The organism is Deinococcus roseus, assembly GCF_014646895.1.
Lineage (GTDB): Bacteria > Deinococcota > Deinococci > Deinococcales > Deinococcaceae > Deinococcus_C > Deinococcus_C roseus.
Map to the genome: position 1 here is coordinate 1 of NZ_BMOD01000011.1, position 52,445 is coordinate 52,445.

Annotated in this window: 66 protein-coding genes and 1 tRNA gene (1 of these 67 running past the window's edge); 30 read left to right on the plus strand and 37 right to left on the minus strand. The window is 56.0% G+C overall.

The genetic code is table 11. The features are described 5' to 3' along the window. On the plus strand, positions 1 to 261 hold a 261-nt coding region (locus IEY52_RS14410; RefSeq protein ID WP_229684805.1), incomplete at its 5' end, for an immunity 17 family protein. Positions 262 to 264: 3 nt separating this feature from the next. Then, positions 265 to 465 carry an immunity 17 family protein gene (locus IEY52_RS14415; RefSeq protein ID WP_189003476.1) on the plus strand — a complete coding sequence of 67 codons (201 nt, stop codon included), beginning with the start codon at positions 265 to 267 and terminating at the stop codon, positions 463 to 465. A gap of 13 nt (positions 466 to 478) precedes the next feature. Here IEY52_RS14415 and IEY52_RS14420 read toward each other — a convergent pair whose 3' ends face one another. Beyond that, positions 479 to 994, minus strand: a complete 516-nt coding sequence (locus IEY52_RS14420) for a M23 family metallopeptidase (protein ID WP_189003478.1) — start codon at positions 992 to 994, stop codon at positions 479 to 481. 188 nt (positions 995 to 1,182) lie between these two features. On the opposite strand from IEY52_RS14420, the gene IEY52_RS14425 reads away from it, so the two are divergent. Beyond that, complete coding sequence (locus IEY52_RS14425) at positions 1,183 to 2,076, plus strand: alpha/beta fold hydrolase (RefSeq protein WP_189003480.1); 894 nt, start codon at positions 1,183 to 1,185, stop codon at positions 2,074 to 2,076. A 15-nt stretch (positions 2,077 to 2,091) separates the two neighbouring features. On the opposite strand, the gene IEY52_RS14430 is transcribed toward IEY52_RS14425, so the two are convergent. Together IEY52_RS14430 and IEY52_RS14435 are read right to left on the minus strand one after the other, a co-directional pair. Next, complete coding sequence (locus IEY52_RS14430) at positions 2,092 to 2,742, minus strand: ArsR/SmtB family transcription factor (protein WP_189003482.1); 651 nt, start codon at positions 2,740 to 2,742, stop codon at positions 2,092 to 2,094. Between the two features lies 1 nt (position 2,743). Beyond that, positions 2,744 to 3,376, minus strand: a complete 633-nt coding sequence (locus IEY52_RS14435) for a winged helix-turn-helix domain-containing protein (RefSeq protein WP_189003484.1) — start codon at positions 3,374 to 3,376, stop codon at positions 2,744 to 2,746. 71 nt (positions 3,377 to 3,447) lie between these two features. On the opposite strand from IEY52_RS14435, the gene IEY52_RS14440 reads away from it, so the two are divergent. Beyond that, complete coding sequence (locus IEY52_RS14440; RefSeq protein WP_189003485.1) at positions 3,448 to 4,653, plus strand: MFS transporter; 1,206 nt, start codon at positions 3,448 to 3,450, stop codon at positions 4,651 to 4,653. A gap of 210 nt (positions 4,654 to 4,863) precedes the next feature. Here IEY52_RS14440 and IEY52_RS14445 read toward each other — a convergent pair whose 3' ends face one another. The 3 genes from IEY52_RS14445 to IEY52_RS14455 all read right to left on the minus strand — a co-directional run bounded on the left by IEY52_RS14445 (position 4,864) and on the right by IEY52_RS14455 (position 7,606). Further along, entirely contained in the window at positions 4,864 to 5,823 is a 960-nt protein-coding gene (locus IEY52_RS14445; protein WP_189003486.1) for an NAD(P)H-dependent glycerol-3-phosphate dehydrogenase, read from the minus strand. Then, positions 5,816 to 6,580 carry a class I SAM-dependent DNA methyltransferase gene (locus tag IEY52_RS14450; protein ID WP_229684806.1) on the minus strand — a complete coding sequence of 255 codons (765 nt, stop codon included), beginning with the start codon at positions 6,578 to 6,580 and terminating at the stop codon, positions 5,816 to 5,818. The genes IEY52_RS14445 and IEY52_RS14450 overlap by 8 nt, the downstream gene beginning before the upstream one ends. Positions 6,581 to 6,805: 225 nt before the next feature. Next, on the minus strand, positions 6,806 to 7,606 hold the full coding sequence (locus IEY52_RS14455) for a YwiC-like family protein (protein ID WP_189003487.1): 801 nt from the start codon (positions 7,604 to 7,606) through the stop codon (positions 6,806 to 6,808). Positions 7,607 to 7,743: 137 nt separating this feature from the next. Between IEY52_RS14455 and IEY52_RS14460 the strand changes: the two genes are divergently transcribed. Both IEY52_RS14460 and IEY52_RS14465 read left to right on the plus strand, forming a co-directional pair. After that, positions 7,744 to 8,634, plus strand: a complete 891-nt coding sequence (locus tag IEY52_RS14460; RefSeq protein ID WP_189003488.1) for a GNAT family N-acetyltransferase — start codon at positions 7,744 to 7,746, stop codon at positions 8,632 to 8,634. Positions 8,635 to 8,725: 91 nt separating this feature from the next. Then, complete coding sequence (locus IEY52_RS14465) at positions 8,726 to 9,526, plus strand: DUF817 domain-containing protein (protein WP_189003489.1); 801 nt, start codon at positions 8,726 to 8,728, stop codon at positions 9,524 to 9,526. A gap of 2 nt (positions 9,527 to 9,528) precedes the next feature. On the opposite strand, the gene IEY52_RS14470 is transcribed toward IEY52_RS14465, so the two are convergent. From IEY52_RS14470 to IEY52_RS14520, 11 genes are all read right to left on the minus strand, one after another. Further along, positions 9,529 to 10,065 carry an HAD family hydrolase gene (locus tag IEY52_RS14470; RefSeq protein ID WP_189003492.1) on the minus strand — a complete coding sequence of 179 codons (537 nt, stop codon included), beginning with the start codon at positions 10,063 to 10,065 and terminating at the stop codon, positions 9,529 to 9,531. Positions 10,066 to 10,239: 174 nt separating this feature from the next. Beyond that, positions 10,240 to 10,800, minus strand: a complete 561-nt coding sequence (locus IEY52_RS14475; protein ID WP_189003494.1) for an HAD family hydrolase — start codon at positions 10,798 to 10,800, stop codon at positions 10,240 to 10,242. Next, a complete protein-coding gene (locus IEY52_RS14480) occupies positions 10,797 to 11,096 on the minus strand; it encodes a DUF1330 domain-containing protein (protein WP_189003496.1) in 300 nt (99 codons plus the stop codon). Before IEY52_RS14480 ends, IEY52_RS14475 begins: the two co-directional genes overlap by 4 nt. A 138-nt stretch (positions 11,097 to 11,234) precedes the next feature. Further along, entirely contained in the window at positions 11,235 to 11,600 is a 366-nt protein-coding gene (locus IEY52_RS14485; protein WP_189003499.1) for a roadblock/LC7 domain-containing protein, read from the minus strand. A 36-nt stretch (positions 11,601 to 11,636) separates the two neighbouring features. Then, positions 11,637 to 12,176 (minus strand): GTP-binding protein, encoded by a 540-nt coding sequence (locus tag IEY52_RS14490; RefSeq protein ID WP_189003501.1) that lies wholly within the window; start codon positions 12,174 to 12,176, stop codon positions 11,637 to 11,639. Continuing rightward, positions 12,176 to 12,883: a DUF4388 domain-containing protein gene (locus tag IEY52_RS14495; RefSeq protein ID WP_189003503.1), complete on the minus strand. Its 708-nt coding sequence runs from the start codon at positions 12,881 to 12,883 to the stop codon at positions 12,176 to 12,178. Before IEY52_RS14495 ends, IEY52_RS14490 begins: the two co-directional genes overlap by 1 nt. Before the next feature lie 599 nt (positions 12,884 to 13,482). Further along, positions 13,483 to 16,158 (minus strand): alanine--tRNA ligase, encoded by a 2,676-nt coding sequence (gene alaS / locus IEY52_RS14500; RefSeq protein WP_189003505.1) that lies wholly within the window; start codon positions 16,156 to 16,158, stop codon positions 13,483 to 13,485. 98 nt (positions 16,159 to 16,256) lie between these two features. Further along, positions 16,257 to 17,039 (minus strand): hypothetical protein, encoded by a 783-nt coding sequence (locus tag IEY52_RS14505; protein WP_189003507.1) that lies wholly within the window; start codon positions 17,037 to 17,039, stop codon positions 16,257 to 16,259. A 317-nt stretch (positions 17,040 to 17,356) separates the two neighbouring features. Next, positions 17,357 to 17,794 carry a hypothetical protein gene (locus IEY52_RS14510; protein WP_189003509.1) on the minus strand — a complete coding sequence of 146 codons (438 nt, stop codon included), beginning with the start codon at positions 17,792 to 17,794 and terminating at the stop codon, positions 17,357 to 17,359. A 2-nt stretch (positions 17,795 to 17,796) separates the two neighbouring features. Beyond that, positions 17,797 to 18,588, minus strand: coding sequence for an SDR family oxidoreductase (locus IEY52_RS14515; RefSeq protein ID WP_189003512.1), 792 nt, complete (start codon positions 18,586 to 18,588; stop codon positions 17,797 to 17,799). Beyond that, positions 18,585 to 19,217: a TetR/AcrR family transcriptional regulator gene (locus tag IEY52_RS14520; RefSeq protein ID WP_189003514.1), complete on the minus strand. Its 633-nt coding sequence runs from the start codon at positions 19,215 to 19,217 to the stop codon at positions 18,585 to 18,587. Before IEY52_RS14520 ends, IEY52_RS14515 begins: the two co-directional genes overlap by 4 nt. A 336-nt stretch (positions 19,218 to 19,553) precedes the next feature. Here IEY52_RS14520 and IEY52_RS14525 point away from each other — a divergent pair, with 336 nt between their 5' ends. Further along, positions 19,554 to 20,387 carry a hypothetical protein gene (locus tag IEY52_RS14525; RefSeq protein WP_189003516.1) on the plus strand — a complete coding sequence of 278 codons (834 nt, stop codon included), beginning with the start codon at positions 19,554 to 19,556 and terminating at the stop codon, positions 20,385 to 20,387. Positions 20,388 to 20,519: 132 nt separating this feature from the next. Further along, positions 20,520 to 21,737, plus strand: coding sequence for a multidrug effflux MFS transporter (locus IEY52_RS14530; RefSeq protein ID WP_189003519.1), 1,218 nt, complete (start codon positions 20,520 to 20,522; stop codon positions 21,735 to 21,737). A gap of 3 nt (positions 21,738 to 21,740) precedes the next feature. Here IEY52_RS14530 and IEY52_RS14535 read toward each other — a convergent pair whose 3' ends face one another. The 5 genes from IEY52_RS14535 to IEY52_RS14555 all read right to left on the minus strand — a co-directional run bounded on the left by IEY52_RS14535 (position 21,741) and on the right by IEY52_RS14555 (position 24,429). Further along, the gene (locus tag IEY52_RS14535; RefSeq protein WP_189003521.1) at positions 21,741 to 22,349 is read right to left on the minus strand and encodes a DNA-3-methyladenine glycosylase family protein; all 609 of its coding nucleotides are present in this window, start codon (positions 22,347 to 22,349) and stop codon (positions 21,741 to 21,743) included. A 101-nt stretch (positions 22,350 to 22,450) separates the two neighbouring features. Beyond that, positions 22,451 to 22,526: transfer RNA gene (locus tag IEY52_RS14540), tRNA-Ala, on the minus strand. Positions 22,527 to 22,564: 38 nt separating this feature from the next. Beyond that, complete coding sequence (locus tag IEY52_RS14545; protein ID WP_189003523.1) at positions 22,565 to 23,335, minus strand: nucleotidyltransferase domain-containing protein; 771 nt, start codon at positions 23,333 to 23,335, stop codon at positions 22,565 to 22,567. Between the two features lie 76 nt (positions 23,336 to 23,411). Further along, positions 23,412 to 23,888, minus strand: a complete 477-nt coding sequence (locus IEY52_RS14550) for a MarR family winged helix-turn-helix transcriptional regulator (protein WP_229684807.1) — start codon at positions 23,886 to 23,888, stop codon at positions 23,412 to 23,414. A gap of 115 nt (positions 23,889 to 24,003) precedes the next feature. Continuing rightward, the gene (locus tag IEY52_RS14555) at positions 24,004 to 24,429 is read right to left on the minus strand and encodes an SRPBCC family protein (protein ID WP_189003525.1); all 426 of its coding nucleotides are present in this window, start codon (positions 24,427 to 24,429) and stop codon (positions 24,004 to 24,006) included. A gap of 97 nt (positions 24,430 to 24,526) precedes the next feature. Between IEY52_RS14555 and IEY52_RS14560 the strand changes: the two genes are divergently transcribed. Together IEY52_RS14560 and lepB are read left to right on the plus strand one after the other, a co-directional pair. After that, on the plus strand, positions 24,527 to 25,354 hold the full coding sequence (locus IEY52_RS14560) for a patatin-like phospholipase family protein (RefSeq protein WP_189003528.1): 828 nt from the start codon (positions 24,527 to 24,529) through the stop codon (positions 25,352 to 25,354). 262 nt (positions 25,355 to 25,616) lie between these two features. Further along, the gene (lepB, locus tag IEY52_RS14565; RefSeq protein WP_189003530.1) at positions 25,617 to 26,429 is read left to right on the plus strand and encodes a signal peptidase I; all 813 of its coding nucleotides are present in this window, start codon (positions 25,617 to 25,619) and stop codon (positions 26,427 to 26,429) included. A 43-nt stretch (positions 26,430 to 26,472) separates the two neighbouring features. On the opposite strand, the gene IEY52_RS14570 is transcribed toward lepB, so the two are convergent. The 3 genes from IEY52_RS14570 to IEY52_RS14580 are packed head-to-tail and all read right to left on the minus strand — an operon-like array spanning position 26,473 to position 27,880. Then, positions 26,473 to 26,799 (minus strand): DUF503 domain-containing protein, encoded by a 327-nt coding sequence (locus IEY52_RS14570; RefSeq protein ID WP_189003771.1) that lies wholly within the window; start codon positions 26,797 to 26,799, stop codon positions 26,473 to 26,475. Further along, on the minus strand, positions 26,796 to 27,269 hold the full coding sequence (locus IEY52_RS14575) for a DUF1999 domain-containing protein (protein ID WP_189003532.1): 474 nt from the start codon (positions 27,267 to 27,269) through the stop codon (positions 26,796 to 26,798). Before IEY52_RS14575 ends, IEY52_RS14570 begins: the two co-directional genes overlap by 4 nt. 26 nt (positions 27,270 to 27,295) lie before the next feature. Further along, entirely contained in the window at positions 27,296 to 27,880 is a 585-nt protein-coding gene (locus tag IEY52_RS14580) for a TetR/AcrR family transcriptional regulator (protein ID WP_189003535.1), read from the minus strand. Positions 27,881 to 28,023: 143 nt separating this feature from the next. Here IEY52_RS14580 and IEY52_RS14585 point away from each other — a divergent pair, with 143 nt between their 5' ends. Further along, on the plus strand, positions 28,024 to 28,416 hold the full coding sequence (locus IEY52_RS14585) for a hypothetical protein (protein ID WP_189003537.1): 393 nt from the start codon (positions 28,024 to 28,026) through the stop codon (positions 28,414 to 28,416). Positions 28,417 to 28,418: 2 nt separating this feature from the next. Continuing rightward, entirely contained in the window at positions 28,419 to 29,630 is a 1,212-nt protein-coding gene (gene pth / locus IEY52_RS27050) for an aminoacyl-tRNA hydrolase (RefSeq protein WP_308425019.1), read from the plus strand. Positions 29,631 to 30,091: 461 nt separating this feature from the next. Here the strand turns inward: pth and IEY52_RS14595 are convergent, their stop codons facing one another. The 3 genes from IEY52_RS14595 to IEY52_RS14605 are packed head-to-tail and all read right to left on the minus strand — an operon-like array spanning position 30,092 to position 33,143. Further along, positions 30,092 to 31,015 carry a biotin--[acetyl-CoA-carboxylase] ligase gene (locus IEY52_RS14595; protein WP_229684808.1) on the minus strand — a complete coding sequence of 308 codons (924 nt, stop codon included), beginning with the start codon at positions 31,013 to 31,015 and terminating at the stop codon, positions 30,092 to 30,094. Positions 31,016 to 31,017: 2 nt separating this feature from the next. After that, entirely contained in the window at positions 31,018 to 32,103 is a 1,086-nt protein-coding gene (locus IEY52_RS14600) for an LptF/LptG family permease (protein ID WP_189003544.1), read from the minus strand. Next, positions 32,100 to 33,143: an LptF/LptG family permease gene (locus IEY52_RS14605; RefSeq protein WP_189003546.1), complete on the minus strand. Its 1,044-nt coding sequence runs from the start codon at positions 33,141 to 33,143 to the stop codon at positions 32,100 to 32,102. Before IEY52_RS14605 ends, IEY52_RS14600 begins: the two co-directional genes overlap by 4 nt. Before the next feature lie 282 nt (positions 33,144 to 33,425). Here IEY52_RS14605 and IEY52_RS14610 point away from each other — a divergent pair, with 282 nt between their 5' ends. From IEY52_RS14610 to IEY52_RS14625, 4 genes are all read left to right on the plus strand, one after another. Then, positions 33,426 to 34,031 carry a GNAT family N-acetyltransferase gene (locus tag IEY52_RS14610; RefSeq protein WP_189003548.1) on the plus strand — a complete coding sequence of 202 codons (606 nt, stop codon included), beginning with the start codon at positions 33,426 to 33,428 and terminating at the stop codon, positions 34,029 to 34,031. A 156-nt stretch (positions 34,032 to 34,187) separates the two neighbouring features. Then, positions 34,188 to 34,808 carry a CBS and ACT domain-containing protein gene (locus IEY52_RS14615; protein WP_189003550.1) on the plus strand — a complete coding sequence of 207 codons (621 nt, stop codon included), beginning with the start codon at positions 34,188 to 34,190 and terminating at the stop codon, positions 34,806 to 34,808. Then, entirely contained in the window at positions 34,805 to 35,959 is a 1,155-nt protein-coding gene (locus tag IEY52_RS14620; RefSeq protein ID WP_189003552.1) for an acetoin utilization protein AcuC, read from the plus strand. Before IEY52_RS14615 ends, IEY52_RS14620 begins: the two co-directional genes overlap by 4 nt. Before the next feature lie 18 nt (positions 35,960 to 35,977). Continuing rightward, positions 35,978 to 36,280, plus strand: coding sequence for a hypothetical protein (locus tag IEY52_RS14625; RefSeq protein WP_189003554.1), 303 nt, complete (start codon positions 35,978 to 35,980; stop codon positions 36,278 to 36,280). A 6-nt stretch (positions 36,281 to 36,286) separates the two neighbouring features. Here IEY52_RS14625 and IEY52_RS14630 read toward each other — a convergent pair whose 3' ends face one another. The 3 genes from IEY52_RS14630 to IEY52_RS26970 all read right to left on the minus strand — a co-directional run bounded on the left by IEY52_RS14630 (position 36,287) and on the right by IEY52_RS26970 (position 39,032). Next, positions 36,287 to 36,772, minus strand: coding sequence for an NUDIX hydrolase (locus IEY52_RS14630; protein WP_189003556.1), 486 nt, complete (start codon positions 36,770 to 36,772; stop codon positions 36,287 to 36,289). A gap of 74 nt (positions 36,773 to 36,846) precedes the next feature. Further along, the gene (locus tag IEY52_RS14635; RefSeq protein WP_229684809.1) at positions 36,847 to 38,382 is read right to left on the minus strand and encodes a glycerol-3-phosphate dehydrogenase/oxidase; all 1,536 of its coding nucleotides are present in this window, start codon (positions 38,380 to 38,382) and stop codon (positions 36,847 to 36,849) included. Between the two features lie 191 nt (positions 38,383 to 38,573). After that, complete coding sequence (locus IEY52_RS26970; RefSeq protein ID WP_189003558.1) at positions 38,574 to 39,032, minus strand: MarR family winged helix-turn-helix transcriptional regulator; 459 nt, start codon at positions 39,030 to 39,032, stop codon at positions 38,574 to 38,576. A 179-nt stretch (positions 39,033 to 39,211) separates the two neighbouring features. On the opposite strand from IEY52_RS26970, the gene IEY52_RS14645 reads away from it, so the two are divergent. Then, positions 39,212 to 39,538: an antibiotic biosynthesis monooxygenase gene (locus IEY52_RS14645; RefSeq protein ID WP_189003560.1), complete on the plus strand. Its 327-nt coding sequence runs from the start codon at positions 39,212 to 39,214 to the stop codon at positions 39,536 to 39,538. Positions 39,539 to 39,598: 60 nt separating this feature from the next. Here the strand turns inward: IEY52_RS14645 and trmH are convergent, their stop codons facing one another. Together trmH and IEY52_RS14655 are read right to left on the minus strand one after the other, a co-directional pair. Continuing rightward, positions 39,599 to 40,261: a tRNA (guanosine(18)-2'-O)-methyltransferase TrmH gene (trmH, locus tag IEY52_RS14650; RefSeq protein ID WP_189003562.1), complete on the minus strand. Its 663-nt coding sequence runs from the start codon at positions 40,259 to 40,261 to the stop codon at positions 39,599 to 39,601. Between the two features lie 73 nt (positions 40,262 to 40,334). After that, the gene (locus tag IEY52_RS14655; protein WP_189003564.1) at positions 40,335 to 41,168 is read right to left on the minus strand and encodes an isoprenyl transferase; all 834 of its coding nucleotides are present in this window, start codon (positions 41,166 to 41,168) and stop codon (positions 40,335 to 40,337) included. Between the two features lie 188 nt (positions 41,169 to 41,356). On the opposite strand from IEY52_RS14655, the gene IEY52_RS14660 reads away from it, so the two are divergent. Further along, complete coding sequence (locus IEY52_RS14660) at positions 41,357 to 42,013, plus strand: CPBP family intramembrane glutamic endopeptidase (RefSeq protein ID WP_189003566.1); 657 nt, start codon at positions 41,357 to 41,359, stop codon at positions 42,011 to 42,013. 55 nt (positions 42,014 to 42,068) lie between these two features. Here IEY52_RS14660 and mutY read toward each other — a convergent pair whose 3' ends face one another. Beyond that, complete coding sequence (gene mutY, locus IEY52_RS14665; protein ID WP_229684810.1) at positions 42,069 to 43,058, minus strand: A/G-specific adenine glycosylase; 990 nt, start codon at positions 43,056 to 43,058, stop codon at positions 42,069 to 42,071. Between the two features lie 131 nt (positions 43,059 to 43,189). Between mutY and IEY52_RS14670 the strand changes: the two genes are divergently transcribed. After that, positions 43,190 to 43,837: a DUF2270 domain-containing protein gene (locus tag IEY52_RS14670; RefSeq protein ID WP_229684811.1), complete on the plus strand. Its 648-nt coding sequence runs from the start codon at positions 43,190 to 43,192 to the stop codon at positions 43,835 to 43,837. Between the two features lie 6 nt (positions 43,838 to 43,843). On the opposite strand, the gene IEY52_RS14675 is transcribed toward IEY52_RS14670, so the two are convergent. Further along, complete coding sequence (locus IEY52_RS14675) at positions 43,844 to 44,854, minus strand: CAP domain-containing protein (RefSeq protein WP_189003571.1); 1,011 nt, start codon at positions 44,852 to 44,854, stop codon at positions 43,844 to 43,846. Between the two features lie 343 nt (positions 44,855 to 45,197). Between IEY52_RS14675 and IEY52_RS14680 the strand changes: the two genes are divergently transcribed. The 5 genes from IEY52_RS14680 to IEY52_RS14700 are packed head-to-tail and all read left to right on the plus strand — an operon-like array spanning position 45,198 to position 48,600. Then, positions 45,198 to 46,058: an ABC transporter substrate-binding protein gene (locus IEY52_RS14680; RefSeq protein WP_229684812.1), complete on the plus strand. Its 861-nt coding sequence runs from the start codon at positions 45,198 to 45,200 to the stop codon at positions 46,056 to 46,058. A 4-nt stretch (positions 46,059 to 46,062) separates the two neighbouring features. Further along, on the plus strand, positions 46,063 to 47,067 hold the full coding sequence (locus tag IEY52_RS14685; protein ID WP_189003573.1) for a FecCD family ABC transporter permease: 1,005 nt from the start codon (positions 46,063 to 46,065) through the stop codon (positions 47,065 to 47,067). Further along, positions 47,064 to 47,861, plus strand: a complete 798-nt coding sequence (locus IEY52_RS14690) for an ABC transporter ATP-binding protein (protein WP_189003576.1) — start codon at positions 47,064 to 47,066, stop codon at positions 47,859 to 47,861. The genes IEY52_RS14685 and IEY52_RS14690 overlap by 4 nt, the downstream gene beginning before the upstream one ends. After that, positions 47,854 to 48,204, plus strand: a complete 351-nt coding sequence (locus tag IEY52_RS14695; protein WP_229684813.1) for a (2Fe-2S) ferredoxin domain-containing protein — start codon at positions 47,854 to 47,856, stop codon at positions 48,202 to 48,204. The genes IEY52_RS14690 and IEY52_RS14695 overlap by 8 nt, the downstream gene beginning before the upstream one ends. Before the next feature lie 21 nt (positions 48,205 to 48,225). Next, on the plus strand, positions 48,226 to 48,600 hold the full coding sequence (locus IEY52_RS14700; protein WP_189003578.1) for a hypothetical protein: 375 nt from the start codon (positions 48,226 to 48,228) through the stop codon (positions 48,598 to 48,600). A gap of 7 nt (positions 48,601 to 48,607) precedes the next feature. On the opposite strand, the gene IEY52_RS14705 is transcribed toward IEY52_RS14700, so the two are convergent. Further along, complete coding sequence (locus IEY52_RS14705; protein ID WP_189003581.1) at positions 48,608 to 49,165, minus strand: hypothetical protein; 558 nt, start codon at positions 49,163 to 49,165, stop codon at positions 48,608 to 48,610. A 107-nt stretch (positions 49,166 to 49,272) separates the two neighbouring features. Here IEY52_RS14705 and IEY52_RS14710 point away from each other — a divergent pair, with 107 nt between their 5' ends. The 6 genes from IEY52_RS14710 (at position 49,273) to IEY52_RS14730 (ending at position 52,164) form a co-directional block, all read left to right on the plus strand. Then, entirely contained in the window at positions 49,273 to 49,731 is a 459-nt protein-coding gene (locus IEY52_RS14710; RefSeq protein WP_189003583.1) for a hypothetical protein, read from the plus strand. 144 nt (positions 49,732 to 49,875) lie between these two features. Then, positions 49,876 to 50,130, plus strand: coding sequence for a hypothetical protein (locus IEY52_RS14715; RefSeq protein WP_189003585.1), 255 nt, complete (start codon positions 49,876 to 49,878; stop codon positions 50,128 to 50,130). A gap of 496 nt (positions 50,131 to 50,626) precedes the next feature. Next, complete coding sequence (locus tag IEY52_RS14720) at positions 50,627 to 50,941, plus strand: hypothetical protein (RefSeq protein ID WP_189003587.1); 315 nt, start codon at positions 50,627 to 50,629, stop codon at positions 50,939 to 50,941. 52 nt (positions 50,942 to 50,993) lie between these two features. Next, on the plus strand, positions 50,994 to 51,128 hold the full coding sequence (locus tag IEY52_RS26975) for a hypothetical protein (protein ID WP_268239729.1): 135 nt from the start codon (positions 50,994 to 50,996) through the stop codon (positions 51,126 to 51,128). A 185-nt stretch (positions 51,129 to 51,313) separates the two neighbouring features. After that, on the plus strand, positions 51,314 to 51,544 hold the full coding sequence (locus IEY52_RS14725) for a hypothetical protein (RefSeq protein ID WP_189003589.1): 231 nt from the start codon (positions 51,314 to 51,316) through the stop codon (positions 51,542 to 51,544). 95 nt (positions 51,545 to 51,639) lie between these two features. Then, positions 51,640 to 52,164 (plus strand): hypothetical protein, encoded by a 525-nt coding sequence (locus IEY52_RS14730; RefSeq protein WP_189003591.1) that lies wholly within the window; start codon positions 51,640 to 51,642, stop codon positions 52,162 to 52,164. A 10-nt stretch (positions 52,165 to 52,174) separates the two neighbouring features. On the opposite strand, the gene IEY52_RS14735 is transcribed toward IEY52_RS14730, so the two are convergent. Continuing rightward, on the minus strand, positions 52,175 to 52,445 hold the 3' portion of the coding sequence (locus IEY52_RS14735) for a low affinity iron permease family protein (RefSeq protein ID WP_189003594.1). The gene runs 89 nt beyond the window's last position; only the last 271 of its 360 coding nucleotides appear in the window; its start codon lies off the right edge, out of view; the stop codon is at positions 52,175 to 52,177.

The window sequence follows — 52,445 nt, forward strand, 5'->3', positions numbered from 1 at the left end:
GTTAGGCCTGGGGCACCTGGTCAGAGTGCTCACCCAGCGGCGCTTTTACGCCCCTGCCATCAAAATTTTGTCCTGTACTTAGGTATTCTGGGTGGTCTCTTTACCCTGGCAGCAAGTTATTACAACTGGGATTGGTTTTTCAACAACTGGCGTGCACGGCCTTTTGTGGCCCTGGTTGGTCGGACAGGAGCAAGGATTTTTTATGCCCTGATTGGTGTGGTGCTGCTGGTCATCGGGGTGTTCTGGCTGATCATCAGATAACACATGGAACACTGGCTGCCCCTGATCTTTCTGTTTGGGGGCGGTCTTTATGCCCTGGCTGGAAGTGTGTTCAACTGGAATTGGTTTTATGAAGACGACCTCTCCAGCCTGATTGCAGATCTGATGGGCAGAAAAGGAGCCCGGATTTTTTACTTTGTGCTCGGGCTCTTTCTGCTTTTTGTGGGCTGGGTGTTCACGCTCTGATCCCTTCAGAAGGTCACTTCAGGAAGGGGTAAGGATTCATGGCCTTCCATTTGAAGTCATAAATGCCGTAATGCAAGTGTGGAGGGGTGGTGCGGGCATTTCCAGTGTTCCCCACCTCACCCAGCACGGTGCCCTTTTCAACCCACTGGCCCACCTTCAGGTCAGCATATCTGGAGAGGTGGGCATAATAATGGTAATTCCCTCCGGGACCGAGCACCGTTACGGTCTCCCCTCCCAGACGGTTCCATCCCTTGCGTGTCACTATGCCATGGGTGCTGCTCAGAATGGGTGTGCCTTTTTTCGCAAAAATGTCGATGCCCTCGTGCTTGCGGCCCTCGCTTCTGGCCCCTCCCCAGGTGTCCACCAGGCTTCTGGGAAGCACCCCTTTGACGGGCACAGGCAGGTGTGCTGGCATCGGTTCACGGATCAATTCATAATAGCGGGCTGCATTTTTCAGGTGAGGATAAAGCAGAAAACCAATGACCAGCAGAACAACCAGTGGCACAATCCAGCGCAGGGCTCTTGACATATGGTTTCAGTGTTTCAAGTTTTAAATGAGGATTTTACTGTTTTCAGGAGATCTTTGAGAAGAACAACATCCCCTCTTACAAAAGATAAAAACCACCTCTGCTTTTCGCCCTCGGCACTCAGCTTTCCACCCCCACTGTGAACTGTGAACTGTGCAGCCAGAACCCACAATGATAGACTTGACCCCGTATGAGCGACTGGCTGGATGAAAGTTATTTCGAGCACCTGAACGGCGTGGATTTGTACTTTGAGCAGGTGGGAAACCCTGGCAATTCTGCCGTGATTTACCTGCATGGCGGACCGGGGTACAACAGTTTCTCCTTCCGGGATTTGATTGGCGAGGACCTGTCCCGCTACCAGATGGTCTATCTGGACCAGCGGGGCAGTGGGCGCAGTGAAGAACTGAAACAGGACACCCTCCTGATCGATGATCTGGTGGAGGACCTGGAGGCCGTGCGCAGCTTTCTGGGCCTGGAAACCTTCAGCCCCCTGGGGCACGGTTTCGGGGCCATGATTGCCCTGGAGTATGGGCGCAGGTATCCGCAGCACGTGGAGAAAATCATTGTGGTGTCCCCCTGGATCCACATGCCAGAACTGGCCCTGGAACTGCTGAAAAGCGCCTCTGAGTACACCGGAAAACCCTTCGAGGACCCCAGAGCAGAAATCCTCAAGAACCTCAAGGAAGAGGAGTACCCTCTGGTGGGCGCTGCACGTGTGGAACAGGCTTTCAATCTGCTCAATGCCCGCGATCTATTGAACCACATGCAGTTCAAAGACGTGCAGAGCCGCATGCGTCTGGAGTTCAGCGATGTGGAAGCCCAGTTGCTGGGCAGCGGCGAGGTGCAGGAAGCTTTTGTGCGCGCCGGATTGTGGGAATTTGAGTATCCAGGTTTCCTGGTGGAGCAGGAATGCCCGATTTTCGCGCTGGTGGGACAGCATGACCGCACCAGTTACCCCGATCAGGTGCAGTGGCTTGAAGACCTGGCCGGAGCAGAAATCACTGTTCTGGACGCTGGGCACTATCCCTGGCTGGATGCACCCGAAGACTTTGTGGAAGCCCTGGACCGCATCCTGCTGGATTGAGCTTGCTGGTTCTTCTCAATCGTCCTGAAAATCCCCAGGGGTGAAAAACAATCCCAGCATGTGCTTCTCGCCGTCAGAATTCTGTTTCTGGCGGTATTTTTCGTAGAGGTCCATCAGTTCCCGTTGCATGCTGCGGGCATCTTCCGGGAGCAGGCTCAGGTTCTGCCACATGGCCAGCACCCGGTACCTGAGCTGCATTTCCTCACCCTTTAATCCTTCCGGGTGTTTGCCTTCCTGACGAAAAATCGTGGTGAATTTGCCGTCCTTTTCCTGAAGCCCAAAAGACAGTCCCCATTCTCCCACCTGGGGCACATTGCGGAAAATCAGGTCGATGAAGCGGCGCATGATGGGCTCCATCTGCTGGGAAACAAAATCCGACACGGTGTTGTAAACCGTGTCCTTGAACGGCAGAAAGAAGTTCTGCTGGGTGGGGGCGTAGTATTTGATGGGCCTGCCTGCCCGTTTTTCTTCCCGTGCCACTTTGAGAATCCCTGCCCGGATCAGTTGCTGCACCCGGTAATGCACTTCACTCATCTCCAGATGCAGTTCTTCCACCAGTTCCTTAAGGGTGTGTTCGCGCAGCATGCAGGCTTCCAGAATGCGCTGGTTGGTCTGGGTGAGCAGCACATTGCAGTTGAGTTTTTCGGGCACCTCAAGTGTGGCCATTTCAGGGCTGGCCTTTCTCTGCAAAGAACAGACCCACCCAGTGGAAAGGGGCTTTTTCGCTTTGCAGGTGGGTGTATTTGCGGTACACCTGCAACAGTTCCTGGTACATGGCTTCGGCCTGCTCCTGGGAAAGCCTGAGCTGGTCAAAGGTGGCCAGAATGCGGTTTTCGGTGGCCCACTGCTCCATGGGGTTGTGTTCCTGCTGGTGGTCGCTGTCCCGCTGGATTTGCAGAATGAAACTGCTTCTGGCCTCGCTGTAGGCAATGGACAGGCCCCATTCTCCGGGGAGGTCCTGGGCTTTTTGAAAAGCCGATCCCCAGAACCCCTGCAGGGAGGGAGAGGTCAGGCCAAAACAGTACTCCGCCATGTCCTGGTAGGGGGTGTTTCTGAACGGCACAAAGAAAGCCTCGTGGGTGGCCTGGTAGTGCTTGATGGGCCTGCCTGCCCGTTTTTCGGTGCGGCTGATTTCCAGAACCCCCGCTTTCAGCAGGCGCTGCACCCGGTAGTAAATCCCATTCATCTCGGCCCGCAGGTGTTCTGTCAGGTCACTGAGGGTGCGTTCCTGGGGAATGCACAGTTCGACAATCTGACGGTTGAGCGGTTCGAGCAGCAAAACAGGGGCAGCCACAGTCATGCTTTATCCTCGCAAATCTCTACTTGAAAATCAGTATTTGTTCTGGAGTAGCTTTGCAGGACCATCAGAACATGCCTGCAACAAAGCTGTGGAACAAAAATTTTACCCTCTACTGGCTGGGAACCGCACAGTCCAACTTTGGAGACGCTTTAAACGGCATCGCCCTGAGTTTCCTGATTCTGGACCTCACCGGGTCTGCCACCAGCATGGGCATCAACCTGGCCCTCTCGATGTTTCCGGGGCTGCTCAGCCCACTGGCCGGAAACCTGATGGACCGCATCCCCCTCAAACCTCCCCTGATTGTGGGTGATGTGCTGCGTGGCCTCATTGCACTGGGTGTGGTTTATCTGGCCTCTCAGCATTTGCTGACCGTGCCCCTGATCTACCTGATCACGGTGCTTTTCAGCACCATCGGGGTGATGTACCGTCCTGCTGCGGGAAAAATCTTTCCTGAACTGGTCCCCAGAGCAGAGCTTCCCCGTGCCAATGGACTGCTGGGCACCGCCACCCAGAGCATGCAACTGCTGGGTCTGGTGGGAGGAGGAGCCCTGATCAGCACCCTCGGAACGGCACAGGCTTTGCTGATCGATGCCATCACTTTCTTCATCATGGCGGTGGTACTGGTTTTTGTGGACATTCCCAGACTGCATCCTGCCCAGCCTGAACCCTTCTGGAAAGGCATGAAAGCCGGGTTTCAGGTGATCCAGAAAAGCAGCATCCTGCCCATGGTGATGGGCATGGCCTTCCTGATCAATGGTGCCCTTGCCCCCACCGAGGTGCTCACCCCCAGAATCATGCAGGAAATGGGCCTGGGTGCCAGAGGCTATGGGTTCTGGATGGGCGCTTTCTCTGCAGGAATGGTGCTGGGCAGCGTAATGGTCTCGATTTTTGGCAACAAATGGCAGCCCCGGCGCATGGTCTTTCTGGGCCTTTTCGGGATGGGGTTCACCCTGCTGGGCATGATGCCCCAGCAGCACCTGTGGATCATGTTCACCAGTGCAGCCCTGATGGGCATCACCGTGGCCCTGACCAACACTTTTGTCTCTGTGCTCTTGCAGCACAGTGTGGACCAGCAGTACCGGGGACGGGTTTTTGGGGTGCTGGGCATGGTGGCGCAGTGCGGCATGCCCCTGATGGTGCTGGCGGTTTCTGGGGTGGCAGACCAGATTCCGGTCAGCATTCCTTTCATGGTGGCCTCGGTGGTGGTGGTTTGCATGAGCCTGCTGTGGGCAGTGTTTGCTGGAAAGCAACTCAAAGCAGCACAGGTCCCGGCCTGATTTCAGTTGAAGCTCATGGAGGGTTTGTTTTTCTTTCGTTTCTTGTGTTTTCTTTCATCAAAAAAAGGGGGGTTGTGCAATGTGGGATTTCACCCCAACGGCATGAAAAACAGACCTTACACTACGTGCACACTTCTTCCTCTGGTGGATCCCGGGCCGCACACCCGGGATCATTTTTTGTTGTGGGATGCTGGATTCACAGTGCTGGGTTCACTCAGAACGGGCTTTGCGCCCCATCAGGATGCTGACCCCCTGCATGAAGGTGATCCGGTTCTCCAGGATGCTGTACACCACCTCCACGATGGGCAAATCGGCCTGATGCGTCTGGGCCCACTCGTGCAAAAGGTAAGTGCTGCGGATGCCTTCAATGGCCTTCCCACCCTGTCTGGGATCCTGACCCAATGCCAGTTTTTCACCAGCAGCCCGGTTTCTGGAATGCTGGCTGGTGCAGGTGGCAATCAAATCGCCCAGACCGGACAGTCCGAACACCGTGTCTTCCTCGGCACCCTGGGCCTGCAGGTAGCGCTGCATTTCGCGCAGGGCACGGGTCATCAGGGCAGATTTGGCGTTGTCTCCCAGCTTCAGACCGTCCACCATCCCTGCTGCCACTGCAATGACGTTTTTCAGAACCCCACCCAGTTCCACACCCACCAGGTCTGTGGAGGTGTAGACCCGAAAACTGGGGGTCATCAGGAAACTCTGGGCGAGCAAGGCAAAATCTTCATCTTCACTGGCCACCACGGTGGCGGCAGGCAGCCCTCTGCTCACTTCTTCCGCATGGTTGGGACCAGACAGCACCCCCACCATCTGAAAACCCATGTTGCGGGCCATCAGGCTCAGGCGCTCTCCTCCTGCACCCAGACCCTTGGCACACAGCACAATGGGGGTTGCTCTGGGAAGTTGCTCCAGAAGCTCCTGCACCCCCACACTGGGCACCACAATCAGGGCCAGGCTCACATGGTCCAGGGCCTGCTGCAGGTCTGAAGTGATGGGCAAATCGTCTGGCAGCGGCACCCCAGGCAGGTAATCCCGGTTTTCACGGCGCTCCAGCAGCTCCTGGGTGAATTCCGGTCTTCTGGCCCACAAAGCCACACTCCGGGCATGCTGGTGCAGCATGGAAGCCAGCGCTGTTCCCCAGCCTCCGGCCCCCAGCACGGCAATCTTAGCCACGTTTCGCCCCTTTCACCTTCGCAAAAATCCACACCCTGGGCGTGTCCTCGTCTGGCTCAGCATAATCGGGGTATTCACAGATGGTGATGTCGTGGAATCCCGCTTTCTGGAGCAGGTCCCCCAGTTCCTGCGGATCATACCCCCGTTCGGTGTGCTGCTCGATGAACTCAGAGCCGTCCTCCATGCGGAAAAACGCCTGAATCATGCCCAGTTCGCGGTCCTCGTCGTAATGGTGGGACCAGTGGTAATGCACGTCCTGACCATCTTCAGCAGGCACCACCCCCTCGATCACCCCGCCTTCCCAGAGGTCCCGCAGGCCAGAACGGGTGTTCACATCGGCCACAAACCATCCTCCTTCGGTCAGGTGGTCTTTCACATGTCCCAGACAGGCCAGCATGTCTTCATGGGTCAGCAGGTTGTTGATGGAATCAAACATGCAGCTGATCAAATCAAAACGCTCCGAAAGCCGAAAATCGGTCAGGCTGCCCTGCACGAAATTCACCTCTGGAAGCTTCTTCTGGGCCACCAAAAGCATGTCTCTGGAAAGGTCCAGACCCGTCACCTGCAGCCCTGCCTCCACAAAAGGACGGGTGCTGTTGCCGGTTCCGCAAGCCAGATCCAGCACGTTGGCAGGCGTGAATCCTTCTGAGCGCAGAAAGGTCAGGACAAACTCTGCCCATCCGTCGTATTCAATCTCCCCCATGATGGCGTCATAAACGCTGGCGAGGGCAGTAAAAGGTGCTTGATGAGTGGTCACAGGGACATTTTAAGGGTTTGGGGGGCAGGGGGGAAATTGCCGAGGGCGCAGGGCCGAGAGCCGAGAGTCGAGAGCAAGGTAGATTCTTGAACCCAGAGGGTCAAGAAAGCGCTGCATCTTTTATTGCCTCAGGTTTTCCCAGACTTATGCTGACTCCGTTTGCATCTGGCAAAAGCTGAAGCTTTATGACCGCCCTCGGCCCTTGGCCCTGCGCCCTCGGCATTTTTAAACCCCTGTCCTGACTCCCACCACCGCACAGACCACAAAAAGCAACCCGAAAGCCATCTGGCCCCAGCCCACCACTTTTGCAGCCATGGGGGGTTGCCTGAACGCATAAACCTGATATCCCAGCAAGGCGGTCATGGCCACCACAGCAAACATGGGGGTGATTTGCTGGATGCCCGTCCAGGCCAGGGCAAACCAGCCCAGAATGCCCACCAGCAAACTGGGCTTCAGGTCCACCGTTTTGCCTCTGGCGCGCATGACCTGGGTGCGGGCAAACCAGATGGAGGTGACAGAGCGCACCCCCAGGATGATCCAGAGGGCGCAAGCCACTTCAGAATTCACCCCACCTGCCAGAGCAATTGCAGTTGCAACGGCCCCCATGGCGATGGATCCGCAGAGTTCTGGAAGCAGGTTGCGGCTTTTGTTCTGGGCATCGAACCACAACTGCACCCCCATCAGTGGGGTGACACACAGCAAAGGCAGCCAGAAGTTCTGCTGTGCCTGGGAGAGGGCCAGCCACAATCCCAGAATTCCCAGCGTGACGTACAGGGCAGCAAAACCCAGGGCCAGTCGCGTTCTGGGGTACATTTTTTTGCGGCGCACATCTGCCAGGCACAGCTTGATGGGATGACGCCCCAGGAATCCCATCAGGGCCAGCAGTCCCAGTCCCCATCCAGCAGCATTCGGAGCCACCAGCAATCCCAGCAGCACGGGTTCCAGGGTGAATCCCCACCCTCCGTGCTCGGTGGGAAGGGCAACGCTTTTGATCAGGTTTCTGCTGGGCATGACGGTGGCTTGCATGCTTTCAGGGTAGAGGGTCGAGGGTGGTCTTTTGTCCTGAGCAAATGCATTTTAAATGCATGTTCAATTCAGGGCCAAGCTTTTCGGCTTATGATTCAAAATTTTTTCACTGGACACGGTGCTTCTATACTGGACCCATGCAAATCAGACCAGCAGTTCCACAAGATGCAAAATTCATCACCCAATTGCAAGAACAGCATTACCTGAACCAGTGGACCTTTGATGCCACCGAACTGGCCCACAACATCCAGAACCACCCGGAACATGGAAGGCTGGTGACAGAGCAGCATGGGCAGGTGATCGGGTATGCCAGCTTTGCACCAGCAGATTTACCAACCACCCTGCATGTGCGGTTTTATGCCCATCCTGACCATCCAGAGGCCAGAAAAGCCCTGCATGATGCTGTGGTCCAGCAAGCCAGAGGCAGATACACTGCTCTGGAAAGCACCCTGCGGGAAGATTATGCAGCAGCCAGAGAATTTTTAGAGAGCCAGGGCTTCCAGAACAGTTTCCAGAGTTATGGTGCTGCACTGGATTTGCAGAATTTTGACTTTCAGCCTTTTGAAGGTCTGGAAGAACGTTTGTTCATTGAAGGATTCGAGGTGCAGCAGGGCACTCCAGAACCTTCGGAAACCCTTTATCAGCTTTATCTGCAGGGTTTTCAGGATGTGCCCCAGGTCCCTGCAACCCGCTGGAGCATTGAAACCCGTGAAGCCTTTGAGCAAACGTACTGGCAGAAAGGTTTTGTCTGGTTCACAGTCACCTACCGAAATCAGGTGGTGGCCCTCACTTTGCTGGACCTCAGGCGAGAGGATGTGCAGAGCGAAATCACCCTGACCTCCCGTAAATTCAGGCATCGGGGTCTGTGCACCCTGGTCAAAGCCCGCTCTTTGCAGTGGGCAAAGGCTGAGGGCCATGCAAAAGCAGGTACAGGCGGAGCAGTCATCAATCTGGCGATGCTGAAAGTGAACCGCAGGCTGGGGTACCAGATCGAACCCATGTGGCTGACCTACACCTGTCAGATCTGATGGGGTTTTGAGTGATTTGAGGGTTTTACACACAGGACCCATGCTTTTGCGGCTTGCCCCAAAGTTTCCTGTTCTACAGTGAAGGGCAAGCATGCGCGTCATTTTAAAACCATTGAACCGATTTCCGGCCCTGCAGGACCTGCTGACTTTTGTGTATCTGGAAGCCCTCTGCTGCATTTTTCCGGCCACCATCATGCTCAGTCTGGCCCTCAGCAAACACCTGGAATTGCCCATCCCCCGCTATGATTTCATGCTGCTGGTCTGCCTTGCCATGCAGGCCGTGATGGTGCTCAGCAAACTGGAAACCGTGGATGAATTGAAAGTGGTCTGCATGTTCCACATCTTTGGGCTGTCCCTGGAACTGTTCAAGGTGCACCACGGCTCCTGGTCCTATCCTGAATTTGCCCACACCAAGATCTGGGATGTCCCCATCTACTCGGGTTTCATGTATGCCAGTGTGGCCAGTTACATCTGTCAGGCCTGGCGGCGTTTCAACCTCAAGTTCAGCGAATACCCCTCCTGGACAGCCAATCTGTTTGCCATCCTGCTGTACCTGAATTTTTTCAGCAACCACTACATCGAAGACCAGCGCTGGGGCCTTGCCCTGGCCCTCATTGTCCTGATGTGGAACACCAGGGTGCATTTCCAGATCAACCACAGGCCCCACCAGATGCCCCTGACCCTGTCTTTTTTGTTGATTGGCCTGTTCATCTGGCTGGCCGAAAACATCAGCACGTTTTATGGGGCCTGGAAATACCCCAACCAGCAAGACGTCTGGCATGCTGTGCATTTCAGCAAGATCAGCAGCTGGGCCCTCCTGGTGATCCTCAGTTTTGTGCTCATCGCCAAGCTGAAGGGGATCAAGAGCAGTTTGCAGAAAACCCGGTATTGACCCTAACGTCTCCCGTATTTCTGCTCAGGTTGCACGGTCTGGCCCAGCCTGCCCAGGTATCCGGCCAGTTCCAGCAACTCAATGTCGCTTTCATCGCCAAAGAAAGGCTTCACCCGGATGATCTTACCAGGGGTGCCCCGAAATTTCTCCGGGGAATCATCAATGAGCCAGACTTTGTCCTGGGGATATCCGATTTCCTTTTCAACGCGAGAAAGGTGTTTGGCCCACAGGTGCTCTTTGAGCACCTCATCGAATTCCCTGATGCAGTGCTCTCTGGACCACAGGAACTTGATCTGTTCTGCCTGTTTTTTGGGAAACACCGCTTTCAGGATAGCTTCGGCGTAATCCCATGCAGAGGAGGTCCAGACCCCCACGTCATAGTGGTCAAAGCAGACTTTGAGCAGATCAAAGGTGTGTGGACGGACTTTCACCCGCAGGTTGTCGATCAGAAAATCGGGTTTGGGAACGCGAGACATGCTCACAGTCGAATGGATCAGGGTTTCGTCCAGATCGAGGATGATCAGGGGTCGGGTGGTCATGGTGCGCTCCTTTGCAGCCCTCTTGCAGCTCTCTCCATGATGTCATGGGCACACTGACACAAATCTGTCACGGTTTCTGAACATTCTGCCTTCAACATTCTGCCTTCAACATTCTGCCTTCAACATTCTGCCTTGAACATTCTGCCTTGAACATTCTGCCTGCTGCTGTGGCTGCTACACCTGCTGGTGCCAGTTGCGCTTTTCCAGTTTGCGCACATTGGGGTGGTCTTTGATCTTCAGAAGATAGCACCTGAGCCTGATGAGTTCCTGATCGTCTGCTGCGCCATAAAAAGGCACCACCCGGATCAGATTGCCATAAGCCGTGCGGAATTTCTCTGGAGAATCATCAATGACCAGGGTGCGCTCCAGACAGTACCCCAGCCTTTTGACTTTGTAGAGGCGTTTGGCCCACACAAATTCCTGCACCTCCTCGTCCCAGCCGTAGGTGCAGCGTTCTCTGGCCCAGATGAATTTGAGCTTTGTTGGGTCTGCAAACAGGTGCTGCACAGCAATCCAGGCGTAATCCGAGCTGGAGGAGGTCCACACCCCCACATCAAAATGCTCGAAGGCGGTTTCCAGCAAAGCCTGCAGGTGGGGCCGGATTTTCACCCGGTACTCCCACATCTGGAAATCTGATGCCGCCTCTTTTGACCGGGAGGCGTGCATCAGGGTCTCGTCGAGGTCCAGCACCAGCAGCATTCTTTTGAGGGGGTTGCTGGGGTTCAGGCGGTTCACAAGGGAACCGCCAGCCCCTCCACAGCAATCATGTCGAACTGGGCAATGCCTTCACGGGCCGCTTTGGCTTGCAGGTAATCCTCGCTGGCATACCACTGCCGGATGTGCTCCAGGGAATCGAACTCCAGCACCACCAGACGCTCTGGATGGTATTCCCCTTCAAGCACCAGCAGTGGACCTCCCCGGACCACATAGCGGCCTCCATGTTTGTGCACGGACTGCTGGGCGAGGTCTCGGTAGTGCTGGATTTTGACAGGATCACTGACACGGGTATTCACGATGACATAGGCAGGCATACAGGTATTTCTGCATGATTGAGTGGGTGCAGTCAAGGCTGGCAGGTTTTCCATCCATCATCAAAACCACAAAAAACCCCCTGGATGTTCTGCCAGAGGGTCAATTCTGTTTTTGCTTTTTTGCGGTAAACTCAAAATTTACAGCAGGTCAGCAATTTTTCGACTGGTGTCGCGGGCTTCCAGGTGGATCAGGCCCACGCTGGACCAGGTGGGGGCCACCACTGCCAGCACCCCTTTGGCACCTGCGGCATAAATCAGGATCTGCGCGGTGCTGCCGGTCACGCTGGTTTCTGCCAGTTGACCGGCGCTGAGGGTTTCACCGATGCGCTTGCCCAGACCCAGGGCAGTGGCTGCCATGGCGGCAACACGCACAGGGTCTGTGTTTCCACCCATTGAATACGCGATGGGCAGACCGTCCGTGGAGGCTATCAGTGCGCCTTGCAATTCGGGAATCGCTGTGCGTAAACGATCAATCGCTTCTTGAAGCTGTTCCTGCTTGCTCATGCGTTAACGGGCCTCCGGGACGTTTTGGATGTTGGGTCAGGGTAGGACAACAGGATTGCCGTTGCGGGCTTCGTTGGCCAGGGCGATGATGGAAGTGATCACGTCCATGCAGGTGTCGCCATCGGTGGCGTTCACCCCAAACACACGGTCGTAAGGGAGCTGGAAGTAGTCTGCCACGTCATCGGGACGCCACACCTTGGGAAGGTCCTGGTGGGTCACACCGATCACGAAAGGCACGGGAATCCGGGAGGTGATGAACTCCAGAATGGCACGGGCACGTCCCAGGTCACCGGGGCGGGTGCCGGACACCAGCATCACCAGTCCGAGGGCTCCTTCGCAGACCACTTCCCACATGAAGTCAAAGCGGTCCTGACCGGGGGTTCCGAACAGATAGATGGGACTGTCGTCCACGGTGAGCGTACCAAAGTCCAGCGCAATGGTGGTTCTGGCTTTACCGATGTCCTCGGTGGCTGCCTCGTCGGTGTCCACCACTTCGGTTTCAGACAGACTCTTGATGAAGGTGGTTTTTCCGGCTCCTACAGGACCAGAAACGACGATTTTGAGCGGCTTGATCATTACGAAGTCCTCGCCTTGAACAGACGGCTGAAGAGGCTGCGGAAGGCTCCGAACAGACCACCTTTGCCACCTTTAGCAACAACCTGTTGCACCACTTGCTGGCTCTGCACGTACTGGGTTTCGGACTCGAAGGCACGCACAGGGGCAATGGCTCCGTGGGAACGCAGCTGGTACAGGTACAACTGGGCAACTTCCATGGAGATGGGAAGGTCGAGTTTCTGAATCAGTTCGCGGGCGCTCACACCGTTGGGCTGAGACAGCAGGTGCAGGGCGCTCTGGAAGAACAACTCCAGGCCTTCATGGGCCCAGAACTCGGTGGGCTTGAGGAGGATGAAACGGGTGTCAGGGTGGGCGAAGCGTTCACGGTCCCTTTCCACCTGTTCTTTGATGTCCTCGGAAGCCATGGAACGACCCAGACGCTCGATGGGCAGCAGGAAATTGTTCACCAGTTCAGTGGGTTCTGTTTTGGCAAACTCAAAGGTACAACTGCCACGGCGAGAGAGGGCCTTGAGGTAGTCACGGATCTGTGACACGTCCTTAACGGGTTCCTTGCCGATGAAAAAGGCGCAAAGCATGCCCTGCATGAAGTGCAGTTCGTAACTCTGCTTGGAATCGTTATCAGCGATGAAGAGCTTGCCGGATCTTCTGGAGATCGTGGCCAGCACTTCGGTGAGTGGGATGTCTGCAAAACTTCCTGTTACTGCCATAGTATTCCTCGCGACAAGAGGGACTTAGACCGCTTACTTTGCGCAGCAAACGTGATCTTACGTGCTGTGCTCTGGGAGACTGTGTATTAAAAAACTATCACAGGCGTCTTAACAAAATCAAACGTCTGCGTTGTAGAGCACGGTCTCATTCTATGATCCTGAGAATCACAAGAATATCACAGCACCGTCTTCCCTCCAGTTTCGCGTTCACCCCTTTCACGCCCAATTGGCAAGTGGTGGATCTTTGCCGTGGCTCTTGTTCTAAAGGTACTCTGAACTCATTTGTAACGCAACATTCAGCGTGGCTTCAGGTAAGCATGCCAGCAAATCCAATCCAGAACCTCTAGAGATTCACATTGTATCACACAGCAAAAAAACCTTTTCTGACGACATCTTAATCAAAGGGGTACTTCTGCCTTACGGTTCTGTCAAACCCGCTGCACCTTTACAATTCTCCCCAATTCTGACCTCTTCATCTTTGCTTTTTCCATGCGCAGAAAAGGCACCAGCGCATTGCCAGTGCCTTTTCTGCTTGCTGAAATCACGCTGAAGTAGAACGCGGTGGTCCAGGAACTTTTAAGCGCCCATAGAGCAAAAACTCAGAATGCCTGGGGCAGTGCTTCCAGCGCAGCATCTGCATCTTTGATTCCAGCCTGGGCCATGTCTGGACGACCTCCGCCACGGCCCCCTGCAGCCTGGGCCAGCACGCCAATGATCTTGCCTGCGTTGGCTCCTTTTGCAACGGCGTCCTTGCTGGCCTTGACCACCAGACCGGCATCAGAAGCCACCACCACCACATCGGCCTGGGAGGCGTCCATCAGGGAGTCTGCAGCTCCACGCAGAGCGCCCGATTCCAGACCCACCACTTTCAGGCTGGCGACCTTGAAACCGCCCAGTTCCTGCACGTTCTGGCCTGCCCCACCAGAAACCTGGGCACGGGCCAGATCCCTTTTGAGGTTCTCAATGGTCTGGTTGAGGTCCTTGATCTGACCCTGCACCTGCTGCACCCGCTCTGGAAGCGCACTGGCTCCGGTGTTCAGCAGGGCAGCAGCACGGCCCAGCAGGTCAAATTGCTGGCGGATGTACTGGGTGGCCACCTCGCCACACAGGGCTTCAATGCGGCGCACCCCAGCAGCCATGTTCTCATCTGAGACGATCACGAAGGTGCCAATCTCGCCGGTGCGGTTCACGTGGGTGCCCCCGCACAGTTCTTTGCTGGACACCACTTCATTGGTGGCATCACGGATGACGCCCCCCTCCACGCTGACCACGCGCACCACATCGCCATATTTCTCTCCAAAGAGGGCCATGGCTCCGGTGGCACGGGCGTCTTCAATGCCCATGTAGGCGTAGTTCACAGCGAAATCCGACTGGATCCAGCGGTTCACCAGCACCTCAATTTCCCGGACCTGCTCTGTGGTCAGGGCCTCGTTGTGGGTGTAGTCAAAACGCAGGCGCTCGGGGGTCACCAGGCTTCCGGCCTGACGCACGGTGTTGCCCAGAATGGTGCGCATGGCAGCCTGCAGCAGGTGGGTGGCGGTGTGGTGGCGCTCGGTGGCTTTGCGCCTGGGACCCACCACAGCACGCACCTGGGCTCCTTCGGTCAGGGAGCCTTCCTTGACTTCCAGGGTGTGCAGGAAAATGCCCTGAGGGGTTTTCTGGGTGCTGGTCACCATGCCCCAGCCTCCTTCCCATTCCAGCATGCCGCTGTCCCCGATCTGGCCGCCCCCTTCGGCATAAAAAGGCGTGGTGGACAGGATCACCTGGGCATTCTGACCAACTGTGATGATTTTGTAAGCTTCACCACCCACAATCAGGGCCAGCACGCCAGCATGGGCCTCGGTGGTGTCGTAGCCCACAAACTCGGTGGCACCATGCTCACGGGCCACATCGTCCAGCACTTCTGCAACGGCTCCGAACAGCTCCTGCTTGCCCATCTTGCTGGCTGCACGGGCACGCTCCTGCTGCTCTTTAAATGCAGCCTCGAAGCCTTCCTGGTCCACATCAATGCCTTTTTCTTCGGCAATTTCGATGGTCAGGTCCAGGGGGAATCCGTAGGTGTCATATAAGGTGAAGGCTTCCTGACCATTTAAGGTGTCTCCCCGGGTCAGGGCAGACAGCAGCAAATCCAGACGCTCAATGCCAGCCGCCACCGTCTGCAGGAAGCGCACCTCTTCGGTTTTCATGACGTTCTGGATGCGGGACTCTTCCTGCTTCAGTTCAGGGTAGGCGTCGCCCATGGCCTGGACCACCAGGGGCACCAGGGTGTAAAGCACAGGCTCACGGAAACCCAGCAGGTAAGCGTGGCGGATGGCGCGGCGCAGCACTTTGCGCAACACGTAACCCCGTCCGGTGTTGCTGGGGAGGGTGCCATCGGCCAGCACCATGGTCACACTGCGCAGGTGCTCGGCAATCACACGGTGAGAAACAGATTTCTCCCCCTCATAAGCCTTGCCAGACAGTTCGGTCACCCGGTCAATGATGGGACGGAAGGTGTCGGTGCTGTAGAAATCAAACACCTCCTGCAGGATGCTGGCCATGCGCTCCAGACCCATCCCGGTGTCGATGTTTTTGAAGGGCAGGTCTGCCAGCACGCCCCCATCCTGGCGGTCAAACTGGGGAAACACCAGGTTCCAGATTTCCAGGAAACGGGCACTTTCACGGGTCTCCCTGTAGTCTTCCCAGGTGTCGTCTCCGAACTCAGGGCCCCGGTCATAGTAAATTTCAGAGCAGGGACCACAAGGACCGTTGGGGCCTTTGGCAGGTGCATCTGCAGGCCAGAAGTTCTCATCGGCATCAAAGCGGATGATGTGGCTGGGATCCACCCCCAGGGCCGTCCAGTATCCGAAAGCCTCGTCGTCGTCTTTGTAGATGGTGACGTACAGCTTGGTTTTGTCCAGGGCAAACCAGGCGTCGCTGGTCAGCAGTTCCCAGGCCCATTCGATGGCCTCTTTCTTGAAGTAATCCCCGAAGCTGAAGTTCCCCAGCATCTCGAAGAGGCTGAGGTGACGGCGGGTGCGGCCCACGTTCTCGATGTCCCCCAGACGCACGCACTTCTGCGCCGTGGTGATTCTGCGGTGCTCGCCTTCCACTCCGGGAAAGGTGGCGGCACCTCCCAGAAACTGGGGTTTGAAGGGCTGCATCCCTGCAACGGTGAAAAGGGTGGTGGGATCGGGGGCCACCGTCGAGTGGGACGGCAGGCGCAAATGTCCTTTGCTCTCGAAGAACGAGAGGTATTTCTGGCGGATTTCGTTGGTGCTCAGCTTGGCAGTCATCCCTAGGATTATACAAAGGGACGTATGAGAGGCCAAATCCAGCAAATGGCGCAGCCCCCTCCATGAAAAGGCTCACCAGAGTCCAGGTTTTGCCGGTTTCACTCTGCCAGGGTCTCTGTGCGAATCTCCTGCCAGCGGGTCAATTGCTGGTGGGTGCCCAGTTCAAACAGAGCTTCATGGGTGCTCAATTGATGGTCATGCAGCACCTCCACTTGCATCAACAATCGGGGGTGAAAGTGAGGAAGGGTGAAAGGCTGTTTGGGCAAAAGACCATCGCCCAGTTTGCTCTCTGCGGGAAGTTCATCCCCACAACCCAAACTGTACTGGTCAGCCGAATAAATGGTTCCCTCTGGCAGTTGTTCCCGATGGGGCACCTCTTCAGGATGATGCACCCAGGAGGCATCTTGTGAAGGATAAGTGAACCAGAAGTCTCCCCAGGGATCCCTTTCCACCTGCCTGCAATCCACTGGAACTGCAGGCCAGAACAGGAAACACACGAAACCCACCAGAAATCCGTAAGCACTTGGAGGAATGGTCAGAATCCGGAGCCACCCCCTGCGGGTCAACCACAACAAACCCAGCAATCCTACAAGCACAACAGGCAAAATCCCATACACAAAAAACAAGGGGGTTGGATATTCAATGTGTGGCAGAAACCATATTCCAAAAGGCACAACACCAATCAGAAACACAAGCAAAAGCAGGGAACACACAATCACCACATCCCAGATCCTTTTTTCCAGTCCTGCCACCATCAGGACTCCTCCCAGGCCAAACATCAGGAGCACCTCCCAATCTTCAGTAAAGACCATCCAGCAATACAGGTAGCCCATTCCGAATGCAATCAAAGCCCTCAAATACAAAGAGAAACCTTTAAACATGCCTGATTTTAGCACTGGGTTGGATGTCAGCCCTGACAAACCCTGTCCACCAGCAGTGCCCAACTTCTGCCCATTCCAGCAAAAGTTCTGCAACTGGAAAAGGTTCCAGAAGCGGGCTTTCTCTTTGAGCCCGGACCTTTTTGTGGGTACCCTGAATGTACCCCGGACCCAACATACTTTCCCTTTTCAGCCTTCCGGGTGGATCCGCCAGGCAGCACAGGTCACAACCGCAATCTCCTCTAGAGAGCAGTCAGGCAGCCAGCGGCCCAGGTTTTCCTTTCCACACATCCGGGAAGGCCTGGGCCGCCTGGATTTTTTCAGGGGGTCCTGCCGGGTTCTGGCGGGGCATGCACCAGCAGCAGGATGGGCACCATCACCTGCAAAGCCAGCAGCAGCACAGCAGCCACCATGTCCAGAGGTCCAGAAAAAGCCTGCAGGTGCATCAGGTGGTAAATCAGGTGCGGAAGGCCATACACCAGCGTGCAGATGGCCACCACACGGGTGTTGACCTGTCTGGGCCAGAACAGGGACAGCAGGGTCAGTGCAGCAAGAGACAGCTGCAGGCTGCCAAAATCCCGCAAAAGGTGCTCATTGTAAGGGCCTTCTGCAGCCACCCAGGCATGTCCGGGCAACGGAAAATTCTGGTAGAACCCCTGAGGGGAAACCAGTGCCCAGACTCCAGGCACCAGCACATTGAGGGCCAGATACCACAGCCCTGCGGTTTCATTGAGGGGTCGGGGGGCAGAACCAGACATCCTCAGCCCTGGGCTTTCTGATAGGCATTGGTGGTTTGTGACCGTCTGGAAAGCCATTCCTGCCAAGTCTCTCCTTTGCGGGTCACCTGAGAGGAAGCCAGTTCCCTGAAAACTTTAAAGACAGAAAGCGGCAAGGGGAAGGTGTACATGGTTTTCTGGATGCCCTGCGCTTTTAAAAAACTGTGGGTCAACTGGTCCAGGGTCAGCACTTCGGGTCCTGCAAGGTCTGGCAGGCGACCTGCTGGTGCTTGCAGTGCAGCCTGGGCCAGGGTTTCTGCCACGGCAGAGAGGCCCACTGGTTGAAAAGGCAGATCTCTGGGCAGCAGGATCAGGGGACTTTTGACAATGGACTGGATCAGAAAGCCCACGAAGTCATGGAACTGGGCAGCCCGCAAGATGGTGTAAGGGATGCCGCTGGACTCCAGCACCTGCTCGTCTTGCAACTTGGCTTTGTAATAAGGGTAAAACGTCAGGCGATCAATCCCGATGATGCTGATCAGCACCACATGTTTTACAGAAGACTGTTGCACTGCCTTCAACAGGTTCTGGGTGGCCAGGGTGTTCTGTCTGGCATGGGTCGGGTTGTGGGCACAGTGGATGACCACCTCCACATCCTTTAATGCAGCTTCCACTCCTGCACCTGTGGTCAGGTCTCCCTGCACGGTTTCCACTCCGGGCCAGCTGAGGATGTTTTTGCGGCTGAGCACCCTGGGAATGCTTCCTCTGGCTTTAAGGGCTTCCACCACTTCTTTGCCCAGCACTCCGGTTCCACCTGTCACCAGCACACGTTTCATGTCTCTTTCCTTTCTGGAAGGTATTTGCTCAGCAGCAAATCCACCACATGCTGCTTGCGGTTTTCTCTGGTCTGGGGGTCTTGCATGTCCATGCCCAGCGGTCTCAGAAAAGTCTCTGCGTGGGCCATCGGAAACCAGCACAGGGCGGTCAGGTCGATCATGAATTGCTCGGGTTCTCCCTGCCAGTGCAGTTCGTGCTGCATCAGGGCCAGGGCTTCCCGGAACACCTCCAGCTGGCTGGGCAGTTTGCTGAGGTACTGCCCGCCTGAAAGGGTTTCCCACTCGGTGAGGCGCACAAAACGGGGATGTTTGAACTGAAAATCAAAGAACTGTTCGATGGCAAAGCGCAAGAGCTGTCTGGGGTCATGTGCGGGTTGCTGGGCCAGGGTTTTGAGGGCCAGCACCAGTTGCAGAGGTTCTGCAAAAGCCCGGTCCAGCACAGCCTGATACAGTCCTTCTTTGGAACCGAAGAAATACCCGGGGGTCCCACGGGCCACTCCGGCCTGATCACAGATCTCTTGCAGGCTGGTCTTTTCAAAGCCTTTTTCTGCAAATAGGATTTCAGCAGCATCCAGAATGAGTTGTTTGCTTTTCTCTGCAGCCTGGGTTTTCTGATTGGTGCGTGTCATGTTGCCTTCCTGATCTTCAGGTTAACATAATCTTCGCTGAACGTACAGCATTATTCGTACATTACGTTTTGGACTCTGCATAAATTTGTCTAACTTTGCAGGATCTTCCCCTTCTGAATTTTCAGGTTTTCTGAAAAATTTCGCTGCTGTCCTGTGGCTTCCCAGGCTTCCTGGCATCTTGCTGGACCCACAGAGAAACCAGGCACAACCCCTGAGGGCACACCCGCAGAGCAAAAAACAATACTGCTTTTTTTGCAGGCTGAACCCTCAAGCTTTTGTCAGGGAGAACCCCAAAACGTAAGAAATTTGTTGTCAAAACCCGCTATGATGAAGGAAATGAGTTTCCTGAGGAAGTTTTTAAACCTGACTGAAGAAGGAACTGACCCTGCAAACCGGGGTTCAATTCCTGAAGGAAACAGCATCATCCTGCTGTTTTCCATACAGCCAGACCTCAACCGGGCGGTGATCAGCCTCAGGCAACTGCTCAAAGACCCCAACATTCACCTGGAGCGCCTGGAAGGACAGGAAACTGCACGCTTTCAGATGATCGGGCATGAAGTGCTGGTGATGGGTCAGGAAGGTCCCCTCCCCCGGGACCTCCAGCAAAAAACCATTCAGTCCACCGGTTATCCCAAAAGCGTGCGGGACCAGCTGCAAAACCACCGCCTGCACATGCACTGCGTCTACACCGGAGAAAACGACAGTGCCCTGCAACAGATGCTGGTGCTTTATCAGGTGGCAGCCGCTTTTGTTCCACTGGGCTTGCTGGGGGTGGTGGATGAGGTGGCCCTGGTGGCCCACCCCGCCAAAGTGGTCAAGGACATTGCCCTGGAAGTGGACCGTCACCACCTGAAAAAAGACATTCCCACCGCCTTCTGGACCAGCCTGAACAAGGTCACCAGGCCGGATGGTCTGGTCTGGTATGCCACCCGTGGTTTTGAGCGCTTTCGCTCTCCCAACTTTGCCCTGCTGGCGCAGGAAGGCCAGACCGACGATGTGCTGGAGGTCTTCACCATGCTGCTCAAAGGGTTGGTCTTTGACAAGGCCGTTTATCAGGTGGGAGAAGGCATCCATCTGGCAGGCACCGACCTGCTCTTTCGGGAGCTGTATGAACACCAGCAGGAGTTGCAGGGCCATGAACCTGTGCTGGTGGTGGAAATCGAAAGCTGATTCTGTCTCAGCAGGCTTTCTCAGGCAAAATCCCATACCAAACGAGCGTTTTCAGGGCATCTGATCAAAAAGGCACACAAAACCTGCCTTTTTTTCCTATTCAATATGTTTTTTAAAGTGTTAAGTTGAGCCGTGACTTCAGCCACCCGCCCCTCCAACTCCCGCTTTGAAATCATTGCCCTGGTGGGCCTGCTGCAGGCCATTGGCGCATTCACCATCGACATCATGCTTCCTGCACTCAGCACCATGAGCAGAGACTTCGGGGTCACCGAAACCCGAGCCCAGCTCATTGTGGGCAGCTACTTTTTCGGGTTTGCTGCAGGACAGCTGCTGCACGGCCCCCTCAGTGACCAGTACGGCAGAAAACCCGTCTTGATGACCGCCCTTTTCCTGTACATGCTGACCACGCTCGGCATCATCTTCACCCAGGATTTCACCCTGCTGCTGGTGCTCAGGGGATTGCAAGGGGTGCTGGGGGCTGCCATGCGCATCGTGCCCACCGCCCTGATCCGCGACCAGTACTCCGGTGCTGCCATGGCCCGCATCATGTCCTTTGCCATGATGGTGTTCCTGATTGCGCCCGTGATTGCCCCCAGCATTGGCACAATCATTCTGCAGTGGGGCTGGCATGCCATCTTCTATTTTCTTGCTGGACTGGCCGCTTTCCTGCTGCTGTGGGCTGGCCTGAGGCTGCAGGAAACCCTTCCGGTGGAAAAACGGCGCGTTCAAAGCTTTGAAAACCTCAAGAAAGCCGCTGTGCTGGTGTTCCAGCAGAAACAGAGTGTGGCCTACACCCTGATCCTGATTTTCACCTCAGCCATCCTGTACACCTACCTGATGAGTGCACCACAGCTCTACAAGGGTTTTCTGAACCTCAACAACACCCAGTTTGCCCTGGCTTTCGGAGCCACAGGCATTGTGCAGTCCCTGGGGGCCTTTGCCAACACTGCGCTGGTCACCCGGCTGGGCATCCACCGCCTGATCCGTTACGCCCTGTGGGGCATCTGCCTGTTCAGTTTCCTGACCGTGCCCCATGCCCTGCTGAATCAGAATGTGATCGGGGTGTGGTTGCACATCAGCGTGGTGCTGTTCTTCATGAGCATCACCTTCCCCAATGCCAACAGTGCAGCCATGGAGCCCCTGGGCAGCATTGCAGGTTTTGCCAGCAGCATCATCGGCTTTGTGAGCAGTGCAGCAGCCGGATTGCTGGGAGCCCTGCTGGGCCAGTGGGCTGCAGGAGACTTCCTGAAATTTGGAATGGGCTGGACCGCCCTCGCCCTGATCAGTTTGCTGGTGCTGACCTGGCTGTGGCGAAAACACAGGCCAGAAGCGAGAACTGTGCGGGTTTGACCCTCACACATGCACCCAGAACAGCGGCTGAATGGACAGATCCGTTTCTGATTCCTGCCACAACAACCACGCAGCGTAAGACCGAAAAGGACGCCACCGCTCAGCAACATCCGGGGTGGCGTTCTCTCCCATCACCCGAAAAAAACCGCGCCTGAGGGCCACATCTCCCCAGGGAAACACATCTTCATGCCCCAGACCAAAAATCAGGAACATGTCTGTGGACCACTGCCCGATGCCCCACATCTCCAGCAGGATTTCGCTGACTTTCTGGTCCGATTCTTCTTGCAGGAGGTCCAGATCCAGACCCTGCAAAACCCTGGTGGCGATGCCCTTGAGGGTGCGCATCTTATTGCGGGTGAGGCCCAGTTTGCCCAGCACATCCTCGTGGGTGTTCAGGACTTTTTCCGGGGTGAAACCTCCCAGATGCTGCAAGACCCGGTTCTCCACAGCCACTGCAGAGCGCACGCTCACCTGTTGCCCGATCACAATGCTGCACAAACCAGAGAACGCATCAAAAGAGCCTTTGAAGGACTGTGGGAGGGTGTGTTTTTCCAGCAAAGGGGCCAGATCAGGGTCCTGTTCCAGGAAAGCGCGGGCAGCAGAGGAAGACATGGGTTTCATGATCTGGCAAAACCTGTTGCAAGAACATCAGACACTTCACGTTGTGGGAGAAACAAAAAGAAAAGACCCGCTGTTTCCAGCGGATCTCTTTCTGGTGGAGCTGAGGGGATTCGAACCCCTGACCTTCTGAATGCCATTCAGACGCGCTCCCAACTGCGCCACAGCCCCGAAAGCGAGAGTAAGAATATCAGTGAATTGCGAAGTTGTCAATAGCCCCGCTGCTCAAGAAAAGCACGGATGGTCTGAACGGCTTGCTGGACGGTCTGGCGCTGTTCGGGTTTGACGTGCTGGCCATAGAGTTCAAAGGTGCGCAGGTACAGCCTGAGCCCGGCCACCCCCCGTTCAAGAATGGAAGCGTCAGTGAAACCCAGCATGGTCCAGAAGTTTTCCCGCCAGACAGGATCCTGTTCTCGGTCCCGGATGGTGCTCCAGTAGCGGTTTTCGGTGACAATCAGTGCACCATTGGCAAATGCACTTGCTTCTGCCAGAGGCCACTGCATGCCCTGCAAGGCAAACAGGCATTTCTCTGGGTTGTGGGTGGTCAGGGCCCCCATCACCTTGTGAGATTCTTCGATGGTGTTGTAGAGGTGGGAACTGATGCGGACCAGCGCAGCGTCCTGCACTTCTCTCCATTCAAAAGCCAGTGCCCGCTTCTGAAGGTCTGCAAAACGCCCCTCGGGATCATGCAGGATGCGGGTGTGCCGCATGCCCTCAATGTTCCACAGGGCCGTCTGGGCATCGGTGAAAGCCAGTTCTTTGCGGTCCCAGGTGTAGAAACTGATGGTCACCAGCTGTCCGTTCTGGTAAAAAATGCGTTGCTGGTAGGTGGGGACAGTCTGGTAAACAGCATGCAAATCCAGGTCGGAATAAAGGACCTCCTCGCCACGGGCCATGCTGCCCAGCAGCAAGACAGCCTCTGCGCCTTCCTGAACCAGTTGTGCCGTGAGTTCTTGCAGCAGGTCTTCTGGGGAATTCATTCCCTTCCATTGTGCTGAATTTGCTTCATCTGTGCATCGGCTGAACAGCCCAGTGTTGCAGACAACTTCGGGACCTTCAGCCAGAAGACTGCTGATCCAGTTTTCGGAACAGGGCCACAGCTTCCGGGGAAAGACCTGCAAAAAAAGCCCGGTCCACGGCCTCCACCAGCGGAATGCTTTTTTCAATCATCTCTGTGCCTGCAGCAGTGACCTGCAGCACCCTGGCACGGGTGTCTCTGGGATGGGCAAGGCGGGTGACCCAGCCTTTCTGTTCCAGGGTTCTGAGCACCTGTGAGGTGGTCATGGGGTCCATGTGAGCATGGTCTGCCAGGCGGGTCTGGGTGATGTGCTGCTCGCGGGTGCACAACCAGCCCAGACTGGCCAGCAGCACAAACTGGGCATGGGTGAGGTTCAGGGGATCCAGGGCCTGCCGGATGTGCCGCTGCCACCTGCTGGTGATGGTCCAGAGCAGAAAACCAGGGTTGTCCTGGGGGGTGTCAAATTCGGTGGGGAAATCTTCAGGCATGGGATCAGGGCTTTCAGTGATCAGCATAAGGCATCAGACGCAAAGCCGGGGGCCCAGAGCCGAGAGCACAAAAGCTTTTGCAAAACAATCGGCTTCTGGACCAGAAAGGCTTTGTGTATCACATTCAGTCATGCCAGCTCTGTCAAGCAGGGGTGAGCGCTTCTGCCAGCGAAATCAGTTTCTTGATGGCCGGGGGCAGGTGGGAAGCAATGCTCTTGCCGATGGTGCCCGTGTACTGATCGTAAGCAGGCCCGATCAGGTGGATGGTGTGGGTGACTTTCAGGCCTTGTGGAGTGGGTTCCAGGGTGTGGTGGAATTTGAGCACACATCCAGGCAGGTGGGTTTCATCCGAGAAAGATTTGAAAGGATCCACTGCGGTGAGCACAAAAGGAAGGGCGGTCATGCCTTTTGGTGTGAGGGTGCCTGGGGTGCCAGCCACAAAGGGGCCTTGCAGGGTGCAAACCTCGAGTTCGCTGTCCCACTGGGGCCATCCTGCCACATTGCTGTAGAAATGCCACACCTGTTCTGCTGTTGCCTGCGTGTATTCACTCACTTGAATCATCCACATAAAACACCTCTTTCTTAAGTAAACTTATTATATGTGTACTTATTATATCTGTCAATCCTCCATCCCTGCCCTCCGAAAAAGTTAGATTGAGATCAAGATGACCACCCAACCCCACAAACCCTTCGGACTGGCCCTGGGAGGCGGAGGGGCCAGAGGCTTTGCCCACATCGGCGTGTTCACCGTGCTGGACCGTCTGGGTGTCAGGCCTTCCTGCATTGCAGGCACCAGTATGGGAGCCCTGATGGGCGCTTTTTATGCTGCTGGATATTCTGCCTCAGACATCCGCAAGATTGCCGCCACTGCACCCGTGCTGAAACTGCTGAAAATAGGCATCGGATCGGGGCTGCTCAACAACATTGCTTTCGAAGCTTTCCTGAAACAGTACCTGCCAGAGCGCTTTGAAGACCTGAAAATGCCCTTCACCATCACCGCCACCGATCTGGTCAGCGGCAACTCGGTGTACTTCAACCACGGTTCGCTGGCCCAGGCCCTGCGCTGCACCATCGCTTACCCTGGCCTGATTGACCCGGTGTGGATTGGAGACCAGTTGCTGGCAGATGGAGGCATCCTCAACGAGGTGCCTGTAGACGCGGTGATGTTCATGGGGATCCGGCCCATCATCGCTGTGGATGTCACCTTCGTGAACGGCCCCGAATACGAGGGGGAAACCAGCCCACCCAGAGGACATTTCCACAAAGAGAAACGGGTGGGCCTGCTGCCCACCGCCCGCCGCAGCATCATCGTGATGCAATCCCAGATGACCGAAATGCGCCTGGCCCTTTACAAACCCGACCTGCTGATCCGGCCCAGCATGCTCCCCACCATTGAAACCGAGAACTTCTGGAAACTGGACGAGGCCGTCAGGATTGGAGAGGAAGCAACACAGTTGCAGGAGAATCGGATTCGGGAGTTGCTGGGGGTGTAGAAGGCAGAGCGTCGAGGGCTAAAAGCCGCCATGCTGCTGGACATTTGAAGGTCTGGCGGTAAATGGGAAACTTCTTTGCTTTGCAAAATCACCAGAGCAGCCGCAATTCCCCATGGCAAGAGCATCAGCATTTTACAGCTCTCGGCGCTCGGCCCTCGGCCCTCGGCATCCTCAGGATGATTTTCATCTCTTTCACAGGTATCCTGTGAGATGTTGTATCAAAACCCCTTGCAGAAAAGGGGTGCTTTAATGAAAGGAACGCATGTCGGACAAACCGAAAAAAAGTTTTCTGAGGTCGCTGTGGGATGAAGTCATCCGGCCCTGGGGCGAGGCGATCCTCTTTGCGTGGGCCATCACCACCTTCCTGATCTCCATGGTGGGTGTGGACGGCAACAGCATGCTGCCCAACCTGCGCTGGGGCGAACGGGTGGTCATTCCCAAATACGAAACCTGGCTGCACCGTCTGGGCTACGGCAGCTTCCAGCGGGGAGACATTCTGGTGGTCAAACCCCCCCTGGATTCTCCAGGATCGCAGGTACCAGTGCCTATTTTGGGGCCTCTGTTTGGAATGAAATATCGCCCTTTTTTCATCAAACGTCTGGTGGGCCTGCCCGGAGACAAAATTCGGGTTTCTGCCGGAGAAGTCTTTGTGAACGGCGAAAAAGTCAATCAGGCAGGCATCACTGACTTCTGGCAAGCCCAGGGATGCTGGGACACCGACAGTGAGGAAGCCAACCACGCTGCTGCTCGGGCCAATGCTCAGGGCATCAGAACCCTGACCCAGGAAGAAATCACGGTCCCAGCAGGCGAGTACTTCGTGATGGGTGATAACCGCTCACCAAGAGGCAGCGAAGACAGTCGCATCATGGGCACTGTTCCCCTAAAAGACATTGCAGGTCGGGCCGCCTTGATCGTATGGCCTGTCGTCCGAAAAAGCGAAACCAAATTTGAATGTGGTGTAGTCGCCACTACACGTGAAGAAGAACACGATCGGGCCATCCTCTCTGGTAAAACAGAACTCAATCTTAGATTGCTTCATCCTTTACCAGGACTTCAAGAGTTAAGCACCAAATAAGCAACATATCCATGAAAAGACTGGGCATTGCTGCCCGGTCTTTTTATTCGTCTTCTTCGTCGTCTGAACCATCCTGATCGATGGCCTGAATGCTGCTGCTCTCCTCGGTCACCTCACACCCGGAAGTGTGCATCACATCCGAGACCATTTTCAGGGTGTCCTGCACCCACTGGTGGTCATTGGAGATCGTCACCACCCCAATGACCTCCCAGTCGTGGGCATCCAGACCGTCCAGCCTGGCCACCGTGACGGGATAGCGGGCCTTGAGTTTCTCGGTGACGGGCTTGATCAGGGCACGCTTTTCTTTCAGGGATTTGACCCAGGGGGTTTCCAGCCTGCAAATGTAGGTCCCAATGTAACCCAGCATCAGGCCAGTTTTTCTCCCTGGGCGGTTTCGCTTCTGGAGCCCAGATGTCGGACCGCATAAATGCCCTGCGACCTGAAACCCTCTGCAGCGGCGGCCTGTTCAGGGGTCAGGCAGGTGTGCACCTCGTAAATGGCGGTGTCATAAGCACTCTTGGAGCAGGCCTTCAAAAGGCCAGCCAGGGTGTCTGAGGGCGCAGCTGGATGCAGCAAAATCCGGCTGATCCAGACGGTGGGTTTGTCTCCATGCCAGACGCTCTGGGCAAAGACGGCTCCGTACAGCACATCCTCTGCTTCTGCCACAAAGGAATGTTCGGTGCGCTCAAAAAAACGCAAAGAAGCCACACTGGTGCGGATGCGGCCCTCTTTTTCACGGTCAGGCAGGGCATCAAAGTTCGGGTCTTCCTGCAGCAGAACAGTTCGCTCCAGGGCCACAATCAAATCATGGTCAGCATCGGTGAAAGCTCGGTAGCGCATGACTGTAAGCTATCACGTTCAGGGGTTCAGGCCCTGGATTTGACCCTGTCCTGCAGGCACCCATGCAGGAACACCTCTATGGAGGCTTCCAGCAGTTGCTTCTCCTGCAAGATGGGGTTGCGGTTCAGGTGCATCTGGGAACCGTGGATCACACTGCTGAACATCACCGCCAGAATTTGCGGATCTCCCTGCACCGTTCCAGTCTGGATTTCCCGCCGGAACAGTTCGGTCAGGCGCGCGAGGGTCTGGCGCATGTGCTTGCGGGCATGCATTTCGGCATCTGCCACCTGCTCCCGTTTGTCGCTGGCCCCGGTGATCACGGCCATCAGGGGGTTGAATCCGCCCGTGTAAAGCTGCGCCACCTGAACCAGACGGTCCTGCAAGGGCAAACTGGGATCTTCGGTGAAAATCTCCTGCTCCTGCTGGTCTGCCTGCACCAGCAAAGCCTCCAGAATGGCCTGCTTGCTGGCGTAATGCCGGTACACCGCGGGTTTGGTGATGCCCGCCCGTGCAGCAATCTGCTCCAGGGTGGTGACCCGGTAGCCCTGCTCTGCGAAAAGCTCACGGGCAATGTCCAGCAGAATGTGTTTGGTGTCGGTGTGGCGTGGCATCTCTCTCCTCTGGCTTTATCACTTTAACCGATTGGTGCTGAGAAACGGGAATGCAGGTCATGTTCAGGGCACAGGCGTGCAGCTCTCCCAAACTGCAAACCTTGCAACCATGCCTCTCAGAACTTCGCAGTACAATACCTCTCATGACGGTTCGTGATCAGTTGATTGACCTCTCCAAAGCCCTGCGGCAGTACCACAGCGTGCTTCTGGAGCATTCAAAGCGTGAATATGAAGTCAAGTTTGAGCCCATTTCTTCGCCCTTTGCCTATTTCCAGCTGGTGGTCAACCACCCCCATTTTCACTGGTTGCGCCCCCTCTCTGGATTGATGGCCACCCTGGACGAGGTGATTGATGCCAAGGCTCCTTTAACAGAGCAGAACCTGATGGATGCCCACAAAGCGCTGGCCATGCTGTTCAGTCCAGTGGAAAACACTTTTGCCGAATTCCGCCAGGAGTATGTGCGCTTCAAGGACTTCTCGGATGTGAAGTTTGCAGAGGCCCGCTGGAGGGCATTGATCGAGGAGACCCTCAATTGAAGATGATTGTTGGTCTGGGCAATCCGGGAATGGATTACGCCCAGACGCGCCACAATGTGGGTTTCATGGTGCTGGACCGCCTCGCTGAGAAACTGGGGGTGCGCTTTTCCCAGCGGGGCAATGCCGAGGTGGCAGAAGGTCGCATCGGCAGCGAGAAAATCATCCTGATGAAACCCCTCACCTACATGAACCTTTCCGGTCAGGCGGTGGTTCCAGTGTTGCGCTTCTACAAGTTGCGCCCGGAAGATTTGCTGGTGGTGCAGGACGATCTGGACATGCCTTTTCGGATGATGAAGTTCCGGCATGCAGGCAGTTCAGGCGGTCAGGGCGGCATCAAAAGCATCACCCAGCTGCTGGGCTCTGAGCATTTCACCCGCCTGAAAATTGGGATTGACCGGCCTCCACCCAAATTTGACGTGCCCCGCTGGGTGCTGTCCAAATTCAAGCCTGAAGAACAGCCTGACCTGGGTCAACTGGTGGAGCTCGGGGTGCAGGCAGCCTCAAACTGGGCGGAGCATGGCCTGGACATTGCCCAGCAGAAATTCAACGGAACAGATTTGCGCCCCAAGCCCCCAAAGAAACCCAGGGAGGTCCTGAAAATTCCCATGCGAGTGAAAATGTGCGGCATGACCCGCGTTGAAGACGCCCTGCTGGCCGAGAAGCTGGGTGCAGACGCCATCGGTCTGATTTTTGCTTCCTTCAGCAAGCGGTACGTCACACCCGAGCAGGCCCGCAAAATCAGCCTGAGCCTGTCTGTGTTGCCTTCAAGGGTGGGGGTTTTTGTGGATGCCCCGCTGGACCAGCTGCTGGAAACAGCAGAAGTGGCCCGACTCACAGCCGTGCAACTGCATGGCAACGAAACCCCTGAATACGCGAAGCAGGTGGCCGAGTTTTACCCTGTGGTGCGGGCCTTTAAGGTGAAAGACGCCAGCCTGGATCTGTCAGGGTGGCAGGACTTCACAGTGCTGCTGGATGGGAGTGAACCCGGTTCGGGACAGGCTTTTGACTGGTCCTTGCTGCCCAGCCTGAAACCTCCGAAACGGTGGTGGCTGGCGGGAGGACTGGGACCCCAAAATGTGGTGGCTGCTCTGGAAGCCGTGAAAAACCACTTGCCAGTCGGGGTGGACGCCGTGACCCATCTGGAGGCCAGTCCTGGAATCAAAGACCCTGCGCGAATGCGAGCATTTATGCAAAACCTTCGTTCCAGGGACTGACAATGCCCTGAACATTCTGTCCATCCAGAACGTTATCCACAAGTTATCCACAGTTATCCACAGGCTGAGCGAGACCTGTGGATAACTTTTTTATTCTATGTTTTTGTTGTTCAGAACAGCGAATTTTCAGTGCCTTTTATTCACTAATTCTGAATATCCACAGGGGGGCTGTGGAAAACTTTTGGGGTTATCCACAAGGCATGTGGATGACATATGCAGGGGGTCTGCATAGAGCTTTGTTAGTATATCGGATTTCAGCTGAATGTCAACTGTAGTCTGGATGCTGAGGGCGCAGGGCCGAGGGCAACAACACCTTGCTGGCATGGGGCTGAAGAACCTGAGGTGCTGACGGGTAGGCCCAAAAACCTGCATGACGGGTGGCAAAAAACATCAACAAAGCTCTGCTCAATCCCATAAAGCACAAACCCCAAACAACAAAAGCCTGTCTACAATCTCCGCTTTTAGCCCTCGGCGTGATGCTGCCTCCCCACAGGCTCCACCAGACTGACATCTCCCGCTGTGATGCAAATCCGGGTGTCCTGATGCTCAATCCATAAACCTCTGGCATCCAGATCCACTGCCAGCCCTTCCAGGAGGCCTCTGGGGGTCTGCACCCGCACTTTGCGGCCCAGGGTGCCATTGTATTTGCGCCAGGCGGAAAGCACGGCCAGTTCGGTCATGCCCAGCCAGGTTTCCAGTGACTCCAGCAGGCGGGCCAGCAATTCCACACGGCTGACTTTTCGCACATGGCTACCCAGACCGACAGCACCTTCAGGAAGGCCTTCTGGAACCACATTGATGCCGATCCCCAGCAAGACATGGTGCACTTCCTCTCCGCGCACATCGGCTTCCAGCAGCAGGCCTGCCATCTTGCCCTTCTCGGTGATCAGGTCATTGGGCCATTTGAGCAGGCCCACACCACAGGCTTCCCGCACAGCCACTCCAGCCATCAGGGGAAGCAAAGAGAGTTCAGAGAGGGCAAGCTGGGGCTTCAAGACCACCGTGAAGTACAGACCTGAACCCAGGGGGGTGCTCCAGACTTTTCCCCTGCGGCCCCGACCCTGGGTTTGCTTCTCTGCCAGCACCACCGTGCCGTGGGGTGCGCCAGCATCTGCCAGTTGTCTGGCCACATCCTGGGTGCTGGCAACGGTGCCAAAGTAATGGTACTGCTGACCAAAAGAACCCTTCAAATGGGCTTGCAGGGCAGCAGGGGTGGGGGTGCCAGGCAGCAGCCGGTACCCTTTGGGCTTCTCGGAAACCACAGGGTAACCTTCGTTCTGCAGACGCTGGATCTGCTTCCAGACCGCCACACGGGTCACACCGAAACGTTCGGCCATCGCTTCACCGCTCTGGATCTGTTCGGTCAGAATGGGCAGCAAGTCCATGCTCATCTTCGGGAAGTCACCACCAGCAGCCCCAGCCCGGCCAGCACATACAGGGCATCTGGTGCCCAGGCGGCCACCACCGGAGGCAGTGCACCGTTCTCCCCCATCACCCGGAATACGCTCCAGGTGGCGTAATACAGAAAGGTGAGGCTGAGGACCCACACCAGACCCACACTGGTTCCTGAGCGGAAAGAGTAAAGGGCCAGGGTCACCGCAAAAAACCCGAAGGCAATGGCCGCTGCAGGCTCGGCAAACTTGCGCTGAAGGGCAGTGTTTTCAGCAAATGCAGGAAAGCCGCGTTCACGGGCTTCTTTGACCCTGGCCCACAGTTCCTGCAGGGGCAAATTCACCAGCACCGACTTCAGACCTCCAGTGAAAGTGGCCTGCAAATCCTGCACCGGCAACCTCGCCTCTTTGAAGTTGGCCACGGTCACTGGTTTGGCATCCCGGTAGGTCACGCGCTGTCCGTCGTAGAGCACAATGGTCCCGGTTTTGCTTTCCAGCAAACCCCGGTCTGCAGAAATCAGTTCACGGGGAGACTCGGACACATTCAGCTGAATGACCTGCACCCCTTTGAGCTGGTTTCCGGGCAAAATTTCATCGATGTAGATGGCCCGGTTGAGGGCATCTTTGAACACCGTTCCCTCTTTGACCAGCACCCGGGGGTTGTCCAGCAGGATGTCCCGCTGGGTTTGCAGGGCACGCTCGGTGCTTCTGGGCACGAACAATGCCACATTCACAAAACTGACCAGGGCCACCACCACGCTGAGCACCATCACCGGGCTGAGCAGGCGGCCCGGAGAAATCCCTCCGGCCAGCGCCCCTTTGATCTCGCTGTCTGCAGCCAGACGGGTCATGGCAATCAGCACCGCAAAAAGCAGGGCAATGGGCAGGCCCCTTCCCACCGCCTCAGGGATGCTGAAAGCAATCAGTTTTCCCACCAGCAGGGGATTGGCACCTTTGGCCAGGATGGGTCCCAGCACCTCCACAAACACGGCAATCAGGAGCAGCAGGACCACCACCAGCATGCCAGCCATCAGGAGGGGCAGCACTTCGGTGATGACGTATTCATCGATGCGACGCCTCATGTCAGCCTCCTCAGCAAGCTTGCACCCAGCACCAGAAACACCCCATCAGGCAACCAGGCCGCAATCCAGACGGGCAGTGCACCCACCTTGGCGAGTTCTGGCGTGTAAGACCACAACACGTAATACACAAAAATCAGCAAAATCACCCCGATGAACGCCCAGGAACGGTCCCTCAGCAAAAGGCCCAGCGCAGATGCAGCAAAAGCAAAACACAGGGCAGCCAGCGGTTCGGCAAAACGCCGCTGCAGCTCAAACCTCAGGGAATGTTCGGTTTCCAGGGTCAGGTTGCCCGAACGCAATTTGCGCTGGATGTCCGGAATGGAAAGGTACTCTGGCAAGGGAGTGAATTCCACCAGCTTTCCGGTGTAAGGGAAGGTTTTTCTGGGTTCAAACACTGGAGCTGCACCTGCACCCGCCACCTTCCAGACGCTGAAAAGCTCCCAGGTCTGCTGCCTGGAGTCCCAGGTGCCTCCCATGGCCGTGTAGGTGCCTTCCGGGGTGCGCACCATCACGCCAGAAAGCTGTGCAGAATCCTGGGTGTTTTGCCGGATGCTCCCTGCGCTGTACAGCACCCCTTTCTGAATCTGGGTGAACAGTTGCTCTTCTTTGGGAGGCGGAGCCCCGTTGTACACAATGTTGATGGTGTCCCACCACTTCGCATTGGCCAGGGGCCGGACATTGGCATCCAGAAAGAACAGCACCCCACTGATCACTGCACCCAGCACCAGCAGAGGGGCCAGCATGCGACTGGGGGTGATCCCGGAGGTGAACATCACTTTCAGTTCGCTGTCTTTGGCCAGACGGCCCAGACCCAGGAGAATGGCAAAAGGTACAGCCACAGGGAGGGCTTTGGACACAAAATCGGGCATGCGCAAAGCAAACATGAGCAAAGCCTGATCGAGAGGTGTGCGGTTTCTGAGCATCACCCCCACCGTGGAACTGAGCAGGTCTGTGGTCATCAATATGGTAAAAACCACGCATCCCACCAGATAAAGCGGAAGGACCTCGCGCAGGAGATAACGGGTGAATTTAAGAACCACGCATGGATTCTAGCAAGGCTGCATGAGAGAAGGCCACAGGGGGCAGGGTTTTCAATGTGCCTGATCCGTCAGTGGTAACAATCATTTGCAGCAGAAGGCAAAAGGCCAAGGCAGAAGGCCATGAAGCTTTGGCATTGGCTGCACTGTCAAAGCCTTCTGCTTTCTGCCTTGACCCTGACTGCGCGCTTACGGGACGGCCCGTTTCGCGCTGGGTCGCTGCCTTCTGCAAACCAGATAAATGTCACTCCACAAACCCCACACAACTCCGCACAATAGAAGAAGATGCCAGAGTTTCAGTTCGTGTACCCCACCCCCACCGAAATGCTGGAACACCACAGGTTGCACCCTGACCTGAAGGTGTTTCGGCCTGCGCATTTGCAACACCGGGCGCTCATCGGCATCACCCAGATTGCAGATGGCAGTGTGGGAACCGTGCTTTGTGGGGAGGAGGTGGTGTGTTATGCCACCCTGCACCCGCCAGACCATTACCAGCGTTTTGGAGAGGCCACTGTGTCTGGAATGCTGGAACTCGGAGCGGTGGAAAGTGCACCCGAGCACCGTTCGCAGAGGCTGGCCCGGCGCTTGCTGGAAGTGATGCTTCCTGAAGAAAGCTTCCAGCAGAACATCATCATTGCCACCCTGTACCACTGGCATTACGATCTGGAAAACACCGGGCTCTCCACCTATGCTTACCGCAGGTTGCTGGAAAAACTCTATTCACGGGTGGGCTTTGAGGTCATGAAAACCGACGACCCGGAAATCAGCTCTTATCCGGGAAATGCCCTGATGGTGCGCATGGGCCGTGAGGTCCCAGAGGAATTGTGCCTCGAATTTGAACGTTTGCGGTTCCTCAGGCAAACCCGTGGCCTGGACCTCAGCCAGCACTGAATGCCGGACCCTGGACCAGCAGCAGTATATTGAGAACGGTTCTTCTGTGGATTTTGTTTTGAAGCTTTTGTCTTTGGGGCACACGGTTTACTGTGAACTTCCCCAGACCAACCTTTCCCTTTTGTGCTGTCGAAAACACCCCCAGGAGGAACCTGCATGCTTGTTCGGGACATCATGACCAGAAACCCCATTTCGGTCCAGCCAGAGACCAGCATTCACGATGCTTTTCTGCTGATGCAAAACCACCAGATCCGGCACCTGCCCATCATGCAAGACGGGGATTTGCTGGGGATGGTGTCCAACCGGGACATCCGCTGGGTGGTCTCAGCTTTTGTGACCCCTCAGGTGGAGGTTCTGCAGACACAAAGTGTGGAGCAGTTGATGGTGCAGCCTGTCCTGACCGTGGACGAGGAGCAGCCCATTGAAGAAGCTGCCCGAATCATGCGCTCCCACAAGGTGGGCTCCCTGATGGTGCTGAACGACCACGATCAGGTGGTGGGGATTGTCACCGGAATTGATTTGCTGGACGCCATCATCAATTTGACCGGGGTGCACCAGCCCAGCAGCCGCCTGGAAGTGGAACTGAAAAGCGAACCGGGAGAGCTGGCCCGGGTCAGCCAGTTGATGGCCGATCTGGGCATCAACATCGTCTCTGTGCTGACCAGCCAGACCGACGACCACCACCAGCGTTTTGTGTTCAGGATCCAGACCATCAATGCACGGGTGGCGGCCCACAAGCTCAGGGCAGCAGGTTTTCAGGTGGTTTACCCTCAATGACTTCTCCCACACGGCATCCCACAGCTCTCATTTATTCCCCGGACTACCGCCAGTACAACATGGGTCCAGACCATCCGTTCAAAAGCGTGCGGGGGGAAATGACCCTTTCTCTGTTGCAGCATCTGGGGGCCATTCAGGACCAGCACATCCACCTGCCCCTGCAGATCACGGAAGAGGAGTTGCTGGAAACCCACGCCAGGGATTACGTGCAGATGGTGCAAGCGGGATCTGTGGGGGTGCCAGAGCGGGCCAGAGAATACGGTCTGGACACCTCAGATACCCCATGCTTTCCAGGAATGCATGAGGCCACCCTCTCTCTGGTGGGTGGTACGGTGCAGGCCGCAGAACTGGTGATGCAGGGCAAATACCGGCGGGCCTTCAATGTGGGAGGAGGGCTGCACCACGCCCAGCAGCGTATGGCCGCTGGATTCTGCGTCTACAACGACCTCTCTGTGGCTGCCAGACGGCTCAGCAAAGAGGGATACCGGGTGGCTTACCTGGACATTGATGCCCACCACGGGGACGGTGTTCAGATGCTGCACTACCAGGACCCCCAGGTCCTGACCATCAGCCTGCATGAAAGTGGCCGTTATCTATGGCCTGGCACCGGAAACACCTACGAACTGGGTCAGGGGACAGGAAGTGGTTACAGCCTGAATGTCCCCCTGGAACCTTACACCCAGGATGAAAGTTTTCTGGACACCCTGAACCTTCTGCTTCCCGAAGCCCTGGACTGGTTCAAACCCGATGTGCTGCTTTTGCAAGCCGGTTGTGATCCCCACCAGCAGGACCCCCTGGCCGATCTGTGCCTGACGGTTCAGGGCATGCACAGGATCTACCAGCGCATTGTGCAGCTTGCAGACACGTACACCTCTGGTCGCATTGTGGCCACAGGAGGCGGAGGTTACGCCACCTACAACGTGGCCCCCAGAGCCTGGGCTTTGCTTTATCTGGCCCTGTCCGGTCAGGCCATGCCAGAAGCTTTGCCCCAGAGCTGGAAGGAAGCCTGGATTTCACCCCATCCAGAAGATCCACTTCCTGAGCACTGGTGGGACAGTCCTGTGCTCATCCCACGCCAGGCAGAAATTGAAACCCGCAACCGCAGAACAGTGGAAAGGTTGCTGCGGGACTGGCGGGAGGTCAGAAGATAAATGAACAAAGGAGTGGAAATGGAAGCACCTGAAACCACAGGATTTATCGAGGTCATTTTTCCATCTGTTCCTGGATTTGGCATTGATGAGCGGGATGAAATCGAAGACACCCTTCAGGAAATGCTGGAAAACAGGGAGTTGGGAGATGTCAGTGGTTCTGGGGCTGGAATGGGAGTCATGATTCTGGACATTGATGTCTTTGATGCCAGGAATCTGGAGGAAACAGTGCAGGTGATCATGGAAGTGCTAAAAAACCACTCCTGTCCTTCAGGAACTCGAGTCCAGATCAATCAGCCTTACCAGAAAACCCATCAGCTTTAAGCAACCTCACCTTCTGGAGAGGTGATTTTTCACGCGCTCCCGGATGGTCTGGGCAGATTCACGCACCAGGGCGGTCTGCTCGGGCCAGAACAGATCCGGGAACTGGGACAGTTCAAACCAGCGGACCCCCTGGGTGTGCCTGGGGTCGGTGGGGGTTCCGGTCAGTTGCTTTGTGAAGAACAGGAAGAAGTGCTGGGTGATCCAGATGCCCTTCTTGAGGCCATAGCGTTCTTTGACCCCCAGTTTTCCCAGAGAAACCACTTCCATCAGGCCGGTTTCTTCGCCCACTTCACGGATGGCGGCTTGCAGCAGGCTCTCGCCACGCTCCACGCCTCCTTTGGGCAGTGCCCACTGGCCTCCCACTTCCTGGGCAACGGCAACATAAATTTTTTCCCGTTCCAGCCGCACCACCACCCCTCCTGCCGAGGTGCGGTCTTTCACCGGGGTGACCCGGTGGTACCAGGATTCATCAATTTTCAGTGCCTCTGCCATGACATTCAGTATAGGGGAGGTGCAGGATTTGAGGGAGCAGGGCAGCAGCGTTCTCCTGCCCTGCTCCCCTTGATTCACAAGCGCTGGTATTGCTCGGTGATGCCTTTGAAGTGCTCGAGTTGCTGGTTCACCTGCTGCTCCGGGGTGTGCAGTTCTTCCCTGAGGATGGCTGCGACCCTTGGGGCAGCTTCGGTGGCGGCCCTGGCATTGAGCAGGATGGCACGGGTGCGTCTGGACAGCACATCTTCCACGGTGCGGGCCAGTTCATGGCGCACGGCATGGCGCACTTCGGCTTCCAGGTAAGGCAAATCCGGGTGGAGTTTCTGGGTGCTTCCGGGCAGGGAAAGCACTTTGTCTGCATCGGTTCCGTACACCTTCAGGGGTTCAGAGAGGTTTTCGGTGGTGTGCCCGTGGAGTTTCAGCAAAGCAGTGCGGTGGGGGGTGTCCCTCAGGCCTGTCACCTCAATGGCCCGGTCAATGGCGTCCTGTCCCATGCGTCGGTAGGTGGTCCATTTGCCGCCCGTGATGGTGATGAGCTGGCTCTGGGACACCCGGATGGTGTGGTCTCTGGACAGGGCTGCGGTGGAGGATGCACCTTCTGCCTTCACCAGAGGTCTGAGGCCCACAAAAATGCTGCGAATGTCCGATTCAGAGGGCTGCTTCCCCAGGTACCTGCGGGCCGTTTTGAGGATGAATTCCACTTCCTGAGGAAGCGCATGGGGTTCCAGGCTGACGTTGGGCACGGCGGTGTCGGTGGTGCCGACCACCACCTTGCCATGCCAGGGCACCGCGAACAGCACCCGTCCATCGTCTGTTCTGGGAACCATCAGTGCGCGGTCTCCTGGCAGGAATTCCTGGTCCAGAACAATGTGCACCCCCTGGCTGGGAGAGAGCATGGGCTGCACAGCAGGTTCATCCATCTGGCGCACAGTGTCCACAAAAACCCCGGTGGCGTTGATGATGGCTTTTGCCTTCACCTCGTATTCGGTGCCGGTTTCGCTGTCCTGCAGCTTCACACCGCAGACTTTGCCTCCCTCTTTCAAGAGGCCTCTCACGGGAGCGTAATTGAGGGCCACCCCTCCCAGATCTTGCAGGGTGCGCATCAGGGTAATGGCCAACCTTGCATCATCAAACTGACCGTCATGGTACAACACCCCTCCCTGCAGGCCTTTTTGCTGGATGGTGGGGATGTCTTTCAGCACTTCATTTTTACCCAGGATGCGGCTCTTTCCGATGCCCAGCCTTCCGGCCAGCAGATCGTACATTTTCAGGCCGATGCCGTAAAAGGGTTTCGACCACCAGTCGTAGGCGGGAATCACGAAACCCAGGCTGCGCACCAGGTGGGGGGCATTGCGGGTCAGCAGGCCCCTTTCATGCAGGGCTTCCCGCACCAGGGAGATGTTGCCCTGGGCCAGGTAGCGCACCCCTCCGTGCACCAGTTTGGTGCTGCGACTGGAGGTGCCTTTGGCAAAGTCATGGGCTTCCAGCAGGAGGGTTTTATATCCTCTGGCAGCAGCATCCACCGCAGAACCCAGACCGGTTGCGCCTCCTCCAATCACGATCACATCGAAGGTGTCGCTGAGTGTGTTGAACTGCTGCTGTCTGTCCATGCCTGCCTCCATGCTTTCCATTGTGTGGGGAGTTGGTCCCATTGCATCTGTCTGATGCATGACTTTTCGGCTTTTTGAGCCTATATACCCTCACAGTAAAAGACCCTGAGCGAATGGTCAAAAGGTTTGAACATCTGTTCACTCTGGGCTTCAGGGGCAGAGCAATGTGCAGTTTCTGTGCAGCATAAGATTTATTGTTCCTGTTGCAGTGAGACAAAAAGGTCTTGCAGCAGGGTGCGCAATTGATCCAGTTGTTCGGGGCTGGTCCTGGAAGCCCACTCTTTTTCCACCTGCTGGCCCGCTGCCATGGCCAGTGGGCGCACGGTCTTGCCTTTGTCGGTCAGGAAGACCAGACGGCCCCGGCGGTCTGCAGGGTCCGGGTGGCGTTCCACATAACCCCATTTTTCCAGTTCTTCCACGGCCTGGGCCATGGTCTGCTTGCGCACCCGCGCGAGGGCTGCAAGTTCACTGACCTGAATGCCCTGTTCGGGCACAAAGCTGAACACATTGGCATGAAACTGGCCCAGATCTGCATGCCCTGCTTCTTGCAAGGCAACATCCACAGACAGGGCAAACCGCTGGTGCAGCAAACGAAGAAGCTGTCCAAGCGAGGGGGGCACTGCAGGTGGGAAAGCATCAGGTTCAGGCATAACGTAGACAGGCACCTGTCTTTATGCTAAGCTCAAATGGACAGGCATCTGTCTACATTCTAGCACTCCAGCTGGCTCTGAAGTGCACCATCCCTCCTGACCCAGAACCCACATCACCACCCTCTGGTTGCTGATCCAGCCTTCCAGACCGGCCCCTGTTCCCAGCCAAGGAGCTGAACATGCTGCATCCCCAAGCTGTCTTCAAAATTGATCAATTCACGGTTCCCGCTCCATCCAGAACAGAATTTCTGCAAAGGGTTTCCCAGACCCTGGAGGTGTTGCGGGCTCAAAGAGGTTTCGTGCAGGACTTTCTGCTGGAACACCAGACCGAAAACCCTGCTTCCAGCACCATCATCACCATTGTGGAATGGGAGAACCCTGAAGTGATGCCTGCAGCCAGAGCAGCCGTGCAGGCTTTTCACCAGAACATCGGGCTGGACGCTACAACCCTGTATGACAGGCTGGGCATTAAAGCAGATCTCAAGAATTACCAGCAGGTCTTGTGAAAGCTTCTCTGCAAAACAAAGACCTGCCATACAGCAGGTCTCACAGGTTTCTGGATTTGATCAGACCTGAGGGCTGACCTGTACGATCATGCCTTCTTCGTCCAGTTCAGGGTAAGCCTCTCCCCTGTCCTGGTAAATTTCGGCCAGTTCGGGGTACAGCCATTCAAAGGTCAGGCGTTTGAGGGTCACAGGCTCAATCTGGGGCTCTCTGTACATGCCTGCCACCTGACGTTGACGCTGCGCTTCAAACAGGATGGTTGCTGCTGCCACCGAGACATTTAAACTCTGCACCATGCCCATCATGGGGATGATGATGTTCTGGTCTGCGGCTTTTGCTGCGTCTTCAGACACCCCCCATTTCTCTGCACCCAGCAGGATGCAGGTGGGGCGGGTGTAATCCACTTCCCGGTAATCCACAGCACGCTCTGAGAGGTGGGTGGCCAGCACCTGATACCCCTGTTTCTGCAGGTCCTCGATGGTGGGGATCACCTGTTTGTGGGTGTGCAGCGGAACCCATTTCTCTGCGCTGCCAGAAGTTGCGTTGTAGGTGGGCATGCCGCCTCTGGGCACGATGGCGTGGGCCTGCATGGCCCCCACCGCATCACAGGAACGCAAGATCGCTGAAAGGTTGTGGGGCTTGTGCACTTCTTCAAGCAGCACCGTCAGGGTGGGTTGCCGCAGGGAGAGCACCCTCTGGATTTTTTGCAGTCTGGCCTGTTTCAAGATCTTTCCTCACATTCAAAATCTCCCCTTCGGGGAGATTGGATTTGCTCTTTTTCTGCTGGCTGGAGCAAGCTCACTTTCCGAAACGCCGCTCCCGGTCCTGAAAACTGCGGATGGCCCGCAGAAAATCCACCCTTCGGAACGAGGGCCAGTAGGCATCACAGAAGTAATACTCGCTGTAGGCACTCTGCCAGAGCAGAAACCCGGACAGGCGAATCTCCCCGCTGGTGCGGATGATGAAATCCGGATCGGGGGTGCCTGCAGTCTCCAGGTAGTTGCCAATGTGGCTGACATCCAGGCTTTCTGCAAGCTCTTCCAGGGTTTTGCCTTCCTTGACCTTGTCCACCATCAGGCGTTTGACTGCGCCAACGATCTCCTCGCGGCCTCCGTAGCCAATGGCGATGTGCAGCAGCATCCCGGAGTAATCTCGGGTGGCTTCTTCCAGCTGGTGCAGGGCTTCACGGGTTTTTTCAGGGAAGGCCTCGGTCTGGCCAATCAGTTTGATGCGCACCTTGTTGGCATGGATTCTGGGGTCCTCCACCATCTTGGCCGCTTCACGGGTGAAGAGTTCCAGCAGATCTGCGACCTCCTGGGGATCCCGGCTCTTGTTGTCCGAGGAGAACACCCACAGGGTCACATGCGGAATGCCCAGCAGCAGGCACCATTCCAGCACCTCGTAGGCTTTGTGCGCCCCGATCTGGTGGCCGGTCTTGATTTCCTTGTTTAAGCTGCGGGCAAACCTGCGGTTGCCGTCCAGAATGATGCCCAGGTGCCGGGGCATCTTGCCGTGGGCACGGACTTCACGCAGAACGCGGCGTTCGTACCACCAGTACAGGGGTTTCTGGAGGTCTTCGAGGAAATGAAATGCTTTTTTGAAGTTCACCTGGGGAACACTGGCTTCTCTCATAAGTGTGCGTGCCGTGTCCAGCGCAAGTTGTTCATCGCACAGGCACGGCCCATCCGATCCAGTGTAGCACTGTTGTCTGAGAGGAAACCAACAAGACCAGAGGAGGGACAGCAGAGACCTCTGACCTCCTTCTTTTGGAGGATGTGGGCTGGTGGCTGGTTTTTTACACTGCATTCAAGAGGTCCAACATGCGTCAGATTCAACACAAATCCACAGCCGCCCCATTGGTCCTGAGCAGCTTTCTTTCAAAACTCAAAGCAGAACTTCAAAAAGCTGGCGTGGGTGCAGGACTTGGCCTGCTGCTTTTTTCAGGCATTGCACTGGTGGTGCTGACCGGCAACCTTGCAGTGCACGGAGTGCAGGGCATTCACCCATCCATGCTTGCAGGCATGGGCTCCCTGTTCTTTGCCGCCCTGATGGAAGAAATCCTGTTCAGAGGACTGGTCTTCTCCTGGTTGCAGCGCAGATGGGGCCTGAATGTGGCCCTGGTGGGTTCAGGTGTGCTGTTCAGCCTGGTGCACCTGCTCAATCCGGGCAGCAGTCTGGCTTCCCTGCTGGGTGTACTGATTGCTGGGGCTTTCTTTGCTGTGCTGTTTGCACGATACAGAAGCCTGGGGCTGAACACGGGGCTGCACTGGGGATGGAATTACACCCAGGGGGCCATCTGGGGGCTTCCCGTATCTGGCTGGACTGAATTTACCAGAAATCCTTTGCTGGACACCTCTTTGCAAGGCCATCCCTGGCTGACAGGCGGAAGTTTTGGGATGGAAGCCTCCTGGGTCACCCTGCTGACCATTGGGCTGCTGACCATTGGACTGTATCGAAACATCCAGACCTCAAGATGAGCTCACCCTGTTGTCCCCTGATCTGGATCGATCAGGGGAAGTTTCACTGGGCTGCTCACCCGAACAGGGAACCCTGTTTTTCCTGCAGCACGCCCAGCAGCTTGCGGTCCAGTCTGGACATGGCCACCGTGCTGGCTGTTCGGGGAAGGTCTGCCTGGGCCTGGTGCACCTGCACCACGAAATGCCGGTGGGTCATGGTGTGCTCGATGGTTCCCAGAAACCTGGCCTCCTTTGCAGCAAGTCTGCCCAGCAAACGGTTCAAAGCCACTTCTGCTGTTTCTCCGGACTGCACCTGTTCCAGAGGAGGTCCGCTGAGTCCTCCCAGCAGCCCTTTCTCCGGGCGCTTCTCGATGTAAAGGGTGTGCAGGTCTCCCACAATCAGGGCCACGGCCTGCACTTCTTTGACTTCTGCCCGCACTTTGGGAGCCGGGTAATCGGTGGGTTTGCCAGACTGGTAGGCCTTGCAAAAGGTTTTGACCGGGCATTCCGGGCATTTTGGGGCTTTGGGGGTGCAGATGGTGGCCCCGAGTTCCATCACAGCCTGGTTCCAGTTTCCTGCTTCCTGCACGACCAGCAAACCATCTGCAGTGGTTTGCAACCACAGTTCGGTGGGTTCTTTGATGGCGTACCAGCGGGCCAGCACCCGCCGGACGTTGCCATCTACAACAGCCTTGGGGTACCCGAAAGCAATGCTGCTCACGGCTGCAGCGGTGTAAGGTCCCACCCCCTTGAGGGCCAGCCAGCCTTCAAACGTTTCTGGGAAAGGATCCTCTGCGATCTGTTTTGCTGCAGCATGCAGGTTTCGGGCACGGGCATAATAACCGCAGCCTTCCCAGGCCTGCAAAACCTCCTCCAGAGGGGCCTGGGCCAGATCCTGCACTGTGGGAAAACGCTCCACAAAGCGCTCGTAGTAAGCGGTGCCGGTCACCACCTGGGTTTGCTGCAAAATCACCTCGGACACCCAGATTTTGTAGGGGTCGCGTGTGCGCCGCCAGGGCAGGTCGCGGGCGTTTTTGTGGTACCAGTTCAGCAGCTGTTCTTGCACCCCAGCAGTATATCGGGCCTCCCCACTCTGAATATCACAACGGGTTGCAATTCACTCCAGGCCCCTTATAGAAAGCTTCATATGCTTTTGCTGATCGCTGACAGCTGATGTCTGAGGGCTATAATCAGGATGTGACGGTCCTGAGTGACAAAAAAACCGACAGCAGTTACAGCAGCAACTCTGCCAATGCCCTGATTCACCTGTACCGTGCCGAAGTGGGCCGCATGACCTCCTACCGCCAGCGTCTGGACATGACCACCAACTGGGCGGTGGTGACCAGCGCAGGGATCGCCTCTTTTGCCTTCTCCAACGAGGTCACACACGCAGTTTTTCTGTTTGCCATGTTCATGAATTACTTTTTCCTGCACCTGGAATCCCGACGTTTCCGGCAGTACGAGATTGCCCACCACCGGGTGCGCATCATGGAGCGTTTCTTTTACCCTGCCATGCTGGGAGATCCTGTGGATGGCAGCTGGCACCATGTTTTGCTGGGAGAACTGGCCAAACCCATGAGCCCCATGCGGCGCATTGACGCCATGGGCTGGAGGCTCAGGCGCAATTACCTGTGGCTGTACGCAGGCATCCTGATCGTGTGGATCACCAAGGTGGACACCCTGCGTCTGAAAGGTGAGGTCTACGCTTTTGGTGAATACCTTGAGCTTTACCATGTGGGCAACATCCACGGCTGGCTGATTGTGCTGCTGGTGGTGCTTTTTTACATTGTTCTGATCAACATGGCCGTGTATGCCAGCAAGTACTACCCGCTGGAATCGGATTGAGCACTTTCACTTGAACGGCACCCCGAACACCTGGGTCCAGTAATTGTTGTTCTGTTTGTCCTGGGTTTCCACGTAACCCACCCCAAGTTCTTCAAAATTCCCCATCATGTTGACGCAGTGGCCGTGGCTGTGGGCCCAGCCGTCCACCACGGCTTCTGGGGTTTTGAACCCTTTGGCGATGTTCTCTCCCACCGACTGGGCGCTGTACCCTGCAGCAATGGCACGGTCCAGCGGAGCAGAGCCGTCTCTGGGGGATTTGTGGTCAAAGTACAGGTTGGCGGCCATGCCCACCGACTGGGCCAGAGCCGCACGGTCCAGGGTGGCATTTTTGCGCAGCAAGGATCTGGGGGTGCCTGTGAAGTCCTGGGTATCGCAGTTCCAGCCTTTGATTCTCAGGTCGTTGGTGAGCACCAACACTGCGGCTTCAAAAGGCAGGTTGCCTGTGAACTGGCCCAGTTTGAATTCAGTGCTGCTGGAGATTTTGCCCTTGCTGCTGTCAATGCTGAATTGCAGCTTCTCTTTGCCGGTGGCTCCAGCAGATCCTGCTTTCAGCAGGATGCGGTTTCCCTGCAGGGTTTTGCCGTTGATCACCCAGCTGGCCTGCGGATTGGGGGTGTAGACGTGGCTCAGGTTGACCAGTTCTGCAGTGTTGTCCAGGGCAAAAAGAATCACAAAAGCCGCTTTTTCCTGCTCTCCGGTGATTTTGACGTTCAGGTCAAAACGGGCGGTTCTCATGCCCGGAATGTCCACCTTGACGCTGGCCTTGTAGGTTCCGGGTTTGTAATAAGTGTGCCTGGGGCTGGCTTCTGTGGAGGTGGTGCCATCTCCGAAATCCCAGGCGAAGCGGGTCCCAGCCGGGAATCCACCTTCTGCAGTCAGGTTGAATTGCACCTGGGCTGGAGCAAGGTTTGCTCCCACGGTTTGATAAGAGATTCTGGTTTGCAAGGCAGAAGCCATCCCACCCAGGCACATCAGCCCCAGGCACATCAGCCGGTTCAGCAAGGTGCATCTCATCATTGTGATCTTCAGTTTACGCTCATTTTCCTTACAAAAACCTGCAGCTGGGTTATACAGCACCAGAACAGCTGGGGCTGGCTGTGTATTGATTTGCACCCCTGCAGGGCGTACTCTGAAGCACGGTTGTGAAACACAACCCAGGGGAACTCCGGTGAAGTGTTCTGTCAGACACCAGTCCGGGACTGTCGCGCAACGGTAGCTGCCACAGATCAAAAGGCAGAAGTCCGAACACCTGAATGCAAGCACCTCTCGCGGAAAAAGGGGGCTTTGCGCAAAACCCTGTTTTGCCAAAGACACCCGCCCATGCTGGCGGTTTTTTCATCCCGAGAAGACAGGAGTCGAAGTGAAACGTTTTGTTTTGAGCACCATCATGCTGCTGGGGTGTGCTTTTGCCACCAAATACCCACTCACCATCAAAGATGACCTGGGAAGCACCGTGGTGATCCCCAGAGAGCCCCTGCGCATCATCAGCATGCTGCCCAGCAACACCGAAACCATCTGCGCACTGGATGTGTGTGATCGCCTGATCGGCCGGGACGATTACAGCAACTTCCCCAAAAGCGTGGAAAAAGTGCAGGCTTTTGGCGGGCTGTACAACCCCAATGTGGAAGCCATCATTGCGGCAAAACCCGATCTGGTGATCGCCAGCAAGTACGGCAAACTGGCCGAACGCCTGAACCAGGCGGGCATTCCCGTGATTGCTGTGAACCCCGAAACCTACCAGGACATCTTCAAGAAGACCACCCTGCTGGGCAAGGTGCTGAACCGCGAGAAGCAGGCCAGTGCCCTGAACATCAAGGTGCAGGCCGAGGTCAAGAAGTACGAAATCCTGGCCCGCAGTGTAAAAACCCCCAAAGTCTACTTTGAAATTGACCCTGCCCCTTACAGCATCGGCCCCAACTCTTTCATGGGTGTGATTCTGGCCAAGGCGGGCGGTCAGAACATCATTCCTGCCGAACTGGGCGACTTTCCCAAGATCAGCCCTGAACTGGTGATCGAGAAGAACCCCCAGGTGATTCTGGGTCTGAGCCTTGCAGACGCGCAAAAACGTCCGGGCTGGAGCAGCATCGATGCCGTCAAGAACAAGAAAGTCATTGAAGTTCCCTGGGAACTCAATGAAATGCTGGGTCGCCCCGGTCCCCGCATCGGTGAGGCCTTAAAGGGCCTGGTGAAACTGCTGCACCCCCAACTGGCCAAGAAGTGATTTCATGCAAAAATCCCTGCCCCTGAAACGCAAGGTGTACCCCACACTGCTTCTGACGGTGGGGGTTTTGCTCCTGTGTGTGCTGCTGGCGGTCAGTCTGGGAAGTGTGAACATTCCACTGGTGACCACACTGCTGGCCCTGTGGAAAGGCATCTCCAACCAGGCCCGTGAAGGTCTGGAAGTGATTGTGTGGGATGTCCGTTTCCCACGGGTCCTGATGGGGATGCTGGTGGGGGGGTGCCTCGCCATGAGTGGGGCCACCTACCAGGGCCTTTTTCGCAACCCGCTGGCCGATCCCTACCTGATGGGGGTGGCGTCCGGGGCGTCTCTGGGGGCCACGGTGGGCCTGATTCTGGGGGTGCCCAATGCCTGGATTCCGGTGCTGGCCCTCATTGCTTCGCTGCTGAGCGTTGCACTGATTCTGCTGCTGTCTGCGCAGGGTAAAGTCCTGAAAACCACCAACCTGATCCTCACCGGCGTGGTGGTGGGAAGCCTGAGCACCGCCATCAGCACCTACCTGATGCTCAACCACAAAGACGACGTGCGGCAGGTGTTCTTCTGGACGCTGGGGAACCTGGCTTTCGCAAGCTGGCAGAACATCCAAACCATGCTGCCTTACCTGCTTGTGGGAGGACTTTTTCTGCAAAGTCTGGCCCGTCCGCTCAACACCCTGCAACTGGGAGAGGCCACGGCTTACAGTCTGGGCATCCCTGTGGACCGCCTGAAATGGCTGCTGATCATCGCCAGCAGCCTGACCACAGCAGTGGCCGTCAGTTATGTGGGCATCATCGGGTTTGTGGGATTGATTGCTCCGCACATCATGCGCAGGCTGGTGGGGTCCCATTACCCGGTCCTGATTCCCATGTCTGCCCTGCTGGGAGGGGTGCTGCTGGTGGCGGCAGACTTGCTGGCCCGCACATTGATCCGCCCGTCTGAACTTCCGGTGGGCATCGTGATGACCCTGGTGGGGGGCGGTTTTTTCCTGTACTTGCTGAGGAAAAACGCATGAATTCGGAACCCGCTTTTGAAGTGCAAAACCTCTCGGTGCGTCTGGGGCAACAGGTCATCTTGCAGGACCTGCAGGCCAGTTTCCCTGCAGGTCAGCTGTGTGCCATTCTGGGGGCCAACGGGACAGGCAAAAGCACCCTGCTCAAAAGCCTGCTGGGCTGGCTGAAACCTGCTCAGGGCAGCATCCAACTGCTGGGGCAGCCCCTGCAGCTTTATGCCCGCAGGGAACGTGCCCAGACCCTGGCTTACCTGGACCAGACCCAGATCCTGCCAGAAGACCTCAGCGTGCAGCAACTGACCAGCCTGGGACGGCCCCAGGTGGGAAAATGGCTGTGGGGCATCCTGCCCCACCCCCTGGACAGCACCCGACCAGAAGACGAGGAGGCCGTTGCATGGGCCATGCACCGCACCGACACTTTCCGCTTCAAAGACCGTCTGGTGGGCGAGCTTTCTGGCGGTGAAAAACAACGGGTGTTGCTGGCCCGTGCCCTCGCAGCCCGCCCGAAAGTGCTGCTGCTGGATGAACCCACCAACCACATGGACATCGCTTACCAGGCAGACCTGATTCGCCTGCTCAAGCGGGAGGTGGAAAAAGGGCTGACGGTGGTCCTGGTGGTGCATGACCTGAACCTCGCAGCTCTGGCAGACCACATCACCCTGATGCAGGGAGGCAAAGTGATTCAGCAGGGCACAGCCGCAGAAACCCTCACCACGGAAATGGTGCAGAAAACCTATGGGGTCAGGGTGGAGGTGCTGACCCATCAGGGCCGTCAGGTGGTGATTTTGCGTGAATGAACCTCTCAAAAAACCCCGTTTCTTTGCCACCCGTGGACACCTGATGCTCTGCCACAACACCAGTTGCCGTCAGAAAGGAGCAGACTTGCTGCATCTGGCCCTCACCCGCCATCTGGAACAGGAGCACCTGATGTACTACAAATCCGGGGGCAGTGTGCGCTACACCCTCAGTGGGTGCCTGGGGGCCTGCAGCCACGGTCCTGTCATGGCCTGCTACCGCCAGACTGCGCAGGGTCTGGAACAGGGCTGGTATTTCGGGATGACCTTGCCCCTGGCTTTGCAGGTGGCCCGCTCCATTCAGCAGCAAACCCCTTTGCCGGGTGAACACAGATTTGACCTCTGAGGGTCAGGTGGCCTGTGAAACTTGCGATTTCCTTTCTGGCTGGCCTTTCTGCTGCTCTGTCCCTCAATGCATGCCCCGATGGTGCAGCGCATTGAGGGACAGGTGGAGGTCCAGACCGACCACTGGCACCCCCTGCAGCCTTACACCCTGCTGAAATCCCCCATCCGCTCCCTGCCGGGCAGTCACCTGCAGTATGAAGCCCGCCAGCAACTCATTCTGCTGAACGTCTCTGAAGGAGGCCGTTTCAGCCTGACCCTGGAATTGCCTGATGGGGAACATGCCTTCACCCTGCGTGCTGAACGGGACGGCAAAGAAACCACGCTGGACGGCAGTGTGACCATCCAGCGTTTCCCAGGGTCGCCCGTTGAAATCAAACCTGACTCCCTGCCTAAATAAACCCGATTTATTCAGGCAAAATGCAGTCATCCTTGCTGGAGATTTTCAGGTTTTCCACGGTAAAGCGCAAGGTCTGGGCATTGATGGAGAGTCCGGCTTTCACCTGAGGAAAAACTTTGCTGACATTGAGGTTCTGGGGGTTCTGGTTGTACCGCAAAAGCCCTGCTTTGAAGAAGCCCTGCAAAGCAGCATGGTCCCGGTCCTGCAAACCAAAACACACCTGGGAAAGCCCCAGCATCAGGGCCTGCAAATAGCCTGCCTGGCTGCTGAAAACCTGGCTTTTTTTCACCACCATGAAGTTCTCCAGTTGCAATTCAAAACCCTGCAGCACCTTCTTTTGCTTTGCAGTCTTTCCCAGCAAACGAAAAACATGCTGTTCCTGTCCCTGCTTCAGGGTGATTTGAAAGCTGGCCAGGGTTTTCTGGTTGACCTGCTGCACAGGAAGCATCTGGACTTCTGCCACTTTGCCTTGCCTTTTCAGATTGTTCAGCAGGTCCATGGTGTTCCAGGTGGAAGCCTGGGCCACAGAAAAACTGAACAGAGCGAGCATCAATAGCGGTTTCATGTCTTCCAATATAAAGAATCTGTGGATGCACAGAACAAACCCCAAACATGAACCGTCCATAAAGCAAGGCTGCATCTTCACTTCAGTGCGCCCCTCTAACATGAGACATGATCGGTGAATTTCTCAACAAATTGGACCTGATTCTCGATGAAACCGAACGCCTGGAGCAGGCCCGCCTGGATGAGCAGGAACGGCAAGCCCGTGAACGGGCATTGCAACTGGAAAAAGTCACGGCCTTTCTGAACCAGCAGGTCAGACCGGTGTTTGAGGCCTGTGCTGCTCGCCTGCAAGAAAAACATTATCCAGTGACCGTGCATGCTGGAGAGCAGGATTTCCCTTCCATCCAGATCAGCATTGCCACCAGAAACAACACAGACCGGGCAGACCTCAGGTACAGTTTTGATCCCAATCTGCGGGTTCTGCAGAGAACCATCACGGGGGTGGACTTTGGTTCCCTGCTCAGCGACCTGAATGGCAGCATCGACTGGGAACTGGAAACCCCGGAAAGCACCAGCAGGGCACTTTTGCTTTTTGTGGACATGCATCTGAAATACTGGGCCAAATAGCTGTCTCAGACTGTGACAGCATTGCTGCTGAGCCCCTGCTGATGCAACCCTTAAGGGCACAATCCAGACATGTTCTCATCTTTTCAGATGTGCTTCAGGCAGGGCAGGTTTAATTTGTAGTATCCCCTGCCAGAGAGGTTGAGCATGTTCAGTGTTCCCATCCGCTCCGATTTTGAAGGCGTTCACAGCTCCATTCGCACTGCACAGCGGGCTTTGGAAGAAGCCAAACTGTACCTTTCGCAGCAACCCCAGCTGGCCCGCAAGTTGCTGATTGCCGCCCGCAGGGAATTCAACACCGCTCTGGGTTATGCCAGAACCACCGGGCAGAACACCGAGCGGCTGCAGCAGGTGCTCAATCAGGTGGATGACCTGTTGCTGGACAACATCCAGCTGACCTGACACCACATCCATGCACAGGCATGTTCTGAACCTCCATATTCATCTGGAGGTTTTTTACTGTTCAGCATGAAGTTTCCAGAACCTTGCCAGGATTTTGATTGCTCTGCTGGAATTTGAACAGACCAGGCATGAAGTTTAATTGAGTCTCACCTGAAATTCAGCTGAGGAGAATATGCTGTGTGCATGGGTTGGTTGACTGCGTTGCTCATCTTTCTGGTTCTGCTTCTGGCAATAGAACTGGCTTTGTTGTGCGCCCATGAACCTGGATTCTGAAAGCACACTCCTTCCTGATCCTCCAGGTTGCAGGAAACCACCACCCTGAACTGCCCAGCAACAGAGCAAGGACCCCCTCCTTGCTCTGTTGGTTTTGCTCTGTTGGTTTTGGTTTAGAGGTTTTTTTTGCAGGGCCAGGGCAGCAAAGGGCAAAAAGATTCACTGTTCTTGTGGCCTGCATCTTCAACAATGAATTCAGCAACGCATTCAGAAAGGATGAACCATGACCCATTTCCCCACAAATTCAACCCAGAAAATCCAGCAGGCCATCAGCCATTTCGTGGCCCAGCATGCAGACCAGACCCTCACCTTCCAACTCCCTGGCATGCAAGCCAGCACCCTGCAAGCAGGCACAGTGGGTTCACTCACCGTTTCTTCTCTGGAAGAAATGGCTCAGGACAACCTGTCAGAACTGCAGGAAAGCTGGAACCAGACCCTGATTGCCGTGCGCAATGGAGAACTCTCCCATCTGGTGATTGACCTGCCAGATGGGCAAGCCACCTCTCTGAAAATTGTTCCCACCAATCAGGACACCTGACCGAAACCCAGGGGTGACCTTACAGTCACCCCTCTTCTCTTAGGATTTTCACATGAATGTCACTTCATGGTGTTTGCTGCTGATCAATGCCCTGATCTGGGTTCCGGTATATGCCCTCTTTGCTGCCCTGAAAAGAATTCCCAGGCTTCCTGAGGATCGGGAGGGAAAACCCCGTTTTGGAAAATAAGAAAGCTGAAAAAACGCTCTGCAAAAGCCAAACGGCAAAACATCCCCTTCTGAGGTGTCTCAGATGGGGTTTTTCAGTTTGGGGTTTTTCAGCGGTCTGATCTTACAGGAGATGTAGAAAACCGTACACATTGGACTTTCCAGTGCAGCCTAAACTGAACACACTTCATTCAAAGGAGCACTGACATGAGCGAAAAAAATCTGGGAGACCGGCTGGTGGACGCTGCCGAAAGCGTCAAAGAACGCATCAATCAGGGTGCAGCCAACTTGCGTGCAGAAGGCCATGAGCTGGCCGCCGAAAACAGCGACAACCTCGCTGACAAAGCCAAACACAAGGCTGAAGAACTCGAAGACCGCGCCAAAGCTGCATTGCATGATGCCAAAGCCGATCACGCAGCCAAAAACGCTGAAGAGTAATTTCTAAAGCTTTCCATGCAGAACGCCCCAGTAAAGAAGGGGCGTTCTTTTTGCTGCACCCTGCATCAGCCGGGCATTCAGGCTTAGAATGGATCATGAGCACTCACCTGAAAGACATCATCCACAAACAACTGGGTGCAGTTGAGTTCATCACCCATGACCCACTGGTCGCTCATGTGGCAAGGGAAAAAACCCCCCAGCTCTTTGAAGAAAAAATCACCCCGGTGACTTTTTCAGAACAGCAAGGCATGTTTTACGTGTTCAACTGGCGGGTGTATGCCTTTTACGAATACACCCTGCTGCATGAATCCAGAGGGTTTCGCATCCTCAGGGCCATTCCCATTGACAGGGAAAAAGGCTTTGACAGCATTCCCTCACGTCTGCTTTACGGACTGCGGCGCATCGACCTGGAAAAAGCGGGCGTGGACCTGCATGTGCTTTTTGCTGCTGTTGGAGATCCCAACGACCTGAACCACCTGTTCTTTCCAGCAGCACCAGACCTCTACCTGTACCTGGCTTACAAAAGGGACCCGGCATGGGTGCTCAGGCAAATTCACAGCCCAGAAGCCCTGCGCAGAATTGCCAGCCAGGAAGTGGTGCTCTTTCATCTGGGCATCTGAACCTCAGAACTCAACGGGCTTTCTTCTTCACCTCCCGAAATTCCTCTTCCAGTGCTTCAATTTCTTCATCGCTGGCCTCTTCAAGGTCCACCATGGTGTTGCGGGCGTCCTGCACTGCCCGGATCAGTTCATCGAGTTTCAGATGCAGGGCTCTGGATTCGCGGTTCTGGGCGTTCTGAATCAGGAACACCATCAGGAAGGTGATGATGGTGGTGCTGGTGTTGATCACCAGCTGCCAGGTGTCCGAGAAGTGAAACAGAGGCCCGGTCACCAACCAGACC

What these genes read in the sequence shown, in the direction of transcription:
- IEY52_RS14485 (WP_189003499.1), bottom strand. Translation starts at nt 11,600, where the DNA reads ATGAGCAAGCAGGAACAGCTTCAAGAAGCGATTGATCGTTTACGCACA.
- IEY52_RS26975 (WP_268239729.1), top strand. Translation starts at nt 50,994, where the DNA reads ATGAATGTCACTTCATGGTGTTTGCTGCTGATCAATGCCCTGATCTGG.
- IEY52_RS14655 (WP_189003564.1), bottom strand. Translation starts at nt 41,168, where the DNA reads ATGAGAGAAGCCAGTGTTCCCCAGGTGAACTTCAAAAAAGCATTTCAT.
- IEY52_RS14595 (WP_229684808.1), bottom strand. Translation starts at nt 31,015, where the DNA reads ATGGACTTGCTGCCCATTCTGACCGAACAGATCCAGAGCGGTGAAGCG.
- lepB (WP_189003530.1), top strand. Translation starts at nt 25,617, where the DNA reads ATGTCGGACAAACCGAAAAAAAGTTTTCTGAGGTCGCTGTGGGATGAA.
- IEY52_RS14435 (WP_189003484.1), bottom strand. Translation starts at nt 3,376, where the DNA reads ATGACTGTGGCTGCCCCTGTTTTGCTGCTCGAACCGCTCAACCGTCAG.
- IEY52_RS14600 (WP_189003544.1), bottom strand. Translation starts at nt 32,103, where the DNA reads ATGAGGCGTCGCATCGATGAATACGTCATCACCGAAGTGCTGCCCCTC.
- IEY52_RS14615 (WP_189003550.1), top strand. Translation starts at nt 34,188, where the DNA reads ATGCTTGTTCGGGACATCATGACCAGAAACCCCATTTCGGTCCAGCCA.
- IEY52_RS26970 (WP_189003558.1), bottom strand. Translation starts at nt 39,032, where the DNA reads ATGCCTGAACCTGATGCTTTCCCACCTGCAGTGCCCCCCTCGCTTGGA.
- IEY52_RS14545 (WP_189003523.1), bottom strand. Translation starts at nt 23,335, where the DNA reads ATGAATTCCCCAGAAGACCTGCTGCAAGAACTCACGGCACAACTGGTT.
- IEY52_RS14685 (WP_189003573.1), top strand. Translation starts at nt 46,063, where the DNA reads ATGCAAAAATCCCTGCCCCTGAAACGCAAGGTGTACCCCACACTGCTT.
- IEY52_RS14510 (WP_189003509.1), bottom strand. Translation starts at nt 17,794, where the DNA reads ATGTCTGGTTCTGCCCCCCGACCCCTCAATGAAACCGCAGGGCTGTGG.
- IEY52_RS14710 (WP_189003583.1), top strand. Translation starts at nt 49,273, where the DNA reads ATGATCGGTGAATTTCTCAACAAATTGGACCTGATTCTCGATGAAACC.
- IEY52_RS14560 (WP_189003528.1), top strand. Translation starts at nt 24,527, where the DNA reads ATGACCACCCAACCCCACAAACCCTTCGGACTGGCCCTGGGAGGCGGA.
- IEY52_RS14480 (WP_189003496.1), bottom strand. Translation starts at nt 11,096, where the DNA reads ATGCCTGCCTATGTCATCGTGAATACCCGTGTCAGTGATCCTGTCAAA.
- IEY52_RS14470 (WP_189003492.1), bottom strand. Translation starts at nt 10,065, where the DNA reads ATGACCACCCGACCCCTGATCATCCTCGATCTGGACGAAACCCTGATC.
- IEY52_RS14730 (WP_189003591.1), top strand. Translation starts at nt 51,640, where the DNA reads ATGAGCACTCACCTGAAAGACATCATCCACAAACAACTGGGTGCAGTT.
- IEY52_RS14645 (WP_189003560.1), top strand. Translation starts at nt 39,212, where the DNA reads ATGCTGCATCCCCAAGCTGTCTTCAAAATTGATCAATTCACGGTTCCC.
- IEY52_RS14555 (WP_189003525.1), bottom strand. Translation starts at nt 24,429, where the DNA reads ATGTGGATGATTCAAGTGAGTGAATACACGCAGGCAACAGCAGAACAG.
- IEY52_RS14585 (WP_189003537.1), top strand. Translation starts at nt 28,024, where the DNA reads ATGACGGTTCGTGATCAGTTGATTGACCTCTCCAAAGCCCTGCGGCAG.
- IEY52_RS14720 (WP_189003587.1), top strand. Translation starts at nt 50,627, where the DNA reads ATGACCCATTTCCCCACAAATTCAACCCAGAAAATCCAGCAGGCCATC.
- IEY52_RS14635 (WP_229684809.1), bottom strand. Translation starts at nt 38,382, where the DNA reads ATGGACAGACAGCAGCAGTTCAACACACTCAGCGACACCTTCGATGTG.
- alaS (WP_189003505.1), bottom strand. Translation starts at nt 16,158, where the DNA reads ATGACTGCCAAGCTGAGCACCAACGAAATCCGCCAGAAATACCTCTCG.
- IEY52_RS14535 (WP_189003521.1), bottom strand. Translation starts at nt 22,349, where the DNA reads ATGTCTTCCTCTGCTGCCCGCGCTTTCCTGGAACAGGACCCTGATCTG.
- IEY52_RS14625 (WP_189003554.1), top strand. Translation starts at nt 35,978, where the DNA reads ATGGAAGCACCTGAAACCACAGGATTTATCGAGGTCATTTTTCCATCT.
- IEY52_RS14690 (WP_189003576.1), top strand. Translation starts at nt 47,064, where the DNA reads ATGAATTCGGAACCCGCTTTTGAAGTGCAAAACCTCTCGGTGCGTCTG.
- IEY52_RS14660 (WP_189003566.1), top strand. Translation starts at nt 41,357, where the DNA reads ATGCGTCAGATTCAACACAAATCCACAGCCGCCCCATTGGTCCTGAGC.
- IEY52_RS14550 (WP_229684807.1), bottom strand. Translation starts at nt 23,888, where the DNA reads ATGCTGATCACTGAAAGCCCTGATCCCATGCCTGAAGATTTCCCCACC.
- IEY52_RS14580 (WP_189003535.1), bottom strand. Translation starts at nt 27,880, where the DNA reads ATGCCACGCCACACCGACACCAAACACATTCTGCTGGACATTGCCCGT.
- IEY52_RS14715 (WP_189003585.1), top strand. Translation starts at nt 49,876, where the DNA reads ATGTTCAGTGTTCCCATCCGCTCCGATTTTGAAGGCGTTCACAGCTCC.
- pth (WP_308425019.1), top strand. Translation starts at nt 28,419, where the DNA reads ATGATTGTTGGTCTGGGCAATCCGGGAATGGATTACGCCCAGACGCGC.
- IEY52_RS14465 (WP_189003489.1), top strand. Translation starts at nt 8,726, where the DNA reads ATGCGCGTCATTTTAAAACCATTGAACCGATTTCCGGCCCTGCAGGAC.
- IEY52_RS14610 (WP_189003548.1), top strand. Translation starts at nt 33,426, where the DNA reads ATGCCAGAGTTTCAGTTCGTGTACCCCACCCCCACCGAAATGCTGGAA.
- IEY52_RS14575 (WP_189003532.1), bottom strand. Translation starts at nt 27,269, where the DNA reads ATGCGCTACCGAGCTTTCACCGATGCTGACCATGATTTGATTGTGGCC.
- IEY52_RS14515 (WP_189003512.1), bottom strand. Translation starts at nt 18,588, where the DNA reads ATGAAACGTGTGCTGGTGACAGGTGGAACCGGAGTGCTGGGCAAAGAA.
- IEY52_RS14620 (WP_189003552.1), top strand. Translation starts at nt 34,805, where the DNA reads ATGACTTCTCCCACACGGCATCCCACAGCTCTCATTTATTCCCCGGAC.
- IEY52_RS14425 (WP_189003480.1), top strand. Translation starts at nt 1,183, where the DNA reads ATGAGCGACTGGCTGGATGAAAGTTATTTCGAGCACCTGAACGGCGTG.
- IEY52_RS14520 (WP_189003514.1), bottom strand. Translation starts at nt 19,217, where the DNA reads ATGACACGCACCAATCAGAAAACCCAGGCTGCAGAGAAAAGCAAACAA.
- IEY52_RS14460 (WP_189003488.1), top strand. Translation starts at nt 7,744, where the DNA reads ATGCAAATCAGACCAGCAGTTCCACAAGATGCAAAATTCATCACCCAA.
- IEY52_RS14725 (WP_189003589.1), top strand. Translation starts at nt 51,314, where the DNA reads ATGAGCGAAAAAAATCTGGGAGACCGGCTGGTGGACGCTGCCGAAAGC.
- IEY52_RS14705 (WP_189003581.1), bottom strand. Translation starts at nt 49,165, where the DNA reads ATGAAACCGCTATTGATGCTCGCTCTGTTCAGTTTTTCTGTGGCCCAG.
- IEY52_RS14455 (WP_189003487.1), bottom strand. Translation starts at nt 7,606, where the DNA reads ATGCAAGCCACCGTCATGCCCAGCAGAAACCTGATCAAAAGCGTTGCC.
- IEY52_RS14630 (WP_189003556.1), bottom strand. Translation starts at nt 36,772, where the DNA reads ATGGCAGAGGCACTGAAAATTGATGAATCCTGGTACCACCGGGTCACC.
- IEY52_RS14490 (WP_189003501.1), bottom strand. Translation starts at nt 12,176, where the DNA reads ATGATCAAGCCGCTCAAAATCGTCGTTTCTGGTCCTGTAGGAGCCGGA.
- IEY52_RS14415 (WP_189003476.1), top strand. Translation starts at nt 265, where the DNA reads ATGGAACACTGGCTGCCCCTGATCTTTCTGTTTGGGGGCGGTCTTTAT.
- IEY52_RS14420 (WP_189003478.1), bottom strand. Translation starts at nt 994, where the DNA reads ATGTCAAGAGCCCTGCGCTGGATTGTGCCACTGGTTGTTCTGCTGGTC.
- IEY52_RS14495 (WP_189003503.1), bottom strand. Translation starts at nt 12,883, where the DNA reads ATGGCAGTAACAGGAAGTTTTGCAGACATCCCACTCACCGAAGTGCTG.
- IEY52_RS14505 (WP_189003507.1), bottom strand. Translation starts at nt 17,039, where the DNA reads ATGTTTAAAGGTTTCTCTTTGTATTTGAGGGCTTTGATTGCATTCGGA.
- IEY52_RS14675 (WP_189003571.1), bottom strand. Translation starts at nt 44,854, where the DNA reads ATGATGAGATGCACCTTGCTGAACCGGCTGATGTGCCTGGGGCTGATG.
- IEY52_RS14440 (WP_189003485.1), top strand. Translation starts at nt 3,448, where the DNA reads ATGCCTGCAACAAAGCTGTGGAACAAAAATTTTACCCTCTACTGGCTG.
- IEY52_RS14525 (WP_189003516.1), top strand. Translation starts at nt 19,554, where the DNA reads ATGAGTTTCCTGAGGAAGTTTTTAAACCTGACTGAAGAAGGAACTGAC.
- IEY52_RS14430 (WP_189003482.1), bottom strand. Translation starts at nt 2,742, where the DNA reads ATGGCCACACTTGAGGTGCCCGAAAAACTCAACTGCAATGTGCTGCTC.